The 54,905-nt window shown below is 62.3% G+C and carries 58 protein-coding genes and 4 pseudogenes (2 of these 62 cut by a window edge); 35 read left to right on the top strand and 27 right to left on the bottom strand.

Annotated features, from left to right (window positions below):
* The 4 genes in view from H621_RS0116380 to H621_RS0116365 are tightly spaced (at most 46 nt apart) and all read right to left on the bottom strand, a layout consistent with a single transcriptional unit that may run on beyond the window.
* On the bottom strand, positions 1–407 hold the 5' portion of the coding sequence (locus H621_RS0116380) for a DUF3299 domain-containing protein (RefSeq protein ID WP_028944457.1). It extends 109 nt beyond the left edge of the window; the window shows 407 of its 516 coding nt (coding positions 1–407); the start codon lies at positions 405–407; its stop codon lies beyond the left edge, outside the window.
* 8 nt (positions 408–415) lie between these two features.
* Complete coding sequence (locus H621_RS0116375; RefSeq protein ID WP_028944456.1) at positions 416–1,681, bottom strand: ABC transporter permease; 1,266 nt, start codon at positions 1,679–1,681, stop codon at positions 416–418.
* The gene (locus H621_RS0116370) at positions 1,681–2,400 is read right to left on the bottom strand and encodes an ABC transporter ATP-binding protein (protein WP_028944455.1); all 720 of its coding nucleotides are present in this window, start codon (positions 2,398–2,400) and stop codon (positions 1,681–1,683) included. Before H621_RS0116370 ends, H621_RS0116375 begins: the two co-directional genes overlap by 1 nt.
* A gap of 46 nt (positions 2,401–2,446) precedes the next feature.
* Positions 2,447–3,028, bottom strand: a complete 582-nt coding sequence (locus H621_RS0116365) for a DUF2796 domain-containing protein (RefSeq protein ID WP_028944454.1) — start codon at positions 3,026–3,028, stop codon at positions 2,447–2,449.
* 132 nt (positions 3,029–3,160) lie between these two features.
* Here H621_RS0116365 and H621_RS0116360 point away from each other — a divergent pair, with 132 nt between their 5' ends.
* Entirely contained in the window at positions 3,161–3,508 is a 348-nt protein-coding gene (locus tag H621_RS0116360) for a hypothetical protein (RefSeq protein ID WP_028944453.1), read from the top strand.
* A 33-nt stretch (positions 3,509–3,541) separates the two neighbouring features.
* Here H621_RS0116360 and trxA read toward each other — a convergent pair whose 3' ends face one another.
* From trxA to H621_RS0116345, 3 genes are read right to left on the bottom strand one after another with little or no spacing between them, the layout of a single operon-like run.
* Positions 3,542–4,414, bottom strand: a complete 873-nt coding sequence (gene trxA / locus H621_RS0116355) for a thioredoxin (protein ID WP_028944452.1) — start codon at positions 4,412–4,414, stop codon at positions 3,542–3,544.
* A 40-nt stretch (positions 4,415–4,454) separates the two neighbouring features.
* Complete coding sequence (locus tag H621_RS0116350) at positions 4,455–5,105, bottom strand: class I SAM-dependent methyltransferase (RefSeq protein WP_028944451.1); 651 nt, start codon at positions 5,103–5,105, stop codon at positions 4,455–4,457.
* Positions 5,105–5,548 carry a hypothetical protein gene (locus tag H621_RS0116345; RefSeq protein WP_028944450.1) on the bottom strand — a complete coding sequence of 148 codons (444 nt, stop codon included), beginning with the start codon at positions 5,546–5,548 and terminating at the stop codon, positions 5,105–5,107. The genes H621_RS0116350 and H621_RS0116345 overlap by 1 nt, the downstream gene beginning before the upstream one ends.
* Before the next feature lie 107 nt (positions 5,549–5,655).
* On the opposite strand from H621_RS0116345, the gene nrdR reads away from it, so the two are divergent.
* The 12 genes from nrdR to H621_RS0116285 all read left to right on the top strand — a co-directional run bounded on the left by nrdR (position 5,656) and on the right by H621_RS0116285 (position 14,338).
* Positions 5,656–6,120 carry a transcriptional regulator NrdR gene (nrdR, locus tag H621_RS0116340; protein ID WP_010222838.1) on the top strand — a complete coding sequence of 155 codons (465 nt, stop codon included), beginning with the start codon at positions 5,656–5,658 and terminating at the stop codon, positions 6,118–6,120.
* 2 nt (positions 6,121–6,122) lie between these two features.
* A complete protein-coding gene (gene ribD / locus H621_RS0116335) occupies positions 6,123–7,253 on the top strand; it encodes a bifunctional diaminohydroxyphosphoribosylaminopyrimidine deaminase/5-amino-6-(5-phosphoribosylamino)uracil reductase RibD (RefSeq protein WP_028944449.1) in 1,131 nt (376 codons plus the stop codon).
* Between the two features lie 45 nt (positions 7,254–7,298).
* Positions 7,299–7,961, top strand: a complete 663-nt coding sequence (locus H621_RS0116330) for a riboflavin synthase (protein ID WP_028944448.1) — start codon at positions 7,299–7,301, stop codon at positions 7,959–7,961.
* Positions 7,962–7,979: 18 nt separating this feature from the next.
* Positions 7,980–9,071: a bifunctional 3,4-dihydroxy-2-butanone-4-phosphate synthase/GTP cyclohydrolase II gene (ribBA, locus tag H621_RS0116325; RefSeq protein WP_028944447.1), complete on the top strand. Its 1,092-nt coding sequence runs from the start codon at positions 7,980–7,982 to the stop codon at positions 9,069–9,071.
* Between the two features lie 89 nt (positions 9,072–9,160).
* Positions 9,161–9,637 (top strand): 6,7-dimethyl-8-ribityllumazine synthase, encoded by a 477-nt coding sequence (gene ribH / locus H621_RS0116320; RefSeq protein WP_028944446.1) that lies wholly within the window; start codon positions 9,161–9,163, stop codon positions 9,635–9,637.
* Entirely contained in the window at positions 9,634–10,134 is a 501-nt protein-coding gene (gene nusB, locus H621_RS0116315) for a transcription antitermination factor NusB (RefSeq protein ID WP_028944445.1), read from the top strand. The genes ribH and nusB overlap by 4 nt, the downstream gene beginning before the upstream one ends.
* Before the next feature lie 18 nt (positions 10,135–10,152).
* Positions 10,153–11,118 (top strand): thiamine-phosphate kinase, encoded by a 966-nt coding sequence (gene thiL, locus H621_RS0116310; protein WP_028944444.1) that lies wholly within the window; start codon positions 10,153–10,155, stop codon positions 11,116–11,118.
* Positions 11,115–11,618: a phosphatidylglycerophosphatase A family protein gene (locus H621_RS0116305; RefSeq protein WP_028944443.1), complete on the top strand. Its 504-nt coding sequence runs from the start codon at positions 11,115–11,117 to the stop codon at positions 11,616–11,618. The genes thiL and H621_RS0116305 overlap by 4 nt, the downstream gene beginning before the upstream one ends.
* Before the next feature lie 12 nt (positions 11,619–11,630).
* Entirely contained in the window at positions 11,631–12,383 is a 753-nt protein-coding gene (locus tag H621_RS0116300; RefSeq protein ID WP_028944442.1) for a substrate-binding periplasmic protein, read from the top strand.
* A 112-nt stretch (positions 12,384–12,495) separates the two neighbouring features.
* A complete protein-coding gene (gene ribA, locus H621_RS0116295) occupies positions 12,496–13,113 on the top strand; it encodes a GTP cyclohydrolase II (RefSeq protein ID WP_028944441.1) in 618 nt (205 codons plus the stop codon).
* Complete coding sequence (locus H621_RS0116290; protein ID WP_028944440.1) at positions 13,110–13,529, top strand: hypothetical protein; 420 nt, start codon at positions 13,110–13,112, stop codon at positions 13,527–13,529. The genes ribA and H621_RS0116290 overlap by 4 nt, the downstream gene beginning before the upstream one ends.
* On the top strand, positions 13,529–14,338 hold the full coding sequence (locus tag H621_RS0116285) for a cobalamin-binding protein (RefSeq protein WP_028944439.1): 810 nt from the start codon (positions 13,529–13,531) through the stop codon (positions 14,336–14,338). Before H621_RS0116290 ends, H621_RS0116285 begins: the two co-directional genes overlap by 1 nt.
* Here the strand turns inward: H621_RS0116285 and H621_RS0116280 are convergent.
* The 4 genes from H621_RS0116280 to H621_RS0116265 all read right to left on the bottom strand — a co-directional run bounded on the left by H621_RS0116280 (position 14,316) and on the right by H621_RS0116265 (position 19,417).
* A complete protein-coding gene (locus H621_RS0116280; RefSeq protein ID WP_028944438.1) occupies positions 14,316–16,193 on the bottom strand; it encodes a TonB-dependent receptor domain-containing protein in 1,878 nt (625 codons plus the stop codon). The genes H621_RS0116285 and H621_RS0116280 overlap by 23 nt on opposite strands.
* A gap of 67 nt (positions 16,194–16,260) precedes the next feature.
* Complete coding sequence (gene dxs, locus H621_RS0116275) at positions 16,261–18,159, bottom strand: 1-deoxy-D-xylulose-5-phosphate synthase (RefSeq protein ID WP_028944437.1); 1,899 nt, start codon at positions 18,157–18,159, stop codon at positions 16,261–16,263.
* 131 nt (positions 18,160–18,290) lie between these two features.
* Complete coding sequence (locus tag H621_RS0116270; RefSeq protein WP_028944436.1) at positions 18,291–19,178, bottom strand: polyprenyl synthetase family protein; 888 nt, start codon at positions 19,176–19,178, stop codon at positions 18,291–18,293.
* Entirely contained in the window at positions 19,175–19,417 is a 243-nt protein-coding gene (locus H621_RS0116265; RefSeq protein WP_028944435.1) for an exodeoxyribonuclease VII small subunit, read from the bottom strand. The genes H621_RS0116270 and H621_RS0116265 overlap by 4 nt, the downstream gene beginning before the upstream one ends.
* 325 nt (positions 19,418–19,742) lie before the next feature.
* Between H621_RS0116265 and H621_RS0116260 the strand changes: the two genes are divergently transcribed.
* A complete protein-coding gene (locus H621_RS0116260) occupies positions 19,743–20,948 on the top strand; it encodes an RtcB family protein (protein ID WP_028944434.1) in 1,206 nt (401 codons plus the stop codon).
* 9 nt (positions 20,949–20,957) lie between these two features.
* Here H621_RS0116260 and H621_RS0116255 read toward each other — a convergent pair whose 3' ends face one another.
* Positions 20,958–21,899, bottom strand: coding sequence for a LysR family transcriptional regulator (locus H621_RS0116255; RefSeq protein ID WP_245219083.1), 942 nt, complete (start codon positions 21,897–21,899; stop codon positions 20,958–20,960).
* Positions 21,900–21,986: 87 nt separating this feature from the next.
* Here H621_RS0116255 and H621_RS27155 point away from each other — a divergent pair, with 87 nt between their 5' ends.
* Both H621_RS27155 and H621_RS0116245 read left to right on the top strand, forming a co-directional pair.
* The gene (locus H621_RS27155) at positions 21,987–23,312 is read left to right on the top strand and encodes an MFS transporter (protein WP_051270561.1); all 1,326 of its coding nucleotides are present in this window, start codon (positions 21,987–21,989) and stop codon (positions 23,310–23,312) included.
* Positions 23,313–23,345: 33 nt separating this feature from the next.
* Positions 23,346–24,278, top strand: coding sequence for a carbon-nitrogen hydrolase family protein (locus H621_RS0116245; RefSeq protein WP_028944432.1), 933 nt, complete (start codon positions 23,346–23,348; stop codon positions 24,276–24,278).
* 225 nt (positions 24,279–24,503) lie between these two features.
* On the opposite strand, the pseudogene H621_RS29285 reads toward H621_RS0116245, so the two are convergent.
* The 10 genes and pseudogenes from H621_RS29285 to exaC all read right to left on the bottom strand — a co-directional run.
* Positions 24,504–24,548, bottom strand: a pseudogene (locus tag H621_RS29285) (hypothetical protein); the annotation flags it as partial.
* 16 nt (positions 24,549–24,564) lie between these two features.
* Positions 24,565–25,227, bottom strand: a pseudogene (locus tag H621_RS28975) (LexA family transcriptional regulator); the annotation flags it as partial.
* Positions 25,228–25,391: 164 nt separating this feature from the next.
* On the bottom strand, positions 25,392–25,919 hold the full coding sequence (gene ppa / locus H621_RS0116235) for an inorganic diphosphatase (protein ID WP_028944430.1): 528 nt from the start codon (positions 25,917–25,919) through the stop codon (positions 25,392–25,394).
* 91 nt (positions 25,920–26,010) lie between these two features.
* Positions 26,011–26,826, bottom strand: coding sequence for a M90 family metallopeptidase (locus H621_RS0116230; RefSeq protein WP_028944429.1), 816 nt, complete (start codon positions 26,824–26,826; stop codon positions 26,011–26,013).
* Between the two features lie 8 nt (positions 26,827–26,834).
* Positions 26,835–27,482, bottom strand: a complete 648-nt coding sequence (locus H621_RS0116225) for a DedA family protein (protein ID WP_028944428.1) — start codon at positions 27,480–27,482, stop codon at positions 26,835–26,837.
* A 208-nt stretch (positions 27,483–27,690) separates the two neighbouring features.
* Positions 27,691–28,149, bottom strand: coding sequence for a GNAT family N-acetyltransferase (locus H621_RS0116220; RefSeq protein ID WP_028944427.1), 459 nt, complete (start codon positions 28,147–28,149; stop codon positions 27,691–27,693).
* A gap of 103 nt (positions 28,150–28,252) precedes the next feature.
* Positions 28,253–29,077, bottom strand: a complete 825-nt coding sequence (gene eutC, locus H621_RS0116215) for an ethanolamine ammonia-lyase subunit EutC (RefSeq protein ID WP_028944426.1) — start codon at positions 29,075–29,077, stop codon at positions 28,253–28,255.
* An 11-nt stretch (positions 29,078–29,088) separates the two neighbouring features.
* Positions 29,089–30,483 carry an ethanolamine ammonia-lyase subunit EutB gene (locus tag H621_RS0116210; RefSeq protein WP_028944425.1) on the bottom strand — a complete coding sequence of 465 codons (1,395 nt, stop codon included), beginning with the start codon at positions 30,481–30,483 and terminating at the stop codon, positions 29,089–29,091.
* Between the two features lie 51 nt (positions 30,484–30,534).
* Positions 30,535–31,983: an ethanolamine permease gene (eat, locus tag H621_RS0116205; protein ID WP_028944424.1), complete on the bottom strand. Its 1,449-nt coding sequence runs from the start codon at positions 31,981–31,983 to the stop codon at positions 30,535–30,537.
* Positions 31,984–32,092: 109 nt separating this feature from the next.
* Positions 32,093–33,613 (bottom strand): acetaldehyde dehydrogenase ExaC, encoded by a 1,521-nt coding sequence (exaC, locus tag H621_RS0116200; RefSeq protein ID WP_028944423.1) that lies wholly within the window; start codon positions 33,611–33,613, stop codon positions 32,093–32,095.
* A gap of 266 nt (positions 33,614–33,879) precedes the next feature.
* Between exaC and H621_RS0116195 the strand changes: the two are divergent.
* From H621_RS0116195 to H621_RS0116180, 5 genes and pseudogenes are all read left to right on the top strand, one after another.
* Positions 33,880–35,599, top strand: a pseudogene (locus H621_RS0116195) (sigma-54-dependent Fis family transcriptional regulator); the annotation flags it as partial.
* A 98-nt stretch (positions 35,600–35,697) separates the two neighbouring features.
* A pseudogene (locus H621_RS29280) lies at positions 35,698–35,841 on the top strand (helix-turn-helix domain-containing protein); the annotation flags it as partial.
* Positions 35,842–35,907: 66 nt separating this feature from the next.
* Entirely contained in the window at positions 35,908–37,257 is a 1,350-nt protein-coding gene (gene mpl, locus H621_RS0116190) for a UDP-N-acetylmuramate:L-alanyl-gamma-D-glutamyl-meso-diaminopimelate ligase (protein WP_028944421.1), read from the top strand.
* A complete protein-coding gene (ubiX, locus tag H621_RS0116185; RefSeq protein ID WP_028944420.1) occupies positions 37,254–37,883 on the top strand; it encodes a flavin prenyltransferase UbiX in 630 nt (209 codons plus the stop codon). The genes mpl and ubiX overlap by 4 nt, the downstream gene beginning before the upstream one ends.
* Entirely contained in the window at positions 37,880–38,167 is a 288-nt protein-coding gene (locus tag H621_RS0116180) for a YceK/YidQ family lipoprotein (protein WP_028944419.1), read from the top strand. The genes ubiX and H621_RS0116180 overlap by 4 nt, the downstream gene beginning before the upstream one ends.
* Positions 38,168–38,227: 60 nt before the next feature.
* On the opposite strand, the gene H621_RS0116175 is transcribed toward H621_RS0116180, so the two are convergent.
* From H621_RS0116175 to H621_RS0116165, 3 genes are all read right to left on the bottom strand, one after another.
* Complete coding sequence (locus tag H621_RS0116175) at positions 38,228–38,869, bottom strand: oxidoreductase (RefSeq protein ID WP_028944418.1); 642 nt, start codon at positions 38,867–38,869, stop codon at positions 38,228–38,230.
* 26 nt (positions 38,870–38,895) lie between these two features.
* Entirely contained in the window at positions 38,896–40,626 is a 1,731-nt protein-coding gene (locus tag H621_RS0116170; protein ID WP_028944417.1) for a C13 family peptidase, read from the bottom strand.
* Between the two features lie 88 nt (positions 40,627–40,714).
* On the bottom strand, positions 40,715–41,170 hold the full coding sequence (locus H621_RS0116165; RefSeq protein ID WP_028944416.1) for a MaoC family dehydratase: 456 nt from the start codon (positions 41,168–41,170) through the stop codon (positions 40,715–40,717).
* Between the two features lie 169 nt (positions 41,171–41,339).
* Between H621_RS0116165 and H621_RS0116160 the strand changes: the two genes are divergently transcribed.
* From H621_RS0116160 to H621_RS0116150, 3 genes are read left to right on the top strand one after another with little or no spacing between them, the layout of a single operon-like run.
* On the top strand, positions 41,340–41,702 hold the full coding sequence (locus H621_RS0116160) for a CidA/LrgA family protein (RefSeq protein WP_028944415.1): 363 nt from the start codon (positions 41,340–41,342) through the stop codon (positions 41,700–41,702).
* Positions 41,703–41,704: 2 nt separating this feature from the next.
* The gene (locus tag H621_RS0116155) at positions 41,705–42,415 is read left to right on the top strand and encodes an LrgB family protein (protein ID WP_177431069.1); all 711 of its coding nucleotides are present in this window, start codon (positions 41,705–41,707) and stop codon (positions 42,413–42,415) included.
* A 9-nt stretch (positions 42,416–42,424) separates the two neighbouring features.
* Positions 42,425–43,015, top strand: coding sequence for an LON peptidase substrate-binding domain-containing protein (locus H621_RS0116150; RefSeq protein ID WP_028944413.1), 591 nt, complete (start codon positions 42,425–42,427; stop codon positions 43,013–43,015).
* Positions 43,016–43,018: 3 nt separating this feature from the next.
* On the opposite strand, the gene H621_RS0116145 is transcribed toward H621_RS0116150, so the two are convergent.
* The gene (locus H621_RS0116145; protein WP_028944412.1) at positions 43,019–44,335 is read right to left on the bottom strand and encodes a bifunctional DedA family/phosphatase PAP2 family protein; all 1,317 of its coding nucleotides are present in this window, start codon (positions 44,333–44,335) and stop codon (positions 43,019–43,021) included.
* A 4-nt stretch (positions 44,336–44,339) separates the two neighbouring features.
* Positions 44,340–45,032, bottom strand: a complete 693-nt coding sequence (locus H621_RS0116140; RefSeq protein ID WP_028944411.1) for a DNA-3-methyladenine glycosylase — start codon at positions 45,030–45,032, stop codon at positions 44,340–44,342.
* Positions 45,033–45,249: 217 nt separating this feature from the next.
* On the opposite strand from H621_RS0116140, the gene H621_RS0116135 reads away from it, so the two are divergent.
* The 11 genes from H621_RS0116135 to lipB form a co-directional block, all read left to right on the top strand.
* A complete protein-coding gene (locus H621_RS0116135) occupies positions 45,250–46,521 on the top strand; it encodes a glutamate-5-semialdehyde dehydrogenase (protein ID WP_028944410.1) in 1,272 nt (423 codons plus the stop codon).
* A gap of 37 nt (positions 46,522–46,558) precedes the next feature.
* Positions 46,559–47,209: a nicotinate-nucleotide adenylyltransferase gene (gene nadD, locus H621_RS0116130; protein WP_105642196.1), complete on the top strand. Its 651-nt coding sequence runs from the start codon at positions 46,559–46,561 to the stop codon at positions 47,207–47,209.
* Positions 47,210–47,255: 46 nt separating this feature from the next.
* Positions 47,256–47,684, top strand: coding sequence for a ribosome silencing factor (gene rsfS, locus H621_RS0116125; protein WP_028944408.1), 429 nt, complete (start codon positions 47,256–47,258; stop codon positions 47,682–47,684).
* A 9-nt stretch (positions 47,685–47,693) separates the two neighbouring features.
* A complete protein-coding gene (rlmH, locus tag H621_RS0116120) occupies positions 47,694–48,161 on the top strand; it encodes a 23S rRNA (pseudouridine(1915)-N(3))-methyltransferase RlmH (RefSeq protein ID WP_010222895.1) in 468 nt (155 codons plus the stop codon).
* Between the two features lie 16 nt (positions 48,162–48,177).
* Complete coding sequence (gene mrdA / locus H621_RS0116115; RefSeq protein ID WP_028944407.1) at positions 48,178–50,067, top strand: penicillin-binding protein 2; 1,890 nt, start codon at positions 48,178–48,180, stop codon at positions 50,065–50,067.
* 38 nt (positions 50,068–50,105) lie between these two features.
* Positions 50,106–51,209, top strand: a complete 1,104-nt coding sequence (rodA, locus tag H621_RS0116110) for a rod shape-determining protein RodA (RefSeq protein ID WP_045182857.1) — start codon at positions 50,106–50,108, stop codon at positions 51,207–51,209.
* 17 nt (positions 51,210–51,226) lie between these two features.
* Positions 51,227–52,237: a lytic murein transglycosylase B gene (gene mltB, locus H621_RS0116105; RefSeq protein ID WP_028944405.1), complete on the top strand. Its 1,011-nt coding sequence runs from the start codon at positions 51,227–51,229 to the stop codon at positions 52,235–52,237.
* On the top strand, positions 52,237–53,232 hold the full coding sequence (locus H621_RS0116100; RefSeq protein ID WP_028944404.1) for a septal ring lytic transglycosylase RlpA family protein: 996 nt from the start codon (positions 52,237–52,239) through the stop codon (positions 53,230–53,232). The genes mltB and H621_RS0116100 overlap by 1 nt, the downstream gene beginning before the upstream one ends.
* 134 nt (positions 53,233–53,366) lie before the next feature.
* Entirely contained in the window at positions 53,367–54,527 is a 1,161-nt protein-coding gene (locus tag H621_RS0116095; RefSeq protein ID WP_028944403.1) for a D-alanyl-D-alanine carboxypeptidase family protein, read from the top strand.
* A gap of 76 nt (positions 54,528–54,603) precedes the next feature.
* Positions 54,604–54,879: a DUF493 domain-containing protein gene (locus H621_RS0116090; protein ID WP_028944402.1), complete on the top strand. Its 276-nt coding sequence runs from the start codon at positions 54,604–54,606 to the stop codon at positions 54,877–54,879.
* On the top strand, positions 54,879–54,905 hold the 5' end (the start) of the coding sequence (gene lipB, locus H621_RS0116085) for a lipoyl(octanoyl) transferase LipB (protein WP_028944401.1). Its footprint extends 621 nt past the window's final position; only the first 27 of its 648 coding nucleotides appear in the window; its start codon is at positions 54,879–54,881; the stop codon falls past the right edge of the window. Before H621_RS0116090 ends, lipB begins: the two co-directional genes overlap by 1 nt.

Below are 54,905 nucleotides of genomic sequence, written 5' to 3'. Positions count from 1 at the left end.
TGATACAGGTCCTCTATGCGCACGCCCATCTCGCTGACGATATGCACTATCTGGTTCGACGGCGGCGGCGGCACGTGGATGCAGGCGCCGTAGTAGGGCACCAGGAGGAACTCGGTAGTGCGGCCTTCTTCGCTGACTTCCAGCGGTACGATATAGCCGGGCAGCTTCACCTGCTCCCCATCCAGGGCCTTGACCACCGGGGCGTTCGGCGATTGCTGGTGGGCGGGCGGCGCGGACTCGGCCGCCAGCGCATCGCCCAACTGCGAGAGGTCATGCATGGGCGCCATCTGCGGCTGGATCACCGGCGCACCGGTTGGAATCAGTTGCGACCATTCCAGGGTACGTGGCTCTTTGGCCCACAAGGGTGTGGCCACCAGCAGCAAAAGGGAAAGCAGTAAGCGTGGCATCGTGAGTCTCACAGGTGAATGGACAGGCCATCGGCCAACGACTGCCGGTAGGCACGCCAGGCCGGCACGCTGCCCATCAGCAGCGCGGCGCCCAGAATAACCCCCAGCAGGGCCCATTCGTGCGCGCTGGGCCAGGCCAGTGGCAGGAACAGCCCATAGTTGGCTTGCACATAGCCTTGGGCCAGAGCTATGCCCAGGTACAGCAAGCCCAGGCCGGCAGCGATTCCGGCTACCGCCAGTGCCAACGCCTCAAGCACCAGCAGCCCGGCAATATGCCACGGGCGGGCACCCACCGAACGCAGAATGGCCATTTCCCGGCGCCGCTCGTTCAGGCTGGTAAGAATCGCCGTGAGCATACCGATCAGGCCGGTCAGGACTACAAATAACGAGACCACGAACAGCGCCTGCTCTGCGGTGCCCATCAGGCTCCAGAGTTCCTGCAGGGCGACCCCGGGCAGGATCGCCAGCAGTGGCTCGTTGCGATATTCGTTGATCTCGCGCTGCAGGCTGAATGTGGCGATCTTGTTGTTCAGGCCCAGCATGAACGCGGTGATGGCAGCCGGTTCAAGGTCCATATTGCGCGCCTGCTCGGCGCTGATCTTGCCAGCACCACGGGCCGGTACTCCGTTGTGCCAGTCGATGTGGATCGCTTCCATGCCGCCCAGGCTGATGTGCAGGGTGCGGTCGACCGGAGTGCCGGTGCGTTGCAGTACGCCGACCACGGTGAACGGCTTGTCGTCGTGCTTGACCAGGCTGATGGCGGCCACTCCGTGGGCCAAAACCAGTTTGTCACCGAGCTGGTAGTGCAGCGCTTCGGCGACTTCGGCGCCCAGTACCACTTCGAAGGGGTCGGTCGCGAAGGCTCGGCCCTGGGCCAACTGCAGATTCTGCCTGCGGCCGTACTGGTAATGCTCGAAGTAACTGGCGGTGGTACCCATGACCCGGTAGCCGCGATGAGAGTCACCGAGCGAGACGGGAATGGCCCATTTCACGCGTTTGTCGTTGGCGTAGTGCTCGTAGCTGTCCCAACGAATGTTGTTGGTGGCATTGCCGATACGGAACACCGAATACAGCAGCAGATTCACGGATCCCGAACGGGCGCCAACGATCAGGTCGGTGCCGCTGATGGTGCTGGCAAAGCTGGCGCGGGCCTCGGTGCGTACGCGCTCCACGGCCAGCAGCAGGCACACCGAAAGAGCGATGGCGAAGGCGGTGAGGAAGGCGGTGAAGCGGCGGTTGGCGAGGCTCGCCAGGGCAAGATGAAGCAGGTACATCAGGCCTCCAGATCATTGGCCGCAACGGCCGCGCGGTTGAGTTCGGCCAGTGACAGCTGGCGATCGAACAGCGGGGCCAGGCTCTGGTCGTGACTGACGAACAGCAGGCTGGAACCCGCCTCCCGGCATTCGGTGAACAACAGGCGAATGAAGGCTTCACGGGTGTCGGCATCCAGGGCCGAGGTGGGCTCGTCGGCGATCACCAGCTCCGGTTGGCCGATCAGTGCACGGGCGGCGGCCACCCGTTGCTGCTGGCCGATAGACAGGCTGTCGGCGCGCCTAGCCAGCAGGGCCGGGTCTTTCAAGCCCAGATGGGAGAGGAGGGTGGCTGCGGCCTGGTCGATGCTGCCGTGGCGCTCACAGGCGCGTTGCGCACGGCTGCGGGAGAAGCGGCACGGCAGCTCGACGTTTTCCCGCACCGACAGAAACGGCAGCAGGTTGAACTGCTGGAAAATGTAGCCGGTGTGGTCAACCCGAAACCGATCGCGAGCGGCCAGCTTCAATTCGCCCAAGTCCTGGCCCAGCAGGCGGATCGTGCCGCGGTCGGGCTTTTGCACGCCGCCGAGCAACCCGAGCAGGGTAGTTTTACCGCTACCGCTCGGGCCTTTGAGAAACAGTGATTCACCGGCCTCGAGGCGTAGTGCGGGGATATCCAGAAGAGGGGCTTGGCCCGGCCAGGCAAAGCCCAGGTCGGTCAGTTCAATCAGTGCCTGGCTCATAAATGAACGCCCGGGTTACCCCGGGCGCTTCGCTGCAAAAGGGCTGTCAGAATGTGATCGAGGCGTTGGCCGGGGTCGCTTCGACACCCTGCTGGCCGTTGGGTCCGATCAGTTGTAGCTGAATTTTCTGGGTGGCGGGGAAGGCTTTGAACAGCGGGCTCAGGTCCAGGCCCGTGAGGTCGCCGGGCTTCTCGCAGTTGAGTTGGTAGTGCGCGTGGATCTCACTGTGACCGGCCTTGTGCGCCTCACCATCGTCGTCAACTGCCGGCCTGTCCCCGAACAAGGGGCTTTCCAGCGCCTGTTCGGATTCGCTGCAGTTGGCCGCCTTGGGCAGGGCAAACAACGCCAGGGGCTTTTCCAGTTGGGCGCGTGCGGCGGCAACCTTGGCCTTGTCGGCAGCGCTGCCGGCGGCGTGTTCAAAGCCGACCAGATTCATCGCCGGGCTTTGCAACTCAATCTCCAGTGTCTTGCCGTCGAGTACTGCATTGAGTCGGGCAACCCCGTGCTCATGCGCGGCGAGGCTGCCGTGGGCGTGATCATGGTCGTGATCGTGATCGTGGTCGTCATGGGCATGGGCAACGGCCAGGGGAAGTAAAGCGAACGGCAAGGCAAGCAGCAGACGAAGCATGGGCAAGACTCCACGAGAGCACGGGGTTGATTTTGTGATGTTATAACAACTTGTTCCGTGGATGCCAGCGTGCTTGGCGACAGGTCGTCAGCGTGGGAGCATGGAGCCCGTTAATGTGCAGAGGAAAAGACCGTGCGAATTCGTGGACATATCGGCGACTGGCCAGTGGATCTGACCCTGGAGCTGGAGCCGTCTGAGTGGGCGCAGTTGGGTGGCCAACTGACGGCGGTGGCACCGCTGGCCACGGTGGCTGCAGTCGCCTCGGTGCCCAGCGCTCGCCCGGATGATGCCCTGTGGCAGGCGGCGCGGGATGTGCTGCGCAAGGCGGGGCAACTCAATGGGCCGGCGCTGCTTGAGCACCTCGAAGGGCTGGCGGGGAATACCGCGGCGGGCAAGCGCTTGCTGGTGCGCTTGCGCCACAGCGCCGAGGTGAAGGTGGAAAGCGGCGCGGATGCGCCGGTGTATCACTGGGTCGGGTGAATCTTATCGCGGGGCAGCCCCGCGATGTGGCTCTCAATACAGCGCCGCAAACAACTTGCGACGGTAAGTTCCCACCAGCGGATGATCATTGCCCAGCAGGTCGAACACCTGCAGCAGCGTCTTGTGCGGCAGCCCGCCCTCATAGCCACGGTTACGGGTAAACAGCTTCAGCAAGCCGTCCAGCGCCGCTTCGTACTGCTGGCGCGACAGCTGCTTGATGCACAGCTGGTAGGCCGCTTCATCATCCTCGCCGTTCTGCGCCAGCCGTGCCTTCAGGTCAGCGACTTCCGGCAGGCTGGTAGCCTGGCGCAGGAAAGTCAGTTGAGCCTTGGCGCCCGCCAAGTCCGCCTTGTGCTCATCGCTCTTGACCGCATCGAGCACGGTCTGGGCTTCACCCAGCTCGCCGCGTTCGGCCAGGCAACGGGCATACAGGATCAGTGCGCCGGCATTGCTGTTGTCTTCACCGAGCAAGGCCTTGAGGGTGGCTTCGGCTTCACTGAATCGACCCTCGGCAAAAAGTGCCTGGGCTTGCTCCAGCGGGTCAGCTGCGGCCGGTGGCGGCATTTGTACATGGGGTTCGAGCAAGGCGCGAATGGCTGACTCGGGTTGCGCGCCGGCAAAACCGTCAACCGGTTGGCCGTCCTTGAACAGCACCACGGTCGGCAGGCTGCGAATGCCAAAGCGGGCGACGATGTCCTGCTCGATGTCGCAGTTGACCTTGGCCAGCAGCAGCTCGCCCTGATAGCTCTCGGTGATTTGCGCAAGCAACGGCATCAGCGCCTTGCACGGCGCGCACCACTCGGCCCAGAAATCCACCAGCACCGGTTTGTGGTGGGAGTTGGCGATCACCAACTGATCGAAATCGGCAGCGGTGGTATCGAAAACGTAGGGGGTGTCTTGGCTCATCACAACTCTCGAAAATCGGTGAATGGCATCACTATAAGGCTCAGCGGCTGGCGTGGTACAGGCTGACCCGGCGGAATTCGTGGGGCTCGGCCAGGTCTGGCAAGGTCAGGGCTTCGAGTACGCCCAGCGGCTGGTACAGGGGGTGGCTGAAGTCCCGCACGCGCGAGTCTGCCACCAGTGCCTGGCGGCCACGGCTGAGGAACGCATCGAGCAGTGGCAGGTTGGCCCGGTCATAGAGCACATCCGCCACCAGAATCAGGTCGAAGCGGTCGGCTTCCTGGAAAAAATCGCTGGAATAGCTCAGCTCCACGCCGTTGAGGGCGGCATTGGCCCGGCAGGCATCCAGCGCCAGCGGGTCCAGGTCACAGGCCACCACTTCCAGCGCACCGGCCTGTGCTGCGGCAATACCGGCGATACCTGAGCCGGCCCCGAAATCCAGCACCCGCTTACCGGCAACCCACTCGGGGTGCTTGGCCAGGTAGCGGGCCATTGCCAAGCCGCTGGCCCAGCAAAAGCTCCAGTAAGGTGGCTCGTGGAGGATGCGCCGGGTTTCTTCGGGGCTGAACGCGCGGTCCATATTCTGCGCGTCGATCAGCCAAAGCTTCAGCGTGCATTCAGGCAGCTCGCTGACCACCAGGCGGGCGTCACCGAGCAGTTCGCCGAGGGCATGTTGCAGGGGAGCAGGTGCCATCATGGCGCCTTTTCGAAGCGCAGCGGGCCGGTGGCCTGGGTCTGGGCCTGGGAGATGCGTACCGGCGGCAGGTGCAGGATCAGTTGCCCGGACTTGCTGGCGCGACCCCGCAACTCGACCCGGGCCCCAGCGGGGAAGGCCTCGGGGTTGAAGCGCAATTGGTAGGGCAGGTCCAGGCCATTGCCATTCAAGGTGCTATTGGCCAGCAGGCGTTGTGGGCGGCCGCGATCGTCAATGACCAGTAGCGCCAGTTCGACTTCGGCGCCGGCCGGAATGTTGAGCAGGGTGCCGCTCAGTTCGCGTTGGTAGGCAGGCAAGGGGCCAAGTTCTTTGGTCTTGCTGGCCACCGGGGCTTTCGGTGCCGGGGCAGGTTGGGGTTTATCGCTGCTGCAGGCCACCAGCAAGGCGGCACAACTGAGCACAACGAGCGCTCGAAATGACATGGGGAATTCCTTCGCGGTGTATTTCCTCAGTGGATGGTAACCCCTTTGGCTTGTCTTGCCAGTGGGATGCGCTACCATGGCCCTCCCTTTTTTTGTTGCCTGCCACCATGCACTGTCCCTTCTGCGGTGCCAACGACACCAAGGTCATCGACTCGCGACTGGTCGCCGAGGGCGAGCAAGTGCGCCGTCGGCGCGAATGCGTGGCCTGCGGTGAGCGCTTCACCACCTTCGAAACCGCCGAACTGGTACTGCCCCGGCTGATCAAGCAAGACGGCAGCCGCCAGCCCTTCGACGAAGAAAAGCTGCGTGCCGGAATGCAGCGCGCCCTGGAAAAACGCCCGGTCAGCGTCGAGCGCCTGGAAGCGGCGCTGGCGCACATCAAGCACAAGCTACGGGCCACCGGCGAGCGCGAGATCAAGTCACTGGTTGTCGGCGAGCTGGTCATGGCCGAGCTGCAAAAGCTCGATGAAGTCGCCTATATCCGCTTTGCTTCCGTCTACCGGCGTTTCCAGGACCTCAACGAGTTCCGTGAAGAAATCGACCGCCTGGCCCGTGTGCCGGCTAAAGAGTGAGCATGTCCAGCGAACGCGCGGTACTCGATGCCTATTACATGGCCCGAGCCCTGGAACTGGCCCGCAAGGGCCTGTACTCGACCCACCCCAACCCGCGCGTGGGCTGCGTGATTGTTCGCGACGGCCAGATTATCGGCGAGGGCTGGCATGTACGTGCCGGCGAACCCCATGCCGAAGTTCATGCCCTGCGCCAGGCCGGTGAACGAGCCCGCGGCGCCTGCGCCTACGTGACCCTTGAACCCTGCAGCCACCACGGGCGCACGCCGCCCTGTGCCGAGGCGCTGGTCAAGGCGGGCGTGGCACGGGTGGTTGCCGCCATGCAGGACCCCAATCCGCAAGTGGCGGGGCAGGGGCTCAAGCGCTTGGCCGACGTGGGTATCGAGGTGGCCAGCGGCGTGCTGGAGGCTGAGGCGCGGGCGCTGAATCCCGGCTTTCTCAAGCGTATGGAAGCCGGCTTGCCGTTTGTGCGCGCCAAGCTTGCGATGAGCCTGGATGGACGCACCGCCATGGCCAATGGTGAAAGCCAGTGGATCACCGGCCCCGCTGCCCGCTCAGCGGTGCAGCGCCTGCGTGCCCGGTCCAGCGTGGTGCTGACCAGTGCCCAGAGCGTGCTGGCCGACAATGCGCGGATGACCGTGCGCGGTGACGAGTTGGGGCTGGATGAACACACCACCGCCCTGGCCCTGGCGCGCCTACCTTTGCGTGTATTGATCGACGGGCGCCTGCGCCTGCCGCTGGACGCGCCGTTCTTCAAGGCAGGCCCTGCCCTGGTAGTGACGGCGGCGGCAGACGATCCGCGCTACGCCGAAGCTGGCCATGAGCTGCTCAGCCTGCCGGGCGAGGGTGACCAGGTCGACCTGCCGGCATTGCTGCGTGAGCTGGCGGCCCGTGGCGTCAATGAAATACTGCTCGAAGCCGGTGCCGGCCTGGTCGGGGCCTTCGCCCAGCGCGGCCTGATCGACGAGTACCAGATTTTTGTCGCCGCCAAGTTCCTCGGCTCCAGTGCCCGGCCGTTGTTGGAGCTGCCGCTGGACCACATGAACGAAGCGACGCCCTTGAAAATTACCGAAATGCGCGCAGTAGGCGATGACTGGCGAGTCACTGCAGTGCCGAAACCCGCGCCCGGCGTATAATTTGCGGCTAGCGCCACGCGCAGCCCCGTTCCCGAGGAGGACTTCATGTTCACCGGCATCATCGAATCGATTGGCAGCATCCGTTCGCTCACCCCTAAGGGCGGTGATGTGCGGGTGTATGTCGAAACCGGCAAGCTCGACCTGGGCGACGTCAAGCTCGGCGACAGCATTGCCGTCAATGGCGTATGCCTGACGGCAGTCGAACTGCCAGGCGATGGTTTCTGGGCTGACGTCAGCCGCGAAACCCTGGACTGCACCGCGTTCGACGACCTGAAAAGCGGCAGCCGGGTCAACCTGGAAAAGGCCCTGACACCGACCACCCGCCTGGGCGGTCACCTGGTCAGCGGTCACGTCGACGGCGTCGGTGAAGTGGTCTCGCGCAGCGATAACGCCCGCGCCATCCAGTTCCGCATCCGTGCGCCGAAGGAGCTGGCCAAATACATCGCCCACAAGGGCTCGATCACGGTCGATGGCACCAGCCTGACTGTGAACGTTGTCGATGGCGCCGAGTTCGAGCTGACCATCGTCCCGCACACCCTGGCCGAAACCATCATGGCCGACTACCGTCCAGGTCGTCGGGTAAACCTTGAGGTCGACCTGCTGGCCCGTTACCTGGAGCGTTTGCTGCTGGGTAACAAAGCTGCCGAGCCGAGTGCCGGTGGCATCACCGAAAGTTTCCTGGCCGCCAACGGCTACCTGAAATCCTGATTTGAAAGGGGGTGCCGCGTGGCGCTCAACAGCATCGAAGAACTGGTAGAAGACATCCGCCAGGGCAAAATGGTCATCCTCATGGATGACGAAGACCGCGAGAACGAAGGCGACCTGATCATGGCCGCCGAGTGCTGCAAGGCCGAGCACATCAACTTCATGGCCAAGCACGCCCGTGGCTTGATCTGCATGCCGATGTCACGCGAGCGTTGCGAAACGCTCAAGCTGCCGCTGATGGCGCCGCGCAATGGCTCGGGCTTCGGCACCAAGTTCACCGTCTCGATCGAAGCCGCCGAAGGCGTGACCACCGGTATTTCCGCCGCTGATCGTGCGCGCACCGTGCAAGCGGCCGCCGCGCGCGACGCCAAGGCCGAAGACATCGTCAGCCCTGGCCACATCTTCCCGCTGATGGCCCAGCCTGGCGGTACCCTGGCCCGTGCCGGCCACACCGAAGCTGCCTGCGACCTGGCGCGCATGGCCGGGTTCGAAGCTAGCGGTGTGATCTGTGAAGTGATGAACGACGACGGCACCATGTCCCGTCGCCCGGAACTCGAAGCCTTCGCCGCCGAGCACAACATCAAGATCGGCACCATTGCCGACCTGATCCACTACCGGATGATCCATGAACGTACCGTTCAGCGGGTTTCCGAGCAGCCGCTGGACAGCGAACTGGGTCATTTCAACCTGGTCACCTACCGTGATTCGGTTGAAGGCGACGTCCACATGGCCCTGACCCTGGGCAACATCTGCGCCGAAGAGCCGACCCTGGTCCGGGTACACAACATGGACCCGCTGCGCGACCTGCTGATGGTCAAGCAACCGGGCCGCTGGAGCCTGCGCGCTGCCATGAGCGCGGTGGCAGAGGCCGGCAGCGGTGTCGTGCTGCTGCTCGGCCATCCGCTCGATGGCGATGTGCTGCTGGCGCATATCCGCGAAAGCGCCGAGGCTTCCCAGGCCAAAACCCCGACCACCTACAGCACCGTCGGTGCCGGTTCGCAGATTCTGCGCGACCTGGGCGTACGCAAAATGCGCCTGATGAGTTCGCCAATGAAGTTCAATGCGATATCCGGATTCGATCTGGAAGTTGTAGAATACGTGCCCTCCGAATAAAGCAGGCGGTTTGTCGCGCTGCCATTCGTGTCCCAAACCCTCACAGGCCGCCTATTTGCGGCCTGGCTCTTTAAGATGAGAACTCCGCAATGACCCTGAAGACCATCGAAGGTACCTTCATTGCCCCCAAAGGTCGCTATGCTTTGGTGGTTGGCCGCTTCAACAGCTTCGTCGTCGAAAGCCTGGTGAGCGGTGCAGTTGACGCCCTGGTTCGCCACGGTGTCAGCGAAAGCGACATCACCATCATCCGTGCCCCGGGTGCCTTTGAAATCCCGCTGGTGGCACAGAAAGTCGCCCAGCAAAGCGAATACGCCGCGATCATCGCCCTGGGCGCCGTGATCCGTGGTGGTACCCCGCACTTCGAATACGTGGCGGGCGAGTGCACCAAGGGCCTGGCCCAGGTGTCCATGGAGTTCGGCGTACCGGTTGCCTTCGGTGTCCTGACTGTCGACTCGATCGAACAGGCCATCGAGCGTTCCGGCACCAAAGCCGGCAACAAAGGCGCCGAAGCGGCCCTGTCCGCTCTGGAAATGGTCAGCCTGCTGGCGCAGTTGGAGGCCAAGTGATTAGCGACGAAAGCGATCGTTTCAACCCGCGCGATCCAAAACCTGCGGATGCTGGCAAGCCATCGAAGAGCGCCAAGCGTCGCGAAGCCCGTCAGCTCGCGACTCAGGCCCTGTACCAGTGGCACATGGCCAAGCAATCGCTGAACGAGATCGAAGCGCAGTTCCGGGTCGATAACGATTTCACCGATGTCGACGGTGCCTATTTCCGCGAAATCCTTCACGGGGTTCCGGTGAAAAAGGCTGAAATCGATGAAGCACTGAAGCCATGCCTGGACCTGGCTCTGGAAGAGCTCGACCCGGTTGAACTGGCGGTCCTGCGCCTGTCCACCTGGGAGTTCATGATGCGTGCCGATGTGCCGTACCGCGTCGTGATCAACGAAGGCGTCGAGCTGGCCAAGGTTTTCGGTGCCACTGACGGACACAAGTTCGTCAACGGTGTGCTCGACAAGCTCGCACCACGGCTTCGTGAAGCCGAAGTCAAGGCGTTCAAGCGCTGATCCTGGCGCTTGCTGCTGATGGGTGAGTTCGAGCTGATTCGCCACTACTTCGCTGCCGCGCCCTGTGCGCAAGGCGGCGAAGCGGTCGCATTGGGTATTGGCGACGATTGCGCCTTGCTCGGTTTGCCGCCTGGCGAACAGATGGCGATCTCCACCGACACGCTGGTGGCCGGGGTTCACTTCCCGGCCATCTGCGATCCTATTCTGCTCGGTCAGCGTTCGCTGGCTGTAGCCGCCAGTGACCTGGCAGCCATGGGGGCCACCCCGATTGGCTTTACCCTTGCCCTGACCCTGCCAGAAGTGCGCGCCGACTGGCTGCAAGCCTATGCCCGCGGTCTGAACCAAATGGCCCAGGCCTGTCAGTTGAGCCTGATCGGTGGTGACACCACCCGTGGTCCGCTGAGCCTGACCATGACGGTGTTCGGCCGGGTACCGGCAGGCCAGGCCCTGACCCGCAGTGCTGCGCGTGCCGGTGACCTGTTGTGTGTCGGCGGCGCGTTGGGCAATGCCGCCGGTGCCTTGCCACTGGTGCTGGGGGAGCGTCAGGTCGATGCATCCATCGCCGAACCGCTGCTTGCCCATTACTGGTCGCCCCAACCCCAGTTCGCGCTGGGCCAGGCACTGCGCGGCAAGGCGACAGCGGCGCTGGATATCTCCGATGGCCTGCTGGCCGACTGCGGGCATATTGCCAAGGCATCGCAACTGGCCCTGCAGGTGGAGCTGGATCGGCTACCGTTGTCTGCTGCACTGCAGGCGTTGCTCGGCCGTGAAGGTGCCCAGCATGCCGCGCTGACCGGAGGCGACGATTATGTACTGGCCTTCACCCTGCCCGAGGTCGAGCTTGCACCTTTGCTGGCGGCCGGCTGGCCGATTCATGTGGTGGGTCGTGCAAGCATCGGCTCGGGTGTCAGCCTGGTGAATGGCCAAGGGCAAGACATCACCCCGACAACTCGGGGCTACCAACATTTTAGGGAGCAACTGTGACCGATCACCCCAATCAGGTGCCTGCGGAGAACGTTCCGCCGTCGGTCTGGCGTAATCCGTGGCATTTTCTGGCCTTTGGCTTTGGCTCCGGGACCCTGCCGAAGGCACCGGGAACCTGGGGCTCGCTGGTCGCTCTACCCTTTATCCCTTTGTGGCAGATGTTGCCCGACTGGGGCTACTGGCTGATGCTCGGCCTGACCATGCTGTTTGGCTTCTGGCTGTGCGGCAAGGTCGCAGACGACTTGCGTGTGCATGACCACGAAGGCATTGTCTGGGACGAGATGGTCGGTATGTGGATCACCCTGTGGCTGGTGCCCGAAGGGTGGCAGTGGTTGTTGGCGGGCTTCCTCATGTTCCGCTTCTTCGACATCCTCAAGCCGTGGCCGATTCGCTGGGTTGACCGGCATGTACATGGTGGCGTCGGTATCATGCTCGACGATGTACTGGCGGGCGTGTTCGCCTGGCTGGGCATGCAAGTTCTGGTATGGAGTTTTACTTAAGGGAGTAAGGCGATGACTGGATGGCGATTGGGGCTGTTGCTGTTGGTCCTGGTGGCAGGCGGGGTGCGGGCGGCGGAGCCGTTTCCGGCGACACCTGCACAGATCCATCTGGTCAGCGAGGAATGGCTCGACTACACCAACGCCGATGGTTCCGGCCTGGCCTGGGACGTCCTGCGCAAGGTATTCGAGCCTGTCGGTGTCAAGGTCAAGATCCAGAGCGTTCCCTATAGCCGTGCGGTCGGCCTGGTCAAGCGTGGCGAGGCCGATGCCTGGGTTGGCTCCTATAAAGACGAAGAGTCAGACAACCTCTACCCGCGCTGGCACTTCGACCTCGATCACATCTATGCCCTGGGGTTGGCCAGTAAACCGCTGCCCACCCTGAGTAACCTCGGGCAGTATCGCTTGGCCTGGGTGCGTGGTTATGACTACCAGAACTACTTGCCCAACATCGGCCATTTTCGTGAAATCCAGCGCCGCGAAGGCATCCTGCCGATGCTTGAACATGACCGGGTGGACTTCTACATCGATGCCCTGACTGAAGTCGACTATGTGCTCAACCAGGCGGCCAAGCCCGATGTGTTTCGCCGTACGCACCTGGTCGAGCTACCGCTGTACCTGGCCTTTTCGCTCACTGGTAAAGGCGAGGCGTTGCGTGCGTTGTTCGACCAGCGCATGGGCAAGTTGGTGGCCAATGGCGAGTTGCGGGCAATCTTCAAGCACTGGCAACAACCGTATCCCTTCGACGAGGCCAGCACTTCACGCTAGGTGTTATCAAACTTCTGGATCGGAATGGCCAATAATTCAGCCTAAGCAGCACGGCGGCGCTGCTGATACAATCGCACACATCAAATTTCAAGTTACTGATCAGGAGCACAACGTGCCCGTCGTCTTTGTTGCCGCTTCCAAGCTGCCTACTCCATTTGCGACCTTCACCATGCACGGTTTTCTCGATGAAGCCACCGGCCGTGAGCACGTTGTGCTCAGCCTGGGTGATGTGGCCGACGGGCAACCGGTACTGGGGCGTCTGCATTCCGAATGCCTGACCGGCGATGCCTTGTTCAGCCAGCGTTGCGACTGCGGCTCCCAGCTTGAAGCCGCCCTGCAGGCCATCGCCCGCGAAGGCCGTGGCGTGCTGCTGTACCTGCGTCAGGAAGGCCGAGGCATCGGCCTGTTGAACAAGATCCGTGCCTATGAGCTGCAAGATGGCGGCGCCGATACCGTCGAGGCCAACGAGCGCCTGGGCTTCGCTGCCGACCAGCGCGACTATGGCATGTGCCAGCCGATGCTCGAGCACCTGGGGGTCAAGTCGCTGCGGCTGATGACCAACAACCCGCGCAAGGTCAAGGCACTGTCCGGCATGGGGATCCCGGTGGCCGAACGTGTACCCCTGCATACTGGCCATAATCCGCACAACAAGCACTATCTGGCCACCAAGGCCGGCAAGCTCGGCCACATGATGGGCAACGAGCACCAGGGTGAGGTCGGTCGGGCGTGACCCGGGCGCAGGTTAAACGCCGCCTGGCGCTGGCCTGGTGGCAGTACCTGGCCGTGGCGCTGGCACCCCTGCTGGTGTTTGCCTGGGCTTTCGGTGGCATCCAGGCACTGATTCCGGTTCTGGCCATGCCGGTGTTCATCGCCGGTGTGGCTTCGATGTTTCTGAGCCTGCCGCGCTTCGGTGCCTACAAGCGGTCACTGATTTCCACGCAAAAAGCCCTCAACAGCGCTGAAGAGCCTGCAGCCTGGATCGAACTGGCCCGTGTGCGGCGCCTGGGCATGCTATTCGCCTGCCTGCCGGCCTGGGTTTCGGCCCTCTCGGTGTTTGTCGGCCTGGAAGCTGTGCCGCAGATTCTCCTGGTCATTTCCAGCGCGGTGCTGCTGTACCTCTACCGTATCCCGCGTCAGCTCGGCTGATGCGTGGCGTCCTGCTGCTGGCGTTGTTGGTGCTGGCGGCTCCGCTGGCGGCAGCTTCGCGGGTGGTCAGCCTGGCGCCCTCTCTTTCAGAAATCATTGTCGAGCTGCAGGCCACGGACTTGCTGGTAGGCATGCTCGACGGCGGCGATCGTCCCCCGGCGTTGGCAGCGGTCCCGTCGGTGGGGCGTTATGGCCAGATCGACATGGAGCGCTTGCTCAGCCTCAAACCCGATTTGTTACTGCTGTGGCCGGACAGCGTGCCCGCGGCTCAACGCGATCAACTCAAACGCCTTGGCATTGCCACCTACAGTGCCGCGCCCCATGACATCGATGAGTTGATCGAGCAGATCGAGCAGATAGGCGTGCACCTGGGGCGGGCGGAGCAAGGCCGAATGCGTGCCCAGCAACTGCGCCAGCAACTGCAGGCACTGCGTGCGCGCTATCACCGCGAACAGCCATTGCGGGTGTTCTATCAGGTCTGGGACAAACCGTTGTACACCGTCGGTGGTGGTCAAATCGTCAGCGATGCGCTGGGTGTGTGCGGCGCGCGCAATGTGTTCGCCGAGCTCAAGCTGCCAGCACCACAGGTCAGTCTGGAGTCCGTGCTGTTGCAAAATCCCCAGGTGATCCTGGCGCCTGACCAGGCCCAGCTCGACGCCTGGAAGGCCTGGCCGCAGGTCGAAGCGGTGCGCAACGGACGCTTGCTGCAAGTGCCGGACAAGGGCCTGGAGCGACCCAGCGGGCAAATGATCGAAGCAACCGCGCGTTTGTGTCGGTTGATCGAGACTACAGCCCCGGCGTCCAGGTAACGCCAATCAGCCAGGTACGGCCTTCTTCGCGGTAGCCATATTGCGTGCCCTCATAGGTATACAGGGCCCGCGAGTACGCCTTGTCCATCAGGTTGTCGACCTTGAGCTCCAGCTTGACCTCCGGGTTGAGTGTCCAACTGCTGCGCAGGCCGAGCAGGGCATAGCCGCCGATTCTGTTGCGGTTGGCTTCGTCGTCAAAGCTGCTGCTCACCGCTTGCCAACTGGCGCCCAGGCCGAGCTGGTCAAACTGGCGGTCCAGATCCAGGCTCAAGGTGCGGCGGGCGCGGCGGGCCAGGGTGTGGCCGTTGTCGCGGTCACGGGGATCGATCAGCGCCAGGCCCAGGTTGCTCTGCCAGCCGAACCAGGTTTGATGCAGAGCCGCTTCAAAGCCATTGACCCGGGCCGAAGCCACGTTGCGCGGGATCGAGTCGGCACCGAAGATGATCGCGTCGCGCAGGTCGGTGCGGTAGATCGAGGTTTCCAGGCGGCTCTCTTCGGTCAGCTGGCTGCGCCACTGCAACTCGTAGCTTTTCGAGCGTTCGGGCTTGAGGTCCGGATTGCTGTACTGGGGGTAGTACAGATCGTTGAAGGTCGGGGCGCGGAAACCTTCGCTGTACGAAACCAGCAGGTCGTTGTCGGGGTTGAGCGGCAGGGTCAGGCTGCCGCTCCAGGTGTTTTGCCCACCGAACTGCTGGTTCTGGTCGCGGCGTAACCCCAGTTCCGTGGAAAACCACTCGCCCTTGAAACGATGCTGGACGAAGGCTGCCCGGTTCCAGCGGCTGTCTTCGTCAAAATCGGTGCTGCCGTGTACTCGGTCCTGGTACCAGTCGGCACCGACCATCAGGTTGTTCTGCTCATCGAGCGTCAGGTCGTTCTGCCAGCTTGCGGAGTCGCGGTAGGTGTTGAACTCGCTGGCGTCGCTGCTGAGTTTGTCGCGCTTTTTATCGCGGTTCTCGCTGTGGCCCAGTTCCAGGCGCGAGTACCAGCGCTCGTTGAGCTGGGCGCCGAGGTAGGTGCCCAGGCTGCTGACGATGTAGTCGGTATAGGGGGCCTGGCCGAAGCTCTGCAAGGTGCCCACGTCGAAGCGGCCATACGGGTTGTCGTATTCGCTGCGGCCACGGCTGTCGAGCAGGTTCAGGCCGGCCTCGACGTTGTCGTTGAAGCTGTGGCTCAGGCTCAGGTTGAACGACTTGTTACGGTAGGCGTCATGGTCGCCATCGCTGGGATAGGAGGTGTGGCTCCAGTCGATACCGGCGCTTTCATCAAGGCTGGCACCGAGGTTGAAACGGGTGTTCTGATCGCCACCGGAAAGTCCCAGACTGTGCTCCCAGCTCTGATTGCTGCCGGCGGCCAGGCGCAGGCGAGGTTGCAGTCCTTGCAGGGCGCTGCGACGGGTGAAGATCTGAATGACCCCGCCAATCGCATCGCTGCCATAGACTGCCGAGCGAGAACCACGCAGTACTTCGACCCGCTCGACCTGGTCGATGTTGAGAAACTGCAGGCCGCTGTCACCGGAGGTGGCGTTGGCAATGCGTACGCCGTCTACCAGCACCAGGCTTTGCGCGGTCTTGCTGCCACGGATGTAGATGCCCGGCACGCTGCCGCGACCGCCCGTTGGTGCCACCTGAACTCCGGGTACCCGTGTCAGCAGGTCGGTGACGCTGGTGGGCTGCAGGCGGTCGATGTCGTCACGGGTGAAGACGGTATTGGCGGCACTGGTTTGCGTGCGGTCCTCGACCTGGCGGTTGGCGCTGATCAGGGTGTTGGGCAGTTTCAGGGCGCTGTCGCGGTCGACCGGCTCGGCCAGCAGGGGGGTGGGCAGGCACAGCAGGAGGGTGAGGCGAAGAAGCTTCATGGCAGTTCCAAAACGATCGCGGGGCAAGCCCGCTCCTGTAGGAGCGGGCTTGCCCCGCGATCAGTTCTCAAAGACCCAGCAGTTGCATACGCTCGCGCACCGAGGCATCGATACCGGCAACGTCCAGCCCGCACTCGGCCAGCATTTGTGCAGGCTTTGCATGTTCGACATAAACGTCCGGCAGGCCCAGGTGCAGCATTGGCTTGAGCACGGCTTCGCGGGCAAGGAACTCGCTGACTGCAGCGCCAGCGCCGCCCATGATGGCGTTCTCTTCAATAGTCACCAGCAGCTCATGGCCGGCGGTGATTTCGCGAACCAGGGCTTCATCCAATGGTTTGACGAAGCGCATGTCGACCACGGTGGCGTCCAGGCCATCGGCCACTTTCAGTGCCTCTGCCAGTTGTACACCGAAGACCAGCAAGGCAACCTTGCTGCCCTGGCGGCGCACTACACCCTTGCCGATCTCCAGCGGTTCGAGGTTGCCCTCGATGGTGGCGTTCGGGCCGGTGCCGCGCGGGTAGCGCACGGCCGCCGGGCCGTTGTACAGGTGACCGGTGCTGAGCATCTTGCGCAGTTCGTTCTCGTCGCTTGGGGTCATCACCAGCATGCCGGGAATGCAGCGCAGGAACGACAGATCGAAACTGCCTGCGTGGGTCGGGCCGTCTTCGCCGACCAGGCCGGCGCGGTCAATGGCAAACAGAACATCCAGGTTCTGTACGGCAACGTCATGGATCAGTTGATCGTAGGCACGTTGCAGGAAGGTCGAATAGATCGCCACCACCGGCTTGGCGCCTTCGCAGGCCATGCCCGCTGCCAGGGTCACGGCGTGCTGCTCGGCAATGGCGACATCGAAGTAGCGCTCCGGGTAGCGTTCGCTGAAGGCCACCAGGTCGGAGCCTTCCTTCATGGCCGGGGTGATGCCGACCAGTCGCTCGTCCGCTGCCGCCATGTCGCACAGCCACTGGCCGAACACCGCCGAATACTTCGGGCCTGCAGCCTTTTTCGGTGCGACGGCGGGTGCGTCGACAGGCTCGAGCTTGGTGATGGCGTGGTAGCCGATCGGGTCGACCTCGGCCGGGGCGAAGCCCTTGCCCTTCTTGGTCACCACGTGCAGGAACTGCGGCCCCTTGAGGTCGCGCATATTGCGCAGGGTGGTAATCAGGGTCGGCAGGTCATGGCCGTCGATCGGGCCGATATAGTTCCAGCCCAGTTCCTCGAACAGTGTGCCGGGCACCAGCATGCCCTTGGCGTACTCTTCGGTGCGGCGGGCAATTTCCCAGGCGCCGGGCAGGCGCGAAAGCACCTTCTTGCTGCCTTCGCGCATGCTCGAATAGGTACGGCTGGAAAGAATCTTGGCCAGGTAGTTGGACAGGCCACCGACATTGCGCGAGATCGACATGTCGTTGTCGTTGAGGATCACCAGCATGTCGGCGTCGACTTCCTGGGCGTGGTTCAACGCCTCGAACGCCATGCCCGCGGTCAGCGCACCGTCACCGATCACGGCGATGGACTTGCGTGGGTCGTTCTGCAGGCGGGCAGCAATGGCCATGCCCAGTGCGGCACTGATCGAGGTGCTGGAGTGGCCGACGCCAAAGGTGTCGTACTCGCTTTCGGCGCGGCGCGGGAAGGCGGCCAGGCCGTCCTTCTGGCGCAGGGTGTTCATGCGCTGGCGGCGACCGGTGAGGATCTTGTGCGGATATGCCTGATGGCCGACGTCCCACACCAGACGGTCGTCCGGGGTGTCGAAGACGTAGTGCAGGGCAATCGTCAGCTCGATGACGCCCAGGCCGGCACCGAAATGCCCGCCGGTCTGACCAACGGTATAGAGCAGTTCCTGGCGCAGTTCGTCGGCCAGGCTCTCCAGATCGGCTTCGGCCAGACGGCGCAGGCCGGCGGGCGTATCGGCACGGTCAAGCAGCGGCGTGACCGGGCGTTCGCGGGGGATCTCTTGAAACGTCGTGGGCATCAGGCGAATCGTTATAGGTGTGAAGAGGCGGCAGTTTACCTTATTGCGGTAATGGCTGCCCATTTGAGGGCTTCGTGAGGCAAGCCCGCTCCCACACTTACTATAGGAGCGGGCTTGCCCCGCGAACGTCCTTAGTTACGGCGTTCGACGATATACCGCGCCAACGCGCGCAGCGGTTCAGCCGCCGCGTCAAATGGCCGCAGGGCATGCAGAGCCTGGTCGCGCAATTCCAGGGCATAGGCCTTGGCGGCATCCAGCCCGAGCAGGGCGGGGTAGGTCGGTTTGTCCCGAGCGATATCGGCGCCCTGGCGTTTGCCCAGGGTTTCGGTATCGCTTTCGACATCGAGAATATCGTCCTGCACCTGGAAGGCCAGGCCGATAGCCCGGGCGTACGTCTGCAGGGCTTGCAGCTGGAGCTGGTCGGCACGGGCACTGGCCAGGGCGCCGAGACGAACGCTGGCCTCGATCAGGGCACCGGTCTTGTGCCGGTGCATGAACTCAAGGGCGATCTGGTCGAGCTTGAGCCCCACCGAGCCGAGGTCGATGGCCTGGCCACCGACCATGCCGGCCGGGCCGGCGGCCAGGGCCAGGGTCTGGACCATGACCAGGCGGATCGCGTCGGTCTGCGGGCTCAGTTGCGGGTCGAGCAGGGCATTGAAGGCCAGGCTTTGCAAGCCGTCGCCGGCGAGGATGGCGCAGGCTTCGTCAAAGGCCTTGTGGGTGGTCGGCTGGCCGCGACGGAGGTCGTCATCGTCCATCGCCGGCAGGTCGTCATGCACCAGTGAGTAAGCGTGGATCAGCTCCACCGCGCAGGCGGCGCCGTTGGCTTGCTCAGGTGCGACTCCAAGGGCTTCGCAGGCGGCATAGGCGAGCAACGGGCGCACTCGCTTGCCGCCGTTCATGACGCTGTAGCGCATGGCCGCGTACAGGCGATCGAGCTCGGGCGAGGGCGCCACGAACAGCTGTTCGAGTGCCGCGTCGACGCGGGCCTGGCTGCTGGCCTGGTAGTGAGTAATCATTCGGTCTGGTCCGCATCGAAAGGTTCTGCGGCCAGTTCGCCATCGCGCTCCAGCAGAACCTGGACCTTCTGTTCGGCCTGGACCAGTGCGCTCTGGCAATCGCGGGTCAGGCTGATGCCTTGCTCGAACGCGGCCAGCGAGTCTTCCAGCGACAGCTCACCGTTCTCCAGGCGCTCGACCAGGGTTTGCAGATCGGCGAGGGATTGCTCGAAATCAATAGCGGCTTTTTTTCGGGCCATGGCGGCTGTCTCGGTGGCGGTATAAACGGCGCGACACTAGCAGAGCAGGGCGGGGGGAGCAAATCGACAGGGGAAAAGGAGAGGCGGGGACGACTCCGGGTTGGCTTGCGGCGCCCCATGGAGTCGTCTCCCCGGCCCTCGAAAAGAGGCAAATCCAGATGCCGGAAGGCACCCGCTCAGCATGTGCCGACTGGCAAAATGCCAGCCGCGATTCGGACCTCTGAATACACCTTAGACGCAGTCTGTTGTACTGTAAATTTTCTGCAACGCAATCCGTTCAACCGAGTTGGCGAGCCCGTCCTGGGGACCCGCCCAGGGGTATGACATGAACCTGCTGGAAGTGGCTGGCGGCAAACCGATCAAGCTCTGGACCCAAGGTGTGCCGGTGGAAGCCGACGCCCGCCAACAACTGCTCAACATTGCCAAAATGCCGTTCATCTTCAAGCACCTGGCGGTGATGCCCGATGTACATTTGGGCAAGGGCTCGACCATCGGCAGCGTGATCCCTACCCTGGGCGCGATCGTTCCGGCGGCCGTGGGTGTGGATATCGGCTGCGGCATGATCGCCGCACGCACCTCGCTCCATGCCCGCGATTTGCCCGATAACCTGCAACGTTTGCGCAGCGCCATCGAACAGGCCGTGCCCCATGGCAAAACCTTCGGTCGCCGCGACCAGGGCGCCTGGGACAACGTGCCGGCGCGGGCCGACCACGCCTGGCAAGGCCTGGCCACACGCTTCAAGGCCATCACCGACAATTACCCGAAGCTTGAGCGAACCAACAATCGCCAGCACCTGGGTACCCTGGGCAGCGGCAACCACTTCATCGAAGTCTGCCTGGATGAAGCCGACAGCGTCTGGTTCATGCTTCACAGCGGCTCGCGCGGCGTGGGCAATGCCATCGGCAACCTGTTCATCGAACTGGCCCAGGCCGACATGCGCCAACACATCGCCAACCTCCCGGACAAAGACCTGGCCTACTTCAAGGAAGGCAGCCGGCATTTTGCCGACTATGTCGACGCCGTCGAATGGGCCCAGGACTTTGCCCGCCAGAACCGCGCCCTGATGATGCACGCCGTTATTGCTGCAGCGCGTCACGTGCTGGGCAGACCTTTCGACGCCAACCTCGAAGCGGTGAACTGCCACCACAACTATGTGCAGCGCGAACGACACTTCGGCCAGGACATCCTGGTAACCCGCAAGGGCGCTGTGTCAGCGCAAAAAGGGCAGTTGGGCATCATTCCAGGCTCGATGGGGGCGAAAAGCTTCATCGTTCGGGGTCTGGGCAACCCCGAGTCATTCTGTTCCTGCAGCCACGGGGCGGGGCGCGTGATGAGCCGGACCAAGGCCAAGCAGCAGTTCACGCTGCAGGATCAGGTACGTGCCACCGCTCACGTCGAGTGCCGGAAAGACAAGGACGTGATTGACGAGATTCCCATGGCCTACAAGGACATCGACGCGGTGATGCACGCGCAGCGGGATCTGGTGGAGGTGGTACACACCTTGCGGCAGGTAGTGTGTGTGAAAGGTTGAAAGCGCTCTTCAGGTCGGCGTGAGTGAGCCGCGCTGCAGTTCCTGGGTGGTATCGATGATGAAACTGCGCAGCCAGCGGCTATGCGGGTCGTCGTTGTTTTCCACATCCCAGACCATGAATACACGAAAAGCCGGCACAAAAATCGGCACCGGGCTCACGGTCAGCCGGGCAATACGGGCGTAGGACAGTGCGGCAAAGGTCGGTAGGGTGGCGATTACATCGCTGTGGGCCAGGGTCGCCAGCGCGCCACTGAAGTGCGTGAACGACGCCGATACCCGGCGAGCCACGCCTTCGCTTTCCAGCAGGTCATCCACGAACCCCCGGCGTCCGTCGTATGACACCCGTACATGTTCGTGCATCAGGTATTCGTCACGGGTCAGCGGGCTTTTCAGATTGAGCCGCGGACCGTCGTACAAGCAGGAGTAGGACGATGAGAACAACACCTGCGAGCTGTAGTGCGAGGTGAGTTCCTTGGGTTCTGAACACAGCACCAGGTCGATGTCCGGATCTGCCAACGATGTTTTCCACAACGAACTGTTGCTCTGGTGAAAGGCAAATTTCACCGAGAGGCCGCGTGCTTTTGCTTCGTTGACCAGCCTGGGCGACAGGTAACTTTCGATGTCGTCCGATAGCGCAATGTTGAACACCCGGTTGGATGACTCGGCAGAAAACTGCGGCCGTTTGTCGACGATGGTGGCCACCGCCGTCAGGGCTTCAGTGATTTTCGGTGCAATTTCCAGCGCCCGTCGGGTAGGCACCATGCCGGCCCCGGTACGGATGAACAGTTCGTCGTGAAATTGCTCGCGCAGGCGCTTTAGCGAGGAGCTCACAGCGCCTTGGGTCACATGCAGCACCGCTGCTGTACGGGTCACGCTGCGCTCGTTCATCAGGCACTGGAAGACGATAAGCAGGTTGAGGTCGATCCTGCTGATATTAGCAACACTAATCATGGCTATCTCTAGTATTCGTTTGATTAATTTGCTTGGACATTCTTAATCTCAAGCCGCGCAAACACAACAATAAACAGGTGGCTCGGGATGCAAGATTCATTAGTCCAATCGGTACAAGGTGAGCGCGCAGCCTCATCAAACGACGCAGCAGAGTTGCGCAAGCGGGCCATTGCCGTCGGCATTGGCAACTTCATGGAGTGGTTCGACTTTGCCATCTACGGCTACTTTGCCGCCGTTATCGGGCAATTATTCTTCCCTTCCACGGCACCGGGAGTCTCCCTGCTGTCGTCCCTGGCAGTGTTTGCCGTGGGTTTTCTTTCAAGGCCGCTGGGCGCCGTGGTACTGGGGCCGATCGGCGACAAGCTGGGGCGTCGAGCGGTACTGATCATCACCGTGTTCGGCATGGGGCTGGCCACCACCCTGATCGGACTGTTGCCCGACTACGCGGCCATCGGCATCGCCGCACCGATTCTGTTGGTGGCCCTGCGCTTTCTGCAGGGCATGATGGTGGGCGGCGAATGGTCCAGCGCCGGGATCTACATCGTCGAAAGCGCACCGGCCAATCGCCGTGCCACGGCGGCCAGCGTGATTACCGGCACGGCGGGCGCTGCATTTCTGTGTGGTACGGCCATTGCCGCCATCATCACGGCCAGCCTGTCGGACGCGGACCTCATGGCGTGGGGCTGGCGCGTGCCCTTCGTTGCTTCCATCGTCATGGCGGGCGTGGCCCTGTACATCCGCCGCAAGCTGGGCGACACCCCTGTATATGAAGCGCTGGAGCACAAGCGTGCGACCAATGCCCTGGAGCCCGTGTCGCGCCAGGCCAAGCAACGAGCCTTCGTGATCTCCTTCGCCTTCTCGGCACTGTTCGGGGTGTCGTTGTACTACTTCATCACCTACGCCAACACCCACCTGACTCAAACGGTTGGCCTGGGCAAGTCCACTGCCTTGTGGTTGTGCAGCGTGGCGCTGGTGCTCTACACCCTTTTCAACCCCTTGGTGGGGCGCCTGAGCGATCGCTTTGGCCGTCGCCCGTTCGTACTGGCTTCGGCGGCGGGGCTGGCGTTGCTGGCCTACCCGGTATTCCTGTTGATGAACACCGGCAGCTTCGCCGCGATCCTGCTCGGGCTGGTGATCATGGCCGCGCTGGTTGCCATCACCGCCGTGATGGATGTGGTGCTGCTGGTGGAAGTGTTCCCGGCCTCGATCCGCTCCACAGGTGCTGCGGTGGGGCACAACGTCGCGTTGGCACTGCTCGCCGGGCCGGGTCCGTTCATTGCCGTGGCACTCATCCAGGCCACCCACAATCCGAACATTCCTGCTGCGTATCTGGCAGGCGTCTCGCTGGTCTGCTTCATCGTGCTCTGGTTCCTGCTGCCGGAAACCAAGGACCGCGACATCACGCGTGGCTGAATCCGACGCTTACATTACTTCGAGGGAAGACACATGACCAAGGTTGCTGTTGTTCAAGCTTCGTCCATTCCATTCGAGCCCCAACAGAGTGCCGAGAAGGCGGCAGGGCTGATTCGCGAGGCTGCCGCACAACACGTCGAGCTTGCGGTGTTCCCCGAGGCGTTCCTCGGTGGATACCCCAAAGGCGCAGCGTTCGGCACGGTGGTCGGCAGCCGCAGTGATGTGGGCCGAGCCCAGTACCTGCGATATGTACAAGGTGCCGTCAGCCTGGACGGTCCCGAGCTGGCCGGGCTCTGCGATGTTGTAGATGAAACCGGGGTCCATGTGGTCATGGGCATCATCGAGCGCCTGGGGCGTACCTTGTATTGCACCGCGGTGACGCTGGCGCCGGGCAAAGGCGTGGCGGGCTACCACCGCAAACTCATGCCGACTGGCCAGGAACGCATCATCTGGGGTTTCGGCGATGGTTCGAGCATTGCACCGGTGGACACACCGTTCGGCCGGCTGGGCACTGTCATCTGCTGGGAAAACTACATGCCGGCCCTGCGCCAGGCAATGTACGCCCAGGGCACTGAAATCTACTGCGCACCCACTGCGGATGATCGTCCCACCTGGGCGTCGTCCATGGTCCACATCGCGCTCGAAGGGCGCGTACCGGTGCTGTCGGCCTGCCAGGCAATTACCTTGGGCAAGTACCCGGCAGCGTATCGCGAAGACTTCGGCCTGACTGCTGGGGAAGAGGACTACATCATGCATGGCGGCAGCATGATCGTCAGTGCCACAGGGCAAGTGCTGGCTGGGCCGGTGTTTGATCAGGAGGCCATTTTATACGCTGAGATCGATTTGGCCGTGGGGCAGGCCAGCAACCTTGATTTTGACGTGTGCGGGCATTACGCACGGCCGGATGTGTTCACGCTCAAGGTGAATACGGCGGCGATGCGGCCGGTGGTGTTCGAGGGGGAGTGAAAAACAGACGGGCATTAAAAAGCCGGCTTGTGGCCGGCTTCCAGGGGACGGCCTTGGCTAATTTTTGGTAAGCCGCAACCGCCTTCAAAACGTTATCCGGTACAAGGACCGGTACGGCGGACAAGCTGTGTGTCGTCTCGCCGGGCCCCTGGGCGTGCATGGCAGGCCGGGGGCGAAATGTGCGGCGTAGCATACTGGGAATGAGGCGCAATGCCCAGCACAAATTCATTGCGTACGCTCAAGCCGGGCGGCTGTCGCGTAGATGGCCCCACCAGAATACCCAGCCGAGTACGCTTAGTTTCTGGCTTTTGAGTTGGGCCGGGCTGTAGGTTTCGGTGGGGTGCTCATCACTGTCGTGGCTGTGCAGGCGCAAGGCTCCGTTGGGTTGTTGGCTGAGGCTGTGAACGCGTACGCGGCCATTGTGCAGCAAGGCGTAGATCTCGCCCTCCACCACGTGGGTCAGGCCGCAATCGACGGCCAGTGTGGTGCCGCGAGGCAGCAAGGGGCTCATGTTGGACGTGGGCATGCTCAGGCACAGGGCCAGGCTCGGGTCGACACCCAGGCTGTCGAGGGCGCGGATCGGCAGGCGCAGGTAGCGGTCGGGGATAGGTTTCAGTTGTTTGGTCTGGATGCCGAAGAACGGCAACTGGATGTCATTGTGATTGTGGGCGGCCAGCAGGCTCGGGGGTACAGGCTCGGTACCGGGTGCGCGGGGCGCGGGGTTCAAGCGAGGTAGAGGGTTGGGGTGCTTGGGGCCTTCGCCGGTGCGTAGCCATCGGCTGCGTACGCAGAGCAGGTCGGCAATTTCGTCCAGGCGGGCGAAGGGCACGCCACGTCTGAACCAGTTGTTGACGTGCTGTGGGGTCACTTTGCGCTGTGCGGCAAAGTCGGAAGGGGTCAGGTTGCACTCGTGCAGGAGCACTTTGAGACGATCACCAGATGTATTCATGGCGCCTGAGTTTAGTGGGCGCGCCTGGCTTGGGAAATAAACATGAAGTTCATTTTCAAGGCCCGAAGTTGGCGGTTTTACAGGCGCTGCCTTAGGGCGTTGTAGGACTTGTTCCCAAAAAACAGAAAACCCCGCAAAGGCGGGGTTTCTTGTTGGGCGTTTGCTTAGCCTTTGTAGGCAGCAACGGCCTTGGTGATCTCGGCGCGGGCGGCGTCTGCGTTGCCCCAGCCATCGATCTTGACCCATTTGCCTTTCTCGAGATCCTTGTAGTTCTCGAAGAAGTGCTTGATCTGTTCCAGCAGCAGGGCTGGCAGGTCGGTGTATTCCTTGATGTCGACGTACAGCTGCGACAGCTTGTCGTGCGGTACGGCGATGACTTTGGCGTCGCCGCCGCCGTCGTCGGTCATGTTCAGGATGCCGACCGGACGGGCACGGATGACCGAGCCAGGAGCAACTGGGTACGGAGTCACGACCAGCACGTCGAGGGGATCACCGTCGTCGGCCAGGGTGTTCGGGATGTAGCCGTAGTTGGCCGGGTAGAACATCGGGGTGGCCATGAAACGGTCAACGAACAGGCAGTCGCTGTCTTTGTCGATCTCGTACTTGATCGGCGCGTGGTTGGCTGGAATCTCGATGGCGACGTAGATGTCGTTCGGCAGGTCTTTGCCAGCCGGAATCTTGCTGTAGCTCATTGGGCAGTGCCCCCATGTTTGGCCAAAAATTGGTCGCGATTATAGGCACATTCCGTCCTGCTTGCCACGTTCGCCCGGATGTCCGGCAGTGTCAGTCAGGTGCCTGCTGATAGTGGGGGTGATCGCGCTGCAAAAGCTGCAGGCGCGCCAACGGGTCCTGGCGATAGAAACCGCACAATTGCTGGTACACCGCAGGGTAGGCGGCGTTGAGCAGGTCCGGAGCGCTGAAGAAGTATTCGCTGGTGACGGCGAAGAATTCGGCCGGGTTTTCCGCCGCATAGGGGTCGATGGCGGTCTCGGCGTCGGGGTTGCGGTCGAGCTGGCGGTTGAGGTCGTCGTAGGCTTCCTGCATGGCCTGGGCCCAGTCGCTGATGCGCATGTCGTTGTGCAGCGGCGGCAGGCCGTTGGCATCGCCGTTGAGCATGTCGAGTTTGTGCGCAAGCTCATGGATGACCAGGTTGTAGCCCTCCCAGCCGCCGCTGGCCAGCACCCCAGGCCAGGCCAGGATCACCGGGCCCTGTTGCCAGGCTTCGCCGCTGTGCTCGCCGTTCCACTCGTGTTCTATGCCGCTGGCATCACGGTGGCGCTGGGGGCTGACGAAGTCGTCGGGGTAGAGAATGATCTCGTGAAAGCCCTGGTACCAGTTCAGTGCGCCCAGATGCAGCAGCGGCAACTGGGCCTGGGCGGCGAGAAACAGGCGTTGCTCGCCATCAAGCTTCACTCCCGGCAGCGGGCTCAGGTGCTTCTCGTCCAGGAACAGGATGCTCGCTTCAAGTAGCCAGCGGTCCTCATCGGCGCTCAGGCCGTCGAGGATCGGCAGGCGCTCGCGAACCCGTTGCCAACGCTGCGGGTCGACGGGGTGGCGAGCCAGGGTGCGACGACGGCGCCAGGCGCTGAGCGACCACATGGCCAGGCTTAGTTGGCCTTGGCGGTGCGATGCATGCGGCTGCGCACCAGACCGATGATCATGGGTACCAGCGACAGGATGATGATGGCCACGATCATCAACGACAGGTTCTGCTTGATGAACGGTACGTTGCCGAAGAAGTAGCCCAGCGTCACCAGGCCCCCGACCCACAGTACGGTGCCGGCCACGCTGAAGCCGAGGAACCGTGGGTAATGCATTTTCGCGATGCCGGCGACGAACGGTGCGAAGGTGCGCAGGATCGGCAGAAAGCGCGCCAGGGTGACGGTCTTGCCGCCGTGGCGCTCATAAAATTCGTGGGTCTGCTGCAGGTAATCGCGGCGGAAGATCTTCGAATTGGGGTTGCGGAACAAGCGTTCGCCGGCGGTTCGGCCAATCACATAGTTAGTGCTGTCACCGAGTATGGCTGCTGCCATCAGCAGGCCGCCGAGCAACACCGGGTCCATGCCGCCGCCTGCCGCAACGGCACCGGCGATGAACAGCAGGGAATCACCAGGCAGGAATGGCATGACCACCAGGCCCGTTTCGCAGAAGATCACCAGGAACAGGATGGCGTAGATCCACCCGCCGTAATTGTTGACCAGCAAATCGAGATAGGCGTCGAGATGCAGGATAAGGTCCAGCGGGTTGAAGTCCATGTACAGCACCTGTGTTCTTGACCCGAGCGACGGGCTGGTAATGACGGGTAATGCGACTGTATGAGGGGGCTACCCAGGAAATGGGTAAAGTTTCACACATAATGGGGAGGCGCATTATACGGCGGCAACAAGAATGTGCCTGCGCAGTTTGTAGCGGCGGATTTCCAAAAATTATCAGGCAGGCCATGGGCCTGCCGTGGAGAGGGGGTCAGTCGGCGTTGATGGGCAGGATGTAGCTCTTGAACTCGGTGTCCTCACGAAAGCCGATGGATTCGTAGGTTTTCATCGCCACTTCATTGTCGTTGCTGGTCGAGACCCGCATGCGCACGGCGTTGGTGTCCTTGGCCATCTGCTTGGCCTCGCGCATCAGATGGTCAGCCACCAGCATGCGCCGGGAGTCTTCCGCCACATAGATATCGTTGAGAATCCACACACGCTTGAGCGAGAGCGACGAAAAGCTCGGGTATAGCTGGCAGAACCCCATCAGCTTGCTGTCGTCATCATCCGGCAGGGCCAGGTAGATCACCGACTCGCCACGTTCCAGGCGCTTTTTCAGGAATTTGCGCGAGGAGTCCGGGAAGGGCAGTTGCCCATAGAACTCGCGGTATTTGACGAACAGCGGGGCAAGCAGGTCCAGATGTTCCAGGGTTGCTTTGATGATTCGCATAAGCAGGCCTCAGGGTCCATGGGAGAGTGCGGCGAATCGCCGGCAGCCTTGGCAGATGCTGCCTGAAGGCAATTAGAAAGTGCAATCTACGAACCCAGCGCTTTCACGGTTTGCTGAGCAGGAAATTGCCTTTGGTTGGTGTGTCGGCTTCTGACTCCAGCGTGTGTACTTGCGCTTCGTCCTTCAGGTTGACCCCGGACAGCTGTCGGCGGCAGGCCTCTCGCATGAGGTACAGCAGGCGATGTGCCGCCATGCCATAGCTCAGGCCTTCCAGGCGCACGTTGGAAATGCAGTTGCGGTAGGCGTCGGTGAGGCCGACCTTGGGGTTGTAGGTGAAATACAGCCCCAGGCTGTCTGGCGAGCTCAAGCCCGGGCGTTCGCCGATCAGGATCACGGTCATTTTCGCCCCCAGCAGTTCGCCCACCTCGTCGGCTACCGCGACGCGGCCTTGTTCCACCAGTACCACGGGAGAGGTGGACCAGCCGTCGGTAGCGGCCTGTTCTTCGAAACGTGCCAGAAATGGCAGGGTATGGCGGTGTACGGCCAGCGCCGAGAGCCCGTCGGCAACCACGATGGCGAGGTCGACCCCGCCCGGATTGGCCTGGGCATGCTCGCGCAGTTGCTGGGCCGAGTCGTCGTGCAGGCGCCGTCCCAGGTCAGGGCGTTGCAGATAGCTGTGTCTGTCTGCAGCTGCGCTGTGCAGCAACAGGCTGTCGCGACCGCGCTCACTGAGTTGGGTGCGCAGGCCCTGGTGATCGAAGGCCAGGTGCACCGCATCGCGGGCCTGGGCGTGGGCGAACTGGAAGTCCAATTGGGCGCCGGTGGGCAGGCTGGTACCCGTGCGGCCCAGGGCGATACGCGCCGGGGTCAGGCGACGCAGTTCCAGCCAGGGGTTGGCGCTGTTGTCGTGCTGTGGAGTGTTGGCCATGTTCGACTCGCTTATCCCAGTTGTGCCAGGGCCTGGCGGAAGGCCGGCGGCAGGTTGTCGCCGAAGCGCACCCGGCCGTCGGCCTGGGTGAAGATACCCATGCGCGCCAGCCACGCCTCGAATTCCGGCGCCGGTTTCAAGCCCAGGGTCTGGCGGGCATACAGCGCGTCATGGAAGGAGGTGGTCTGGTAGTTGAGCATGATGTCGTCGGAGCCGGGGATGCCCATGATGAAGTTGATGCCGGCTACGCCCAGCAGGGTCAGGAGCATGTCCATGTCGTCCTGGTCGGCTTCGGCATGGTTGGTGTAGCAGATATCGCAGCCCATGGGCACGCCCAGCAGCTTGCCGCAGAAGTGATCCTCAAGGCCGGCGCGGATGATCTGCTTGCCGTTGTACAGGTATTCCGGGCCGATGAAGCCGACTACGGTGTTCACCAGGAACGGTTTGAAATGCCGGGCCACGGCGTAGGCGCGGGTTTCGCAGGTTTGCTGGTCGACGCCATGGTGGGCGTTGGCCGACAGGGCGCTGCCCTGGCCGGTCTCGAAGTACATCAGGTTCTGCCCCAGGGTGCCGCGTTTGAGGCTGAGGCCTGCGTCATAGCCTTCCTTCAGCACATTGAGGTTGATGCCGAAACTGGCATTGGCCGCCTCGGTACCGGCAATCGACTGGAATACCAGGTCCAGTGGCACGCCGCGATTGATCGCTTCGATCGAGGTGGTCACGTGGGTGAGTACACAGGCCTGGGTGGGGATGTCATAGCGCTGGATGATGGCGTCGAGCATTTCCAGCAGCGCGCAGATCGAGGCGATGCTGTCGGTGGCCGGGTTGATGCCGATCATGGCGTCGCCATTGCCGTACAGCAGGCCGTCGAGGATGCTCGCTGCGATGCCGGCGGGCTCATCGGTGGGGTGGTTGGGCTGCAGACGGGTCGACAGGCGCCCGCGCAGGCCCATGGTGCCGCGAAAACGGGTGACCACGCGGATCTTCTGGGCCACCAGTACCAGGTCCTGCACCCGCATGATTTTCGACACCGCTGCGGCCATTTCCGGGGTCAGCCCTGGCGCCAGCGCGCGCAGGGTGTCTTCGTCGGCAGCTTCGCTCAGCAGCCAGTCACGCAGGCCACCCACGGTCAGGTGGCTGACCGGGGCGAAGGCCTGGGCGTCATGGGTGTCGATGATCAGTCGGGTGACTTCGTCTTCCTCGTAAGGGATCAGTGCTTCAGTCAGAAAATGCTTGAGGGGGATGTCGGCCAGGGCCATTTGTGCCGCAACCCGTTCACCGTCGTTGTTGGCCGCCACGCCGGCGAGAAAGTCGCCCGAGCGGGCGGGACTGGCCTTGGCCATGACCTCTTTGAGGCTGTCGAAGCGGTAGGTCTGCTGACCTGCCGTGTGTACAAAACTTGCCATACAGAATCTCCAGAACGCCGCAGGGCAGGCCTGCGGCGGAGGTGGCATCGATCAGTGCAGGGCCTCTTCGGCCTTCTGGATCGCTGCGAATTCTTCTTCCGGTGTCCCGGCTACCAGGTGGTGCCGACTGTAGAAAGCAAAGTAGGCAATCAATACCCCATAAATCACCGCCGCGCCAATCACGACCCGCGGATCGACCAGAAAGCCTGCGACGACTGCAATGCAGGCCAGCACCAGGGCCACACCGGAGGTAAAGGTCCCGCCCGGCGTACGATACGGACGCTCCATTTTGGGGCGCCGAATGCGCAGGGTGATGTGCGCCGCCATCATCAGTACATAGGACAGCGTAGCGCCGAACACCGCCACCAGGATCAACAGGTCACCCTGGCCGGTCAGTGACAGTGCGAAACCGATGATCCCCGGGATCACCAGAGCCAGCACTGGCGCTTTGCTCTTGTTGGTTTGCGAGAGCTTGCGCGGCAGGTAGCCAGCGCGGGACAGGGCAAAGATCTGTCGTGAGTAGGCGTAGATGATCGAGAAGAAACTGGCGATCAGGCCGGCCAGGCCTACCAGGTTGACGAAGCCGCCCATCCAGGTATTGCCGCCGTAGGCTTTGGACAGCGCTTCGACCAACGGGTTGCCGGAAGCCTTCAGGGCTTCTGCACCGGCGCCGCCCGGGCCGACCACCAGGATCAGCAAGGCAAAGGCCAGCAGCACCAGCATGGCGCCGATCAGGCCGCGCGGCAGGTCGCGCTTGGGGTTCTTGGTTTCTTCGGCGGCCAGCGGCACACCTTCGACCGCCAGGAAAAACCAGATCGCGTAGGGGATTGCCGCCCACACGCCCACGTAGCCGAACGGCAGGAAACTGCTGGCGCCGACGGCGTCTGTCTGGGCAATGTCGAAGAGGTTGTTCACATCGAAGTGCGGCACCATCGCCACCAGGAACACGCCCAAAGCAATGGCTGCCACGGCAGTGATGATGAACATCAGCTTGAGCGCTTCACCCACGCCGAAAATGTGGATGCCGATGAAGATGATGTAGAAGGCCAGGTAGATCATCCAGCCGCCGATATCGAACAATGACTGGCAATAAGCGCCGATGAACACGGCAATGGCGGCCGGGGCAATCGCATACTCGATAAGGATCGCGGTACCGGTCAGAAACCCGCCCCAGGGCCCGAACGCGCTACGGGCAAAGCCATAGCCGCCACCCGCAGTAGGGATCATCGAAGACAGTTCGGCCAGTGAAAAACACATGCACAGGTACATGGTGGCCATCAGCAACGTGGCCAGGAACATGCCGCCCCAGCCACCCTGGGCCAGGCCGAAGTTCCAGCCGGCGTAATCGCCGGAAATCACATAGGCGACCCCCAACCCCACCAGCAGTACCCAGCCTGCCGCGCCCTTTTTCAGTTCACGTTGTTGAAAGTAGTCGGAGCCGACCTTCTCGAAGTCGACAGAAGAGCCTGCCGGCGCGCTGCCGGTATGATCGCTTGGCATAGGGTTCACCTGTTTTTTTTATCGTCACCGGCGGATGCCGGCCTGTGGTGATGGTCTTGCAGGAAGCGAGCCAGAGCGGTCCCGGGGTTGGGACCGCCCTGTTGCCGGGTTAGAAGAAGCCCAGCGGGTTGATGTCGTAGCTCACCAGCAGGTTTTTGGTTTGCTGGTAGTGATCGAGCATCATTTTGTGGGTTTCACGACCGACGCCGGATTTCTTGTAGCCACCGAACGCGGCATGGGCCGGGTACAGGTGGTAGCAGTTGGTCCACACGCGGCCGGCCTTGATGCCGCGACCCATGCGGTAGGCGCGGTTGATGTCGCGGGTCCATACGCCGGCACCCAGGCCAAACTCGGTATCGTTGGCAATTGCCAGCGCCTCGGCTTCGTCCTTGAAGGTGGTGATGCTCACTACCGGGCCGAAAATTTCTTCCTGGAACACACGCATCTGGTTGTTGCCCTTGAGCAGGGTCGGCTGGATGTAGTAGCCGGTCGACAGGCTGCCTTCGAGTTTTTCCACTTTGCCGCCGGTGAGCAGTTCGGCGCCTTCTTTCTCGGCGATTTCCAGGTACGAGAGGATCTTGTCGAACTGCTGCTCGGAGGCCTGGGCGCCGACCATGGTGTCGGTGTCCAGTGGGTCACCGCGCTTGATCTGTTTGATCTTCTTCATCACCTCCTGCATGAAGGCGGGGTAGATCGACTCTTGCACCAGTGCCCGCGACGGGCAGGTGCACACTTCACCCTGGTTGAAGAAGGCCAGTACCAGGCCTTCGGCGGCCTTCTCGATGAACGACTGCTCGGCCTGCATGATGTCTTCGAAGAAGATGTTCGGTGATTTACCGCCCAGTTCCACGGTGGACGGGATGATGTTCTCGGCGGCGCACTTCATGATGTGCGAGCCCACCGGGGTTGAGCCGGTGAAGGCAATTTTGGCGATGCGCTTGCTGGTGGCCAGGGCTTCACCGGCTTCACGGCCGTAGCCTTGCACCACGTTGAGCACGCCCGGGGGCAGCAGGTCGCCGATCACTTCCATCAGCACGCTGATGCCCAGGGGGGTCTGCTCGGCGGGTTTGAGGACCACGCAGTTGCCGGCCGCCAGTGCGGGAGCGAGTTTCCATGCCGCCATCAGGATCGGGAAGTTCCAGGGGATGATCTGGCCGACCACACCCAGGGGCTCATGAATGTGGTAGGCCACGGTGTTGCCGTCGATTTCCGCAGCACCGCCTTCCTGGGCGCGCAGGCAGCCGGCGAAATAACGGAAGTGGTCAGCGGCCAGGGGGATATCGGCGTTCAGGGTTTCGCGGATGGCCTTGCCGTTGTCCCAGGTTTCGGTGATGGCCAGCAGTTCGAGGTTCTGTTCGATGCGGTCGGCGATCTTCAACAGAACGAGCGAGCGCGCCTGGGCCGAAGTCGTGCCCCAGGCGTCGGCGGCGGCATGGGCGGCATCCAGGGCCTTTTCGATGTCTTCGGGACCGGAGCGTGGGAACTCGGCAATCAATTGCCCGTTCACCGGCGAGACGTTTTCGAAGTACTGCCCGTTTACCGGCGCAACGAACTCGCCACCAATGTAGTTCCCGTAGCGGCTCTTGAAGGAAACCTTGGCGCCTTCGGTACCGGGATGTGCATAACGCATGGTGTGTCTCCTGGCTATTGTGCTTGTTGGGGAGGATATGAAGCATAGAGCAAGGGTTGGGCCAGTGTTTTCGGTGCCTTGTAAATCAATGGCTTGCGATGGGTTCGGCACTATGTGAAGAGGGCTGTGTGGCAGGGCTGATACAGCGTGCGTGACACTTTGTACCGCTGATGGCACAGCCAGTGACCCAGCGGTCAAGCGAACATTGCAATGCCGGGGCGGGTGGAGGATGCTGGGCTTATCTCGTCTGCGGAGAACAATAAAAAGTGCAGAACAATCACCTCAGCCGGCATGCCCGGCAAGTGCTCACGGTGACTCAGGGCAAGGCGCACTCACAGGGGCCAGGCAGTGATCCCTCGATTGCCCGCTCATGGCTGCGCTGCCTCGAGGACTACCATCTGGACCCGGCCCAGAGCATGGCCCCGACCGTGCTCGAGCATGGCCGCGTGCTGGAGAGCCGCGAGCGCCTGCAGCAGGTGCTGCAGATTGCCGGCACCGAGATGAACAGCCTGCATCAGCAGTTGTCGGGCGCCGGGCATGCGGTACTGTTGACCGATGCCCGTGGGGTGATCCTCAATTGCGTTACCGCGCCGACCGAACGGCGTATTTTCGAGCGCGCCGGGCTGTGGCTCGGCGCTGACTGGAGCGAAGCCCGCGAGGGCACCAACGGCATTGGCACCTGCCTGGTCGAGCGTCAGGCGCTGACCATTCACCAGGATGAACATTTCCGTGGCCGGCATACCGGCCTGACTTGCTCGGCTAGCCCGGTCTTCGACCCTCATGGTGAACTGCTGGCGGTACTCGACGTGTCTTCGGCGCGTCCTGATGTGTCGCGTCAGAGCCAGTTCCACACCATGGCGCTGGTCAACCTGTCGGCGAAAATGATCGAGAGCTGTTATTTCCTGCGCTATTTCGAGAACCAATGGCTACTGCGCTTTCACCTTCAGGCTGAGTCGGTCGGATTGTTCAGCGAAGGGCTGCTGGCGTTTGATGGCGATGGGCGGATTTGCGCGGTCAACCAGAGTGCCTTGAACCTGCTCGGCACCATCCGTGGTGGTGTGCTGGGCAAGCCGGTCGAGATGTTCTTCGACTGTGCGCTGGATGAGCTTTTCAGCCGTTCGACGGCGCAGGCCAGCAACAGTTGGCCATTGCGCACCCGCGACGGCCGCTTGTTGTTCGCCAGCCTGCGGGGCCAGGTTCGCAACCCGGTAGTGCCTTCATTGGCGACCCCGGCACCTGCTGCCAAGGTAGAGAAGATCGGGGCGATCTGTTTGCTCGACCCGCTGTTGCAGAACGATTTCCGCCGGGCCGTGCGGGTGTTCGAGCGCGATGTTCCCTTGTTGATCAATGGTGAGACCGGCAGTGGCAAGGAGGCCTTCGCCAAGGCCGTGCACCAGGCCAGCCAACGGTGCGACAAAGCGTTTGTGGCCCTGAACTGTGCCTCCATTCCAGAAAGCCTGATCGAGAGCGAGCTCTTCGGGTACCGCGGCGGCAGTTTCACCGGTGCCCGCAAGGAGGGCATGCGCGGCAAGCTGCAGCAGGCTGACGGCGGCACCTTGTTGCTGGATGAAATTGGCGACATGCCGCTGGCCTTGCAGACCCGCCTGCTGCGGGTATTGGAAGACCGCATGGTGGTGCCGATCGGGGGCGAGCCGCAGGCGGTCAACGTGCGCATCATCAGTGCCACCCACCGCAACCTGCTGGAACGGGTGGAGGATGGCAGTTTCCGTGAAGACCTTTATTACCGTCTCAACGGCCTGGAAATCGAACTGCCTGCCTTGCGCGAGCGTAGCGACAAATCCCAGTTGCTTGATTTCATTCTGAACGAGGAGGCCGGTGGCCAGGTTGTCAGCCTGGAGCCTTTGGCGCGACAGGCACTGCTGGCGTTCGCCTGGCCTGGTAACGTGCGGCAATTGCGTAATGTGCTGCGTACATTGGTGGCGCTGTGTGATGACGGCGTTATCCGCCATGCCGACCTGCCACCCACGGTAGGAGCGACGGTGCGAGGTCTCGACGTGTCCCGCGATAACGGTATTTCCGAAACGACTCATCGCGGGGCAAGCCGAGGTGCTGCACCGCCGCTGCTACAGTGCGCCGAGCGTGATGCATTGCTTGCCACCCTTGAACAGCAACGCTGGCACATGACCCATGTCGCCGCGCAGTTGGGTGTCAGCCGCAATACCTTGTATCGAAAACTTCGCAAGCACGGTATCGCCCGCAGTCTTTGAGCGAAACACAGGATGCGATTTCCTGTGCGCTGGGCTACCCTGCCTCGACGTTTTGCGAGGTCGATCATGCACATTCATATTCTTGGTATTTGCGGCACTTTCATGGGTTCGCTGGCGGTGCTGGCCAAAGAGCTCGGTCATCGCGTCACCGGCTCCGACGCCAATGTCTATCCCCCCATGAGCACCCAGCTTCAGGCCCAGGGCATCGAGTTGACCCAGGGCTATGACGCCGCCCAACTGGACCCGGCGCCAGATCTGGTGGTGATCGGCAATGCGCTGTCGCGCGGCAACCCTGCCGTGGAGTACGTGCTCAACAAGGGCCTGCCGTATGTGTCGGGCCCGCAGTGGCTGGCCGACCATGTGCTGCAAGGTCGTTGGGTGCTGGCGGTGGCGGGTACCCACGGCAAGACCACTACCAGCAGCATGCTGGCCTGGGTGCTGGAACATGCCGGTATGAGCCCGGGCTTCCTGATTGGCGGTGTGCCACAGAACTTCTCGGTGTCGGCGCGCTTGGGCGGCACACCGTTCTTCGTGGTCGAGGCCGACGAATACGACAGTGCCTTCTTCGACAAGCGTTCGAAATTTGTCCACTATCGCCCGCGTACCGCGATCCTCAACAACCTTGAGTTCGATCACGCGGATATCTTCCCTGATCTGGCAGCGATCGAGCGGCAATTCCATCACTTGGTACGTACCATTCCGAGTGAAGGGCTGGTCATTCATCCAACCACCGAGCTTGCGATCGAGCGGGTGATCAAGATGGGTTGCTGGACACCGGTGCAAACCACCGGTGAAGGCGGGCAGTGGCAAGTCAAGTTGCTCAGTGCCGACGGTTCACGTTTTGAAGTCAGCTTCGAGGGCGAGGTTCAAGGTGTAGTCGAGTGGGAACTGACCGGCCAGCACAACGTTGCCAACGCCCTGGCGACCCTGGCCGCGGCTCGCCATGTGGGTGTGGTGCCGGCGATGGGTATTGCCGCTTTGAGTGCTTTCAAGAGCGTCAAGCGTCGCATGGAGAAAGTCGCCGAAGTGCAGGGCGTGACCATCTATGACGACTTCGCGCACCATCCGACGGCCATTGCCACCACCCTCGACGGCCTGCGCAAGCGCATTGGCGATGCACCGTTGATCGCGGTGATCGAGCCTCGCTCCAACTCGATGAAGCTGGGCGCGCACCGCGATGGTCTGCCGGAAAGCGTCAACGATGCCGATCAGGTCATCTGGTATGCACCGCCCAACCTGGGCTGGGACCTTGCCGCCACTGCCGCCGAGTGTAAGGTGCCTGCCGTGGTTGCCGACAGCCTTGAAGCGATCATCGAGCGGGTCAAGAGCCAGGCCAAGCCCGGCACCCAGGTGGTGATCATGAGCAACGGCGGTTTTGGTGGGCTGCACGGCAAGCTGGCCGAGGCGCTGAAATGAGCGGGCCGGAACGCATCACCCTGGCCATGACCGGGGCTTCGGGGGCGCAGTACGGACTGCGCCTGCTCGACTGCCTGGTGCGCGAAGACCGGGAGGTGCACTTTCTGATCTCCAAGGCCGCGCAACTGGTGATGTCGACCGAGACCGACGTGGTGCTGCCGGCCAAGCCTCAGGCGATTCAAACCTTTCTCACCGAGTACACCGGCGCTGCCGCCGGGCAGATTCGTGTGTACGGCAAGGAAGACTGGATGTCGCCAGTGGCCTCCGGTTCCGGTGCCCCCGCAGCGATGGTGGTGGTGCCGTGCTCTACCGGCACCCTGTCGGCGATTGCCGCGGGCGCCTGCAACAACCTCATCGAGCGGGCTGCCGACGTCACCCTCAAGGAGCGTCGGCAGTTGATCCTTGTGCCGCGTGAAGCACCGTTCTCCACCATTCACCTGGAGAACATGCTCAAGCTGTCGAACATGGGGGCGGTGATCCTGCCTGCGGCGCCGGGGTTCTATCACCAGCCGCAGACCATCGATGACCTGATCGATTTTGTCGTGGCACGGATTCTCAATCTGCTGGACATCCCGCAGGACATGCTGCCGCGCTGGGGCGAGCATCACTTCGGCGCCGATGAATGAGGCGACTGCTCGGTATGGCTGTGTTGTGTGTGCTGGTCAGCGGTTGTGCCAGCATACGCACACTCGATGCCGCCAAGCCTGGGGCGCCGTTGGTCTATAGCGGTACGCGGCTTGATCTGTACGCGATGCAAGGTGGGTGTTGTGCGTTGGACCGCTTTGGTGCCGAAGCGCCAACGTACCCTGGGCTGGATCTGCCGGGCAGCCTGTTGCTCGATACCTTGCTGTTGCCGTTGTCGGTGTTGACGGCCTTGGGAATCGGTTTTCAGGCAACGGGTGGGCTGTAATGGCATCGCGGGGCAAGCCCGCTCCCGCGCTGCAGGAGCGGGCTTGCCCCGCGATTGATGTTACCTGCCGAGCCTGCGCAGCTCGTCAGACTCGACGATGCGAATCCCATCTTGCTCTTCCAGCGCCAGGCGCCATAGGGCGCGGGCCAATTGGCAGGCTTCGATACCCCGGTACTTGCCAGGGATCAGCTTGGACAGCGGTCCGGCAACCCGTTCAGCCAGGCGTGGCTCCACGCGTTCACCGAGTAACAGGGACGGACGGGCGATGGTCAGTTGCGGCCAGTCCTGGGCCTCCAGTGCTTTCTCCATTTCGCCTTTGACCCGGTTGTAGAAGATCGGCGACCTGCGGTCGGCGCCCAGCGCACTCAACACCAGCAAATGCCGCGCACCCAGCTCCCGGGCGCGTTTGCCGAACGCCACCACCATGTCCAGGTCGACGGCGCGAAAAGCCGATTCGGACCCCGCCTGCTTGATGGTGGTGCCCAGGCAGCAGAAAGCGATGTCGACGCGGCCGGCCAGTTGCGGCAGGAAAATCGCCGGATCGCCCACTGGGTTTTCCAGGTGCGGGTGCTCGGCCAACGGACGACGGGTAGGGGCCAGCACTCGACTGACGGTTGGCTCGTTGAGCAACCGATCGAGTAGATGTTCACCGGTAAGACCGGTGGCTCCGGCAAGCAGGATATGCTGAGGCGTCAAGTACATGATGTCTCTCCCTTGATACAGTCAGCTTAGTGGTTGCTGGCATTTTTTGCATGCCCCGTCTCATTTGCCGTTTTGCTTTCGAGGGCTTTGCGTGCCTGCTGCTGACGCAGTCGTTGCCAATGTGCCACTACGTCCTTGGGCGCCCAGATTTGCGGTTCGGAGGCCTCGAAGCCCTCCACCGCCTCACGCTCGGCAACGCTGGCGCTGGCTTGGTCGAAGGCTTGCTGCAGATCGTCGGTCTGGTTCAGGGCCTGGGCGAACAAGGCATCGCCGAAGTAGGTAAAGTCGGCTTCTTCAGAGCAGCCGAACGACACTCGATCCGCTCGTGAGGCCGTCATGATCAAGGTCTTGTCGTCTTTGAGCGAGTCGATGTAGCCCCCTGAATAGCAGGCGGAGATGACAATGATCTTGTCGCGATCTTTCAATGGCGCCAGTGTACTGGCGAGGGCATCGGCGGGCAGGTCGGCCAGTTGCAGGCGTGGCTGGTCGAGAACCAGTTCGTGCTCGTGGCTGCCGTGGGTGGTCAGGTAGATGAATACCAGGTCTTCGGGGCCGGTGCGCTCGGCCAGGGTGCGAACGGCCCGGGCAAGGCTTTCGCGGGTGGCCATGGGCCGGTCATCGAGGTGGTCGCGATGGTTGACCAGGCTGATCTGCCCTGTAGCGCCAAAGCGACTCTTGAGCATGGCGCTAACATAGTCGGCCTCGCGCAGAAACACACTTTGCTTGCCGTCGCCAGCCAGGGTCAGGCTGTATAGCTCGATCTGCGCTGTGGAGGCCGGAATCCGGGCCAGTGCCTGCTCCAGCAGCGGCCCCTGGTTCAGCAGCGCCAGCTCCAGCGGATCAGGCAGCAGCCGGCCCTTTTCATCACGCACGCGCAGGCCGTTGATCCAGTCACCGCTCTGGCTGCTGCCATCGGGCAGGTTCAGGCGGCCACGGCCATGGTAGGTGTCGTTGTCGAAGCCGCCGATATAGAGGCTGCCATCGGCCAACTGCAAGCGACCGTTGCCGGAGAAGCGCCAGTCGCGAAAGTTGCCCTTGTAATGGCTGCCATCACTGGCGATCAACTCGCCCTTGCCATTGAAGGTGCCGTCCTTGAATTGCCCGATCCACACATCACCGTCGACGCTTTCATAGCGGCCCCGGCCTTCCAGGCGATTGTCGCGAAAGGCGCCGATGTATTGGTCACCTTCGGCACTGTTGAAGGTGCCGCTGCCTTCGAGCTGACCGTTGACGAAGCGCCCGCTGAACTGGTTGCCGCTGGCATCGCTGCGAATGCCTTCGCCGTTGGGTTTGCCGCGTGCGAACAGGCCCTGGTACTGACTGCCGTCAGCTAGTTCAAGATGGCCGGCGCCGTTGTACTGGTCGTCCTTGAACTGGCCGCGATACAGCAAGCCGTTCTCTTTGAGGGTGCCTTCGCCATCGCGTCGACCGAGCTTGAAACCGCCGGTGTAGCTGCTGCCTGGGGTCTTCAGCGTGCCCAGGCCATGGAACAGGCCTTGCTGGAACATGCCGCGATAGACCTCGCCATTGCTACCGTGCCATTCGCCCTGGCCGTGCCACTGGCCACTGAGGAAGTTGCCGGCGTACCAACTGCCGTTGGGGTAGTCGATTCGGCCCTCGCCTTGCAGCAGTCCATCGACCACCTGGCCCCGGAAGCGACCACCATCGGGTAGGCGTGCATCCGGTGGAGACAGGGGTTCGCCATCGCCACAGGCGGCGAGCAGCAAGCTCAGGGCAAGAGGAACAAGTGGGCGCATGACGGGGTCCGGGCGGGTGAGGCCCCGAGTATGCCGCAGAATGCGCCGACTGAAACAGCCAGTGGGACTGTTTCAGTGTCGGGCCGTTTCAGACGAAGCAGAGCGTCAGGGGTTCGGCGATGTAGGCGGGCTTTTCCTGGCCTTCGATTTCCAGGGTGGCGGTGAGCTTGAGTAACCATTGGCCGGGCTTTTTCTCGGTGGCGTCGGCCAGGTCGACCTTGAGTCGGACCTTGCTATCGACCTTGACCGGCTGGATGAAGCGCACGCTGTCCAGGCCGTAGTTGACCACCATCTTCAGGCCTTCAGGCAGGACCAGGATGTCTTCCATCAACTTGGGGATCAGCGACAGGGTGAGAAAACCATGGGCGATGGTGCTGCCAAATGGCGTTTTCGCCGCCTTTATCGGGTCCACATGAATGAACTGAAAGTCACCTGTGGCCTCGGCAAACAGGTTGATGCGGTCTTGGTCGATGGTCAACCATTCGGAACGTCCCAGTTCCTTTCCAACGTACTGCGAAAGCTCTGCAACAGGTACAAAGGGCATCGTGACTCTCCTGATTGTCTTTGGATTTCTTATGACGTAGGCAGATTCGAACGCCTAAGATCAGCACGCCTGCACAAAGCGGTCAAGTCGCCATGTTTTCGGCGAATATCAGGTTATAGGCAGGTCGTTAGCGTGCTTATAATGGCCGCCAGGCCCGAAGGAGGTACTTATGCTGTTGCGTGGATTGACCTGGCTGGTGTTGTTTCAATTGCTTGGGACGGCGATCAATCACCTGTTTGTGCCTTTTCTGCCCGGCCCAATCCTTGGACTGCTGTTTTTGCTGGTGTTCCTGATGGTGCGCGGCGAGGTGGGGGCGCCACTGAGCGAGGCAGCCAACAGCCTGTTGCGCTACCTACCGTTGCTGTTGGTGCCGCCGGCGGTGGGGGTGATGGTCTATGCCGCCGATATAGCGGCCGATTTCTGGGCCATCGTCGGTGCCTTGGTGCTTTCGGCGTTGATCACCCTGGTGTTTGTCGGTGTGCTGATGCAAAAGCTGATCGCCCGCCAGGGCAAGCGCGAGGAGCAGTCATGAGCCTGGATTGGGGCGGTGCCCTGGACGCTGTCATTCACCATCCGCTGTTCGGCATCGGTATCACCCTTGGGGCCTACCAACTGGTGCTGGCCGCCTACGAGAAAACCCGCTGGATCTTCCTGCAGCCGGTACTGGTGTCGATGCTTGTGGTCATTGGCGTACTGCTGACATGTGGCCTGACCTACAACGAATACCGCAAAAGTACCGAAATCATGAGCATCCTCCTGGGCCCTGCAACGGTCGCCCTGGCGGTACCGCTCTACCTCAACCTGCGGCGGATTCGCCAACTGTTCTGGCCGACTTTTACTACGCTGGTAATCGGAGGGGTGTTTGCGACCGGTGCCTGTTTGCTGCTGGGCTGGTGGTTTGGTGCCGAACACATGATTCTGATGACCATGGCGCCCAAGTCGGTGACCTCGCCGATTGCCATGCTGGTAGCCGAGCAGATTGGCGGTGTGGCGGCCCTGGCAGCGGTGTTCGTGCTGATCACCGGGGTGATCGGGGCGATTTTCGGCCCGGGGCTGTTGTCACGTTGTGGTGTGCATAGTCCCGAGGCCCGAGGCATGGCGCTGGGGGTGACCGCTCATGCGGTGGGTACCTCGGTGGCGCTGCAGGAAAGTGATGAGTGCGGGGCCTTTGCGGCGCTCGCGATGAGCCTGATGGGGGTCGCCACAGCGGTGTTCCTGCCCCTGGCAGTCAGCCTGGTTGTTTAAGGAGTTGCAATGACGTTACCCCTGTTCCCGCTCAATACGGTGCTGTTTCCGGGATGCTTTCTCGATCTGCAGATCTTCGAGGCGCGCTACCTGGACATGATCGGTCGCTGCATGAAGCAGGGCGGCGGGTTTGGTGTTGTCTGCATTCTTGAGGGTGAACAGGTCGGCAAGGCACCCGAAGGCTATGCCTCGATCGGTTGCGAGGCCGTGATTCGCGATTTTCAGCAGCAGGACAACGGCCTGCTCGGCATTCGGGTCGAAGGCACCCGGCGTTTTCGTGTAAAGCAGGCGCACGTGCAGAAAGACCAGTTGTTGCTGGCAGAGGTGCAGTGGCTGCACGATCTACCCGATACGCCACTGCGCGATCAGGATGACGATCTGCTGGCCTTGCTCAAGGCCTTGGGCGAGCATCCGATGGTGGCCGCGCTCGACATGCCGGCCCAGGTGCTGGGCCAGCACTCCCTGGCCAACCAACTGGCCTACCTGTTGCCCTTCGTTGAGGAAGACAAGCTCGATCTCCTGGCCATTGACGCCCCGCAGCAGCGCCTGGATGCTATCCAGGCGCTGCTTGATCGGCTGCAGGGTGAGCTGTTCGCCTGAACCTCAGTACTGGTAGCGCACCAGGGCGTGGGGCAGGGCGTGCAGGCTGAAGAAGGCCAGCAAGGCAACGCAGGCCGGCAGGATCAACCACCATACCTTCAGCGGCAGGGCCGCAAGCGGTTCGCGGTGCTGGGTCAAGGTCAGGCTGGTAGCACACACGCAGCAGGCGAGCATGGCCCCGGCAAGAATGTCGGTCGGCCAGTGTGCGCCCAGGTACACCCTTGATACCGCAATGGCCAGCGCGGGCAGGCAGCCCAGCAGAATCCAGGTCAGGCGCATGCGTGCGGGTTGTCCGCGCCCGGCCAGTACCGCCAGTACCAGGAAAAACGCAAAGGCTGCCGAGCTATGGCCGCTGGGCATGCTGTAGGTGGTCAGCGGATCGGTCAGGACCTCCGGGCGGGCCCGGGCGAACAACCATTTCAGGCTACCATTGGCCAGTGCGGTGCCGATCAGGGTAGCGCCGGCAAAAATCGCTGGGCGCCACTGGCGTGCCAGGAGCAGCAGGCCGACCAGCAGGCCGCCGAGAAAGAACTGGGTACGAAAATCTCCCATTCGAGTGACCAGCACCACGCTGCCATCGATGACGCTGCTGCGGTGCTCCTGGATCAGGGTCATCAGGCCCTGGTCGAACTCATGCAGGTACGGCCAGCCAACAAACAGGCCGGTCAGGGCCAGCAGGCTGAGCCCGGCAATCACGCGGGTGCCGCGACGCATGCTGCGCAGGCTGCAGTTGATGCTCACGCCCAACAGTATGGCCAGGCCGGCAGCGATGATTCCGGCGTCGAGCCAGAAACCCTCGGGCAGTGGCAGGCGCATGGCGGCACCCGTTGCCCAGCCGGGCAGCAGATAGGCCACCGACCAACCCGCCCCGGCAATCAGGCTGACGGCGATGAAACGTGGCAGGGGCATGTCGAACATGCCCGCGACCATGGGCAACATGGGGCGCAGGGGGCCGATGAAACGGCCGACCAGCAGGCTGGCGATGCCGTAGCGCTGGAAATAGGTTTCGGCACCGCCGATCCATTCCGGGTGATGACGCAGCAAGGGCAGGCGGCGGATGTTCTGGTGAAACTTGCGTCCGAGGGTGTAGGAAATTGCATCCCCCAACAGGCCGCCAAAGAACCCCAGCATCAGGGTTTCACCCAGTGACAGGGCGCCACTGCCGGCCAGCACCGCCACGGCGAACAGCAATACCGTGCCTGGCACGATGATCCCGGCAATTGCCAGGCACTCCACGCAGGCCACCAGAAAGATCGCCAAGCCTAGCCATTGCGGGTTGGCGCCAAGCCAACTCGTCAGGCTGTCGAGCCATTGGCCCATCGTGTCAGTTTCCTTGTGTCAGTAAAAAGTAGTCCCGGCCTTCGACTTGGCCGCGACGCAGCGGGTTCCGTGTGCAATGACGGGCAAATTCGGCATCGACGAATCGGTAGGGCAGATGTTCATCGCGGCCGTGGGGAATGCCCAGGCGGGTGGTCTGAATAATATGTTTCACATTGATACCGCAGTCTTCGACGAACAAGCGTTCCGGGTCGAAGCGCTTGGCGTCCCAGTGTGGCACTTTCAGGCCCAGGGCCTTGCACAGCAAGGTCTGGCCGGCGCAGAGGCGCTCGATGGCGCGCGGTTGGCCATTGGCATCGGGGTTGTTCAGGTGCATCTGTACCAAACTGTTGTCATCGCTGATGGCATCGACGAAAGGGAAGGCCGCTTTGATCAGCACCGCGTTGCCTGGGCCGTGGGCGCTGAAGTTCAGCGAGTCACCACCACGGGCGTAGTACATGTAGATGTGCCCGCCGTCGAGAAACAATGCCTTGCGCTTTTCCGTATAACCGAGCGAGGCATGGCTGCCCTTGTCGCTGCAGTAGTAGGCCTCGGTCTCGATGATCCGTGCCGACAGCCAGTAGGGGCCGTGGCGATGGCGGATGATCTTGCCCAATAGCGATCTGGCCAGCGCCTGGGCGTCGCGGTCGAAGAAGCTGTCAGGCAGGGCCCGGGACGGGCAGGGGGCTGAGTCGGGCATGCTGGTGGTTCGGTAGAAGGCAAGGGCTGGATGATAGCATTGCCGCCTGCAGGATCGGGCTTGCCCCGCGATTGGACGTATCTGGCAGACCGCAATCATGCGGCAAGCGCGATCCTGCAGGGCACTGTTTTTGACCATCCGCCTGTCACTGCTGGGCGCGGGGCGACGCGACAGTTATAATCATCCGATTTTCCCCTTCGCCAAGACCACTGAGCCCATGACTGAGTCCGTTCTTGACTACATGACCCGCCTGGGTCGCGCCGCCCGTGAGGCCGCGCGCGTTATTGCCCGTGCCAGCACCGCGCAGAAAAACCGCGCGCTGCAAGCGGCCGCCAATGCCCTGGATGCCGCTCGCGACGAGTTGTCGGCTGCCAACGAGCTGGACCTGGCCGCTGGTCGTGCCAATGGCCTGGAACCGGCCATGCTCGAGCGCCTGGCGCTGACCCCGGCCCGTGTCGACGGCATGATCGTCGGTCTGCGCCAGGTCGCCAGCCTTCCAGACCCGGTCGGTGCGATCCGTGACATGAGCTATCGGCCGTCGGGTATTCAGGTCGGCAAGATGCGCGTACCGCTGGGCGTGATCGGGATCATCTACGAATCCCGGCCGAACGTGACCATCGACGCCGCCAGCCTGTGCCTCAAGTCCGGCAACGCCACCATCCTGCGTGGCGGCTCGGAAGCCATCCATTCCAATCGTGCCATTGCCGCGTGCATCCAGCGCGGCCTGGCCGAGGCCGGCCTGCCATCTGCCGTGGTGCAGGTGGTCGAGACCACCGATCGCGAAGCGGTCGGCGCCTTGATCAGCATGCCCGAATACGTGGATGTGATCGTGCCGCGCGGCGGCAAGGGCCTGATCGAACGTATCAGTCGCGATGCGCGCGTGCCGGTCATCAAGCACCTGGACGGCATCTGTCATGTGTATGTGGCCGAACATGCCGAGCTGGACAAGGCCCGGCGCATTGCCTTCAACGCCAAGACCTACCGGTATGGCATCTGCGGAGCGATGGAAACCCTGCTGGTTGATCAGTCGGTCGCTGCCGAGTTCTTGCCGGAAATGGCCCGTCAATTTCGGGAAAAAGGCGTCGAGCTGCGCGGGTGCGTACGGACGTGCAGCATCATTGATGCCGTGCCGGCCACCGAGGAAGACTGGAACACCGAGTACCTGGCGGCCATCCTGTCGATCCGCGTGGTCGAGGGCCTGGACCAGGCCATCGAGCACATCAACCACTACGGTTCGCACCATACCGACTCGATTGTCACCGAGCATCAGGGCCAGGCCCGGCGGTTCACGGCCGAGGTCGATTCGTCCTCGGTCATGATCAATACCCCGACCTGCTTTGCCGACGGCTTCGAGTATGGCTTGGGGGCAGAGATCGGTATTTCCACCGACAAGCTGCACGCCCGCGGCCCTGTCGGCCTGGAAGGCTTGACCTGTGAAAAATACGTGGTGATCGGCGACGGTCAACTGCGTGGACAGGAGTCGATCTGACTTGGCCGAGCGCAAACCGCTCGCCCACGTCTCGACGATGTCGCTCGCCCGGCGCATCGGCGTGCTCGGCGGGACCTTCGACCCGGTACACATCGGCCACCTGCGCAGCGCGCTGGAGGTGGCCGAAGTGCTGGCGCTGGACGAGCTGCGGCTGATGCCCAACGCCCGTCCGCCGCACCGTGGCACCCCACAGGTGTCGGCCGAGGATCGCCTGGCGATGGTTCGTTGTGCGGTCGAAGGTGTGCCAACGCTGACTGTCGATGCCCGCGAGCTGTTGCGCGATACGCCGTCGTACACCATTGAAACGCTTGAACTGATGCGCGCTGAAATGGCCGCCTCGGATCAGCTGTTTCTGCTGCTGGGCTGGGACGCGTTCTGCGGCTTGCCCAGTTGGCACCGTTGGGAAGAATTGCTGCAACACTGCCACATCCTGGTGCTGCAACGCCCGGATGCCGACGTCGAGCCACCGGATGCCCTTCGCAACCTGTTGGCCGCGCGCTCAGTCAGTGATCCGCAGGCCCTGGTTGGGCCGGCGGGACATATTGCATTCGTCTGGCAGACCCCGCTTGCGGTGTCAGCCACGCAGATCCGACAGCTGCTGGCCAGCGGCAAGTCGGTGCGGTTTCTGGTGCCGGACGCAGTACTGGCCTACATCGATGCGCACAACCTTTACCGTGCGCCGAACTGAGGGTGCTGTGAAGCGCCCCTACATTACGAGTTGAATGAGTTTTTATATGACCAAGCAAAAACACAGTGCCATCAGTGCCGAAGAACTGGTCGAGCTGACCAAGGTTGCCCTGTCTGACGTCAAGGCCCAGGACATTCAGGTTATCGACGTGCGTGAAAAGCATAGCCTGACCGACTACATGATCATCGCCACCGGTACCTCCAACCGCCAGATCAGCGCCATGCTTGAAAAGGTCCGTGAAGCGGTCAAGGCCAAGGGCGTGCAGCCGCTGGGCGAAGAAGGCAAGGGTGACAGCGACTGGGTTCTGCTGGACCTGAACGACGTCATTGTTCACATGATGACCGCCGCTGCCCGCCAGTTCTACGACCTGGAGCGCCTGTGGATGGGTGCCGAGCAGAGCCGCGCCGCCGATGGCAAGCACCACAGCCCGGACAACACCCACGCCTACTCCGAAAATCTCAAAGACCGGGAATAAGGAAGCGTCGTGCGTCTGCGTCTGATCGCGGTCGGCTCGCGCATGCCCAAGTGGGTGGAAGACGGTTGGCATGAGTATGCCAAGCGCCTGCCCTCGGAGCTTTCGCTGGAGCTGGTGGAAATACCGCTCAATACCCGGGGCAAGAATGCCGATGTCGCCCGCCTGATTCGTCAGGAGGGCGAGGCCATGCTCGCCAAGGTCCAGCCAGGGGAACGGATTGTCACCCTGGAGGTCCATGGCAAGCCCTGGAGTACCGAGCAACTGGCGGTCGAGCTGGATCGCTGGCGGTTGGACTCGCGTACCGTGAACTTCATGGTCGGCGGCCCGGAAGGGCTGGCGCCGGAAGTCTGCGCGCGCGCCGAGCAGCGCTGGTCGCTGTCGCCGCTGACCCTGCCGCACCCATTGGTAAGGATACTGATCGGCGAACAGCTGTACCGCGCCTGGACCGTGTTGTCCGGGCACCCTTACCACAAATGAACCTGTAAGCCTTTCAATGACGCAGCCGATTCGCCTCAAGGATCACGAGAAAGACGCCCGTTTGGTGCGCAGTCGCGTCGTGGTCGGTGCCGTGGCGATCGTCCTGCTGATCTGCGTCCTGATCGCGCGCCTGTATTACCTGCAGGTGATCCAGTACGAATATCACTCGACGCTGTCGGAGAACAACCGGGTGCACGTGCAGCCGATTCCACCGACCCGCGGGCTGATCTTCGATCGCAATGGCGTGATCATCGCCGACAACCGCCCAAGCTTCAGCCTGAGCATGACCCGGGAGCGTTCCGGCGATTGGCAGCAGGTGCTGGATGTGATCGTCGAAGTCCTGGAGCTTACGCCCGACGACCGTACCCTGTTCGAGAAGCGCATGCGCCAGGGGCGCCGGCCGTTCGAGCCGGTGCCGATCCTGTTCGAGCTGACTGAAGAGCAGATTGCGCGGATTGCCGTGAACCAGTTCCGCCTGCCCGGTGTAGAGGTGGTCGCCCAACTGGTGCGGCATTACCCGCAGGGTGCGCATTTCGCGCACTCGGTGGGCTATGTCGGGCGGATCAACGAGAAAGAGCTCAAGACCCTCGACCCGGTCAATTACAGCGGCACTCACCATATTGGCAAGACAGGCATCGAGCGCTTCTACGAACCGGAGCTGCATGGCCAGGTAGGTTATGAAGAGGTCGAGACCAACGCCCGTGGCAGGGTGTTGCGGGTTCTCAAGCGCACCGATCCGATCCCCGGCAAGGACATTGTCCTGAGCCTGGACATCAAGCTGCAGGAAGCCGCTGAAGCCGCGTTGGCCGGGCGCCGTGGTGCAATCGTCGCACTCGACCCGAACACCGGTGAAGTGCTGGCGATGGTCAGCCAGCCAAGTTTCGACCCGAACCTGTTCGTGACCGGCATCAGCTTCAAGGCCTATGCGGAGCTGCGTGACTCCATCGACCGGCCGCTGTTCAACCGCGTGCTGCGCGGGCTGTATCCGCCAGGTTCGACGATCAAGCCGGCGGTGGCCATTGCCGGCCTGGACAGCGGCGTGGTCACGGCTTCGAGCCGGGTATTCGACCCTGGTTACTACCAATTGCCCAATTACGATCACAAGTACCGTAACTGGAACCGTAGCGGTGACGGCTGGGTCGACCTGGACACAGCGATCATGCGCTCCAACGACACCTATTTTTACGATTTGGCCCACAAGATGGGCATTGATCGCTTGTCTACCTACATGAACCGTTTTGGAATCGGCCGGAAGGTGTCGCTGGACATGTTTGAAGAATCGCCTGGCCTGATGCCGTCGCGCGAATGGAAGCGTGCCACTCGCCGTCAGGCCTGGTTCCCCGGCGAAACCCTGATCCTCGGTATCGGCCAGGGTTACATGCAGGCCACCCCGTTGCAGCTGGCGCAGGCCACGGCCCTGATCGCCAGCAAGGGCAAGTGGAATCGCCCGCACCTGGCCAAGACTATCGAGGGCTTGCCACCGGTGGACGAGAACCCTATCGAGGATATCGTGCTGCGTGACAAGTCCGACTGGAACAAGGTCACCCACGGCATGGAGCAGGTGATGCACGGCGCCCGGGGTACGGCGCGCAAGGCAGCGATCGGTGCGCAGTACCGGATCGCCGGCAAGAGTGGTACCGCCCAGGTAGTGGCAATCAAGCAGGGTGAGAAGTACGACCGCAACAAGTTGCAGGAGCGTCATCGCGACCACGCCTTGTTCGTCGGGTTTGCCCCGGCGGACAACCCCAAGATCGTGGTGTCGGTGATGGTCGAGAACGGTGAGTCCGGTTCCGGTGTTGCAGCGCCCGTGGTGCGTCAGGTCATGGACGCCTGGTTGCTGGGCCCCGATGGCCGCCTCAAGCCTGAATTCGCCAACCCGTCCATTGCCCAGGAATCGGCCCCGTGAAGAGTAATTTCGATCGCATGCTCTCCAGCGAGGACGTGATGCGTCGTCGCGCCAGCTTCCTGCAACGCATTCATATCGACGGTCCCTTGCTGATCCTGTTGCTGACGCTGGCGGCCGGCAGCCTGTTCGTCCTCTATTCGGCCAGTGGCAAGAACTGGGACCTGCTGCTCAAGCAGGCCAGCTCCTTCGGCATCGGCCTGGTGTCGATGTTCGTCATTGCCCAGCTGGAGCCCCGTTTCATGGCCCGCTGGGTGCCGTTGGCCTATGTCTGCGGGGTGATTCTGCTGGTGGTGGTGGACGTCATGGGTCACAACGCCATGGGCGCCACGCGCTGGATCAACATCCCCGGGGTTATCCGCTTCCAGCCCTCGGAGTTCATGAAGATCATCATGCCGGCGACCATCGCCTGGTACCTGGCCAAGCGCTCGCTGCCTCCGCACCTCAAGCATGTGATGATCAGCCTGATCATGATCGGTGTGCCATTCATTTTGATCGTTCGCCAGCCTGACCTGGGAACCGCCTTGCTGATCCTGGCGTCAGGTGCGTTCGTATTGTTCATGGGGGGGCTGCGCTGGCGCTGGATCGTCAGTGTGATCGCCGCAGCGGTACCGGTGGCGGTGGCCATGTGGTTCTTCGTCATGCACGACTACCAGAAGCAGCGTGTACTGACCTTCCTGGACCCCGAGAGCGACCCGCTGGGCACCGGCTGGAACATCATCCAGTCCAAGGCCGCCATCGGCTCCGGGGGCGTGTTCGGCAAGGGCTGGTTGCTGGGTACCCAGTCGCACCTGGACTTCCTGCCGGAAAGCCATACCGACTTCATCATCGCGGTACTGGGCGAGGAGTTCGGGCTGGTCGGCATCTGCGCGCTGTTGTTGATCTATCTGCTGCTCATCGGTCGCGGCCTGGTGATTACTGCCCAGGCCCAGACACTCTATGGCAAGTTGCTGGCCGGCAGCCTGACCATGACCTTTTTTGTCTATGTGTTCGTTAATATCGGTATGGTCAGCGGCTTGTTGCCCGTGGTGGGTGTGCCGTTGCCCTTCATTAGTTATGGCGGAACTTCGTTAGTGACGCTGCTGTCAGCGTTTGGGGTTTTAATGTCGATCCACACGCACCGCAAATGGATTGCACAGGTTTGAATAAGGTGAAGAATTACATGCAATTTATGCGTGGCTGGGCCGCTCGTTGCGCGCCCTGGGTTGGCCTGTTCGGCCTGCTCGGTGGAGCACAGCAAGCGACCGCCGGGGACTATGACGGCTCACCGCAGGTGGTCGAGTTCGTCGGCGAGATGACCCGCGACTACGGTTTTGCCGGCGAACAACTGATGGATGTGTTTCGCGATGTTCAGCGCAAGCAATCGATCCTCGACGCCATTTCCCGGCCCGCCGAGCGGGTAAAACCCTGGAAGGACTATCGCCCGATGTTCCTCACCGACGCCCGGGTGGCGCGCGGTGTCGACTTCTGGCGCCAGCACGAGGCGACCCTGGCGCGCGCCGAGAAAGAGTACGGTGTACCGGCCCAGGTGATCGTGTCGATCATCGGCGTTGAAACCTTTTTTGGCCGCAACACCGGCAACTACCGGGTGATCGACGCGTTGTCGACCCTGGGTTTCGACTACCCGCCGCGCAGCGAGTTTTTCCGCAAGGAGCTGCGCGAGTTCCTGCTGTTGTCCCGTGAAGAGCAGGTCGATCCGCTGACCCTCAAGGGTTCCTACGCTGGCGCCATGGGCCTGCCGCAGTTCATGCCGAGCAGCTTTCGCGCCTACGCGGTGGACTTCGACGGCGACGGCCACATCAATATCTGGAACAACCCGGACGATGCCATCGGCAGTGTCGCCAGCTACTTCAAGCGTCACGGCTGGGTAGCGGGCGAGCAGGTGGTCAGCCGCGCCAGTGTCACCGGCAATCGCGTTGATGAGGGCTTGAGCCCCGGTATAGACGCGGTCAATACAGTCGGGGAGTTGCGGGCACTGGGCTGGTCGAGTCATGATGCGCTGCGCGATGATCTGCCGGTCACCGCCTTTCGGCTCGAAGGTGACAACGGCCCTGAGTACTGGCTGGGCCTGAAGAACTTCTACGCGATCACTCGCTACAACCGCAGCGTGATGTACGCCATGGCGGTACATCAGCTATCGGACCTGCTGGTTCAAGCACGGGGCGCCAAGTAATGCGCGTATTGTTTTCTCAAACCTCTCTCAAACTGATCGGCTGCGCGGCCATGGGCCTGTTGCTGGCCAGTTGCTCGTCGAACAAGCCGGCGCCGCAAGGCCCCGCGGTGGTCAAGGCCAAGCCAGGCCTGGACATCAACCGCGCGCACAAGGACGGTGCCCCGTGGTGGGACGTCGATGTGTCGAAGATCCCTGACGCCACGCCGACCGTACACACTGGCAACTACAAGGCCAACCCGTACACGGTGCTGGGCAAGACCTACTTCCCGATCCAGGAGTCGCGCAACTACCGCGCCGAGGGTACCGCGTCCTGGTACGGCACCAAGTTCCACGGCCAGAATACCGCCAACGGCGAGGTCTATGACCTCTATGGCATGAGTGCGGCACACAAGACCCTGCCGCTGCCGGCCTACGTCAAGGTCACCAACCTGGACAACCAGCGCAGTGTGATCCTGCGGGTCAACGACCGTGGTCCGTTCTACTCCGACCGCATCATCGACCTGTCCTACGCGGCGGCGAAGAAGCTCGGCTATGCCGAAACCGGCACCGCGCGCGTGCGCGTCGAGGGCATCGATCCCAAGCAGTGGTGGGCCCAGCGCGGCCAGCCGGCGCCGATGGTGCTCAATCAGCCTCAGGTTGCCCAGACCCAGACATTGCCTGCCAGCACCGGCACGGTCGAGCAATGGACCCCGCCGCCGCAGCAGCATGCCGCTGCCGTTGTGCCGCTGCAGGTCGCCAGTAACAGTGCCCAGGCCGCCAATGGTCTTTACTTGCAGGTCGGCGCCTTCGCCAACCCGGATGCCGCCGAGCTGCTGCGCTCCAAGTTGAGCGGCATGGTCAGTGCCCCGGTGTTCATCAGTTCGGTGGTGCGCAACCAGCAAACCCTGCACCGGGTGCGCCTCGGGCCGATCAACAGCCAGGGCGAAGCCCAGCAAATGCAGGACAGTGTGCGTCTGGCCAATCTTGGCCAGCCCAAAGTTGTGACGGCAGACTGACCGGGGGGACTGGTCGCTTTGTCATGCAAGCGGGCCTGACCGCCATGTACAATGGCGGTTTTGCTCGCAAGGCCCAGCGCCTGAAGACGTTTTGCCCATAAGGGCATGAGCCCATTAGCCATTTCGAGAGACGGATGAACATAACCAGCTTTGCCAAACGCCTTTGCCTGCTTGTACCGCTGATGATCACCCCTGCTGCGTTTGCAGCAGAGCAGATGATGCCGTCGCCGCCGCAACTGGCAGCCAAGTCCTACGTGCTCATGGAAGCTTCCAGCGGTAATGTCCTGGTCGAGAATAATGGTGACGAGCGTTTGCCGCCGGCCAGCCTGACCAAGCTGATGACCGCCTATATCGCGACCCTGGATATCCGTCGCGGGCAAATCGGTGAAAACGATCCGGTTACCGTCAGCGAAAACGCCTGGCGTACCGGTGGTTCGCGTATGTTCATCAAGGTCGGCACCCAGGTCAGCGTCAGCGACCTGCTGCATGGCATCATCATCCAGTCGGGCAACGACGCCAGTGTCGCCCTCGCCGAGCACATCGCCGGCAGCGAAGACGCGTTCGCCGACATGATGAACAAGACCGCCGCTGACCTGGGTATGACCAACAGCCACTTCATGAACCCGACCGGCCTGCCGAACCCCGAGCATTACTCGTCGGCTCACGACATGGCCGTGCTGGCCCGCGCGATCATCCACGAAGACCCGGCCCACTATGCGATCTACTCGCAGAAGGAGTTCTTCTGGAACAACATCAAGCAGCCAAACCGCAACCTGCTGCTGTGGCGTGACAAGACCGTCGACGGTCTGAAGACCGGCCACACCGACGAAGCCGGCTACTGCATGGTGTCTTCGGCCGTACGTGATGGCATGCGCCTGATCGCCGTGGTCTTCGGTACCAACAGCGAGCAGTCCCGCGCTGCCGAAACCCAGAAGCTGCTGACCTACGGTTTCCGTTTCTTCGAAACCCAGACCTTCTACCAGAAGGGTACCGAGCTTGCTCAGGCACCGGTCTGGAAGGGCACCACCAGCCAGGTCAAGGCCGGCCTGGCCAACGACCTGAGCATGACTTTGCCTAAAGGCCAATTGAAACGCCTGGCCGCAAGCATGACCATGAACCCACAGCTGATGGCACCGATCGCCAAAGGTGACGTGATCGGTAAAGTGGAAGTCAAACTGGATGACAAAGTGGTTCACAGCGCTGACCTGATCGCGCTGGAGCCTGTGGAGGAAGGTGGTTTCTTCCGTCGAGTCTGGGATAGCATTCGGCTATTCTTCTACGGGTTGTTCAACTGATATCGTGACCTGCCACGCCCCCGCCTGCACATGCGGGGGCGTTGTTGTTGCCACGGCTTACGAGGCCGTTACCGCCATGACCGAACCAGACGTCAAGTCGCACAAAATCGAATTCCCCTGCGCTGATTATCCGATCAAGGTAATCGGCGACACCGTGGTCAATTTCAAGGACACGGTGATCGAGATCCTCAAGAAGTACGCTGAAGTCGACCTCAAGACCCTGGCCGAGCGCCAGAGCAAGGAAGGCAAGTACACCACTGTGCAATTGCACATTGTCGCCACCGGCGAAGACCAGTTGCACAACATCAACAGTGCCCTGCGTGCTACCGGAATCGTGAAAATGGTGCTGTGATGCCGGCGAGCCTCGGCTTTCGTGAA

The sequence above is a fragment of the Pseudomonas vranovensis DSM 16006 genome (genome assembly GCF_000425805.1).
Lineage (GTDB): Bacteria > Pseudomonadota > Gammaproteobacteria > Pseudomonadales > Pseudomonadaceae > Aquipseudomonas > Aquipseudomonas vranovensis.
Note: the sequence above shows the minus strand (reverse complement) of the source record. Positions and strands in the feature narration are given on the sequence as shown.

Bases quoted from the DNA above. Each gene is read 5' to 3' on its own strand.
- H621_RS0116375 (WP_028944456.1), bottom strand. From the start codon at position 1,681: ATGTACCTGCTTCATCTTGCCCTGGCGAGCCTCGCCAACCGCCGCTTC.
- H621_RS0116370 (WP_028944455.1), bottom strand. From the start codon at position 2,400: ATGAGCCAGGCACTGATTGAACTGACCGACCTGGGCTTTGCCTGGCCG.
- H621_RS0116365 (WP_028944454.1), bottom strand. From the start codon at position 3,028: ATGCTTCGTCTGCTGCTTGCCTTGCCGTTCGCTTTACTTCCCCTGGCC.
- trxA (WP_028944452.1), bottom strand. From the start codon at position 4,414: ATGAGCCAAGACACCCCCTACGTTTTCGATACCACCGCTGCCGATTTC.
- H621_RS0116350 (WP_028944451.1), bottom strand. From the start codon at position 5,105: ATGGCACCTGCTCCCCTGCAACATGCCCTCGGCGAACTGCTCGGTGAC.
- H621_RS0116345 (WP_028944450.1), bottom strand. From the start codon at position 5,548: ATGTCATTTCGAGCGCTCGTTGTGCTCAGTTGTGCCGCCTTGCTGGTG.
- nrdR (WP_010222838.1), top strand. From the start codon at position 5,656: ATGCACTGTCCCTTCTGCGGTGCCAACGACACCAAGGTCATCGACTCG.
- ribD (WP_028944449.1), top strand. From the start codon at position 6,123: ATGTCCAGCGAACGCGCGGTACTCGATGCCTATTACATGGCCCGAGCC.
- H621_RS0116330 (WP_028944448.1), top strand. From the start codon at position 7,299: ATGTTCACCGGCATCATCGAATCGATTGGCAGCATCCGTTCGCTCACC.
- ribH (WP_028944446.1), top strand. From the start codon at position 9,161: ATGACCCTGAAGACCATCGAAGGTACCTTCATTGCCCCCAAAGGTCGC.
- thiL (WP_028944444.1), top strand. From the start codon at position 10,153: ATGGGTGAGTTCGAGCTGATTCGCCACTACTTCGCTGCCGCGCCCTGT.
- H621_RS0116300 (WP_028944442.1), top strand. From the start codon at position 11,631: ATGACTGGATGGCGATTGGGGCTGTTGCTGTTGGTCCTGGTGGCAGGC.
- H621_RS0116285 (WP_028944439.1), top strand. From the start codon at position 13,529: ATGCGTGGCGTCCTGCTGCTGGCGTTGTTGGTGCTGGCGGCTCCGCTG.
- H621_RS0116280 (WP_028944438.1), bottom strand. From the start codon at position 16,193: ATGAAGCTTCTTCGCCTCACCCTCCTGCTGTGCCTGCCCACCCCCCTG.
- dxs (WP_028944437.1), bottom strand. From the start codon at position 18,159: ATGCCCACGACGTTTCAAGAGATCCCCCGCGAACGCCCGGTCACGCCG.
- H621_RS0116270 (WP_028944436.1), bottom strand. From the start codon at position 19,178: ATGATTACTCACTACCAGGCCAGCAGCCAGGCCCGCGTCGACGCGGCA.
- H621_RS0116265 (WP_028944435.1), bottom strand. From the start codon at position 19,417: ATGGCCCGAAAAAAAGCCGCTATTGATTTCGAGCAATCCCTCGCCGAT.
- H621_RS0116260 (WP_028944434.1), top strand. From the start codon at position 19,743: ATGAACCTGCTGGAAGTGGCTGGCGGCAAACCGATCAAGCTCTGGACC.
- H621_RS0116255 (WP_245219083.1), bottom strand. From the start codon at position 21,899: ATGATTAGTGTTGCTAATATCAGCAGGATCGACCTCAACCTGCTTATC.
- H621_RS27155 (WP_051270561.1), top strand. From the start codon at position 21,987: ATGCAAGATTCATTAGTCCAATCGGTACAAGGTGAGCGCGCAGCCTCA.
- H621_RS0116245 (WP_028944432.1), top strand. From the start codon at position 23,346: ATGACCAAGGTTGCTGTTGTTCAAGCTTCGTCCATTCCATTCGAGCCC.
- ppa (WP_028944430.1), bottom strand. From the start codon at position 25,919: ATGAGCTACAGCAAGATTCCGGCTGGCAAAGACCTGCCGAACGACATC.
- H621_RS0116230 (WP_028944429.1), bottom strand. From the start codon at position 26,826: ATGTGGTCGCTCAGCGCCTGGCGCCGTCGTCGCACCCTGGCTCGCCAC.
- H621_RS0116225 (WP_028944428.1), bottom strand. From the start codon at position 27,482: ATGGACTTCAACCCGCTGGACCTTATCCTGCATCTCGACGCCTATCTC.
- H621_RS0116220 (WP_028944427.1), bottom strand. From the start codon at position 28,149: ATGCGAATCATCAAAGCAACCCTGGAACATCTGGACCTGCTTGCCCCG.
- eutC (WP_028944426.1), bottom strand. From the start codon at position 29,077: ATGGCCAACACTCCACAGCACGACAACAGCGCCAACCCCTGGCTGGAA.
- H621_RS0116210 (WP_028944425.1), bottom strand. From the start codon at position 30,483: ATGGCAAGTTTTGTACACACGGCAGGTCAGCAGACCTACCGCTTCGAC.
- eat (WP_028944424.1), bottom strand. From the start codon at position 31,983: ATGCCAAGCGATCATACCGGCAGCGCGCCGGCAGGCTCTTCTGTCGAC.
- exaC (WP_028944423.1), bottom strand. From the start codon at position 33,613: ATGCGTTATGCACATCCCGGTACCGAAGGCGCCAAGGTTTCCTTCAAG.
- mpl (WP_028944421.1), top strand. From the start codon at position 35,908: ATGCACATTCATATTCTTGGTATTTGCGGCACTTTCATGGGTTCGCTG.
- ubiX (WP_028944420.1), top strand. From the start codon at position 37,254: ATGAGCGGGCCGGAACGCATCACCCTGGCCATGACCGGGGCTTCGGGG.
- H621_RS0116180 (WP_028944419.1), top strand. From the start codon at position 37,880: ATGAGGCGACTGCTCGGTATGGCTGTGTTGTGTGTGCTGGTCAGCGGT.
- H621_RS0116175 (WP_028944418.1), bottom strand. From the start codon at position 38,869: ATGTACTTGACGCCTCAGCATATCCTGCTTGCCGGAGCCACCGGTCTT.
- H621_RS0116170 (WP_028944417.1), bottom strand. From the start codon at position 40,626: ATGCGCCCACTTGTTCCTCTTGCCCTGAGCTTGCTGCTCGCCGCCTGT.
- H621_RS0116165 (WP_028944416.1), bottom strand. From the start codon at position 41,170: ATGCCCTTTGTACCTGTTGCAGAGCTTTCGCAGTACGTTGGAAAGGAA.
- H621_RS0116160 (WP_028944415.1), top strand. From the start codon at position 41,340: ATGCTGTTGCGTGGATTGACCTGGCTGGTGTTGTTTCAATTGCTTGGG.
- H621_RS0116150 (WP_028944413.1), top strand. From the start codon at position 42,425: ATGACGTTACCCCTGTTCCCGCTCAATACGGTGCTGTTTCCGGGATGC.
- H621_RS0116145 (WP_028944412.1), bottom strand. From the start codon at position 44,335: ATGGGCCAATGGCTCGACAGCCTGACGAGTTGGCTTGGCGCCAACCCG.
- H621_RS0116140 (WP_028944411.1), bottom strand. From the start codon at position 45,032: ATGCCCGACTCAGCCCCCTGCCCGTCCCGGGCCCTGCCTGACAGCTTC.
- H621_RS0116135 (WP_028944410.1), top strand. From the start codon at position 45,250: ATGACTGAGTCCGTTCTTGACTACATGACCCGCCTGGGTCGCGCCGCC.
- nadD (WP_105642196.1), top strand. From the start codon at position 46,559: ATGTCGCTCGCCCGGCGCATCGGCGTGCTCGGCGGGACCTTCGACCCG.
- rsfS (WP_028944408.1), top strand. From the start codon at position 47,256: ATGACCAAGCAAAAACACAGTGCCATCAGTGCCGAAGAACTGGTCGAG.
- mrdA (WP_028944407.1), top strand. From the start codon at position 48,178: ATGACGCAGCCGATTCGCCTCAAGGATCACGAGAAAGACGCCCGTTTG.
- rodA (WP_045182857.1), top strand. From the start codon at position 50,106: ATGCGTCGTCGCGCCAGCTTCCTGCAACGCATTCATATCGACGGTCCC.
- mltB (WP_028944405.1), top strand. From the start codon at position 51,227: ATGCAATTTATGCGTGGCTGGGCCGCTCGTTGCGCGCCCTGGGTTGGC.
- H621_RS0116100 (WP_028944404.1), top strand. From the start codon at position 52,237: ATGCGCGTATTGTTTTCTCAAACCTCTCTCAAACTGATCGGCTGCGCG.
- H621_RS0116095 (WP_028944403.1), top strand. From the start codon at position 53,367: ATGAACATAACCAGCTTTGCCAAACGCCTTTGCCTGCTTGTACCGCTG.
- H621_RS0116090 (WP_028944402.1), top strand. From the start codon at position 54,604: ATGACCGAACCAGACGTCAAGTCGCACAAAATCGAATTCCCCTGCGCT.